This window comes from uncultured Dysosmobacter sp. (assembly GCF_947631635.1).
In the GTDB taxonomy this organism is placed as follows: domain Bacteria; phylum Bacillota; class Clostridia; order Oscillospirales; family Oscillospiraceae; genus Oscillibacter.
Window position 1 is genome coordinate 57672 of record NZ_CANRMB010000005.1, and the last position, 57671, is coordinate 115342.

General features: G+C 50.2%; 61 protein-coding genes and 1 pseudogene (1 of these 62 only partly in view). 56 read left to right on the forward strand and 6 right to left on the reverse strand.

The features are described from left to right. From Q0Z71_RS04185 to Q0Z71_RS04285, 21 genes are all read left to right on the forward strand, one after another. Positions 1-288, forward strand: partial view of a hypothetical protein gene (locus Q0Z71_RS04185; protein WP_298018697.1) — the end only. 333 nt of this gene lie to the left of the window's left edge; only the last 288 of its 621 coding nucleotides appear in the window; its start codon lies beyond the left edge, outside the window; its stop codon occupies positions 286-288. 232 nt (positions 289-520) lie between these two features. Further along, on the forward strand, positions 521-910 hold the full coding sequence (locus Q0Z71_RS04190) for a fimbrial protein (protein ID WP_298018699.1): 390 nt from the start codon (positions 521-523) through the stop codon (positions 908-910). A gap of 24 nt (positions 911-934) precedes the next feature. Then, a complete protein-coding gene (locus Q0Z71_RS04195) occupies positions 935-1069 on the forward strand; it encodes a hypothetical protein (RefSeq protein WP_298018700.1) in 135 nt (44 codons plus the stop codon). A gap of 14 nt (positions 1070-1083) precedes the next feature. Next, positions 1084-1794, forward strand: a complete 711-nt coding sequence (locus tag Q0Z71_RS04200) for a hypothetical protein (protein WP_298018702.1) — start codon at positions 1084-1086, stop codon at positions 1792-1794. 29 nt (positions 1795-1823) lie between these two features. Beyond that, a complete protein-coding gene (locus tag Q0Z71_RS04205; RefSeq protein ID WP_298018704.1) occupies positions 1824-2966 on the forward strand; it encodes a hypothetical protein in 1143 nt (380 codons plus the stop codon). Next, on the forward strand, positions 2966-4312 hold the full coding sequence (locus Q0Z71_RS04210) for a C39 family peptidase (protein WP_298018707.1): 1347 nt from the start codon (positions 2966-2968) through the stop codon (positions 4310-4312). Before Q0Z71_RS04205 ends, Q0Z71_RS04210 begins: the two co-directional genes overlap by 1 nt. Positions 4313-4325: 13 nt before the next feature. Further along, a complete protein-coding gene (locus Q0Z71_RS04215) occupies positions 4326-4691 on the forward strand; it encodes a hypothetical protein (RefSeq protein ID WP_298018709.1) in 366 nt (121 codons plus the stop codon). Continuing rightward, entirely contained in the window at positions 4678-7608 is a 2931-nt protein-coding gene (locus tag Q0Z71_RS04220; RefSeq protein WP_298018711.1) for a VirB4 family type IV secretion system protein, read from the forward strand. Before Q0Z71_RS04215 ends, Q0Z71_RS04220 begins: the two co-directional genes overlap by 14 nt. Positions 7609-7800: 192 nt before the next feature. Then, entirely contained in the window at positions 7801-8331 is a 531-nt protein-coding gene (locus tag Q0Z71_RS04225) for a DUF5697 family protein (RefSeq protein ID WP_298018713.1), read from the forward strand. A gap of 12 nt (positions 8332-8343) precedes the next feature. Next, positions 8344-9000, forward strand: coding sequence for a DUF6100 family protein (locus tag Q0Z71_RS04230; protein WP_298018716.1), 657 nt, complete (start codon positions 8344-8346; stop codon positions 8998-9000). 229 nt (positions 9001-9229) lie between these two features. Further along, a complete protein-coding gene (locus Q0Z71_RS04235) occupies positions 9230-10372 on the forward strand; it encodes a hypothetical protein (protein ID WP_298018718.1) in 1143 nt (380 codons plus the stop codon). After that, positions 10338-12272 (forward strand): VirD4-like conjugal transfer protein, CD1115 family, encoded by a 1935-nt coding sequence (locus Q0Z71_RS04240; protein ID WP_298018720.1) that lies wholly within the window; start codon positions 10338-10340, stop codon positions 12270-12272. The genes Q0Z71_RS04235 and Q0Z71_RS04240 overlap by 35 nt, the downstream gene beginning before the upstream one ends. Before the next feature lie 18 nt (positions 12273-12290). Further along, complete coding sequence (locus Q0Z71_RS04245) at positions 12291-13304, forward strand: hypothetical protein (RefSeq protein ID WP_298018723.1); 1014 nt, start codon at positions 12291-12293, stop codon at positions 13302-13304. A 5-nt stretch (positions 13305-13309) separates the two neighbouring features. After that, positions 13310-13753, forward strand: coding sequence for a hypothetical protein (locus tag Q0Z71_RS04250; RefSeq protein WP_298018728.1), 444 nt, complete (start codon positions 13310-13312; stop codon positions 13751-13753). A gap of 81 nt (positions 13754-13834) precedes the next feature. Then, the gene (locus Q0Z71_RS04255; RefSeq protein WP_298018731.1) at positions 13835-14911 is read left to right on the forward strand and encodes a hypothetical protein; all 1077 of its coding nucleotides are present in this window, start codon (positions 13835-13837) and stop codon (positions 14909-14911) included. Then, complete coding sequence (locus tag Q0Z71_RS04260) at positions 14908-15687, forward strand: class D sortase (protein WP_298018734.1); 780 nt, start codon at positions 14908-14910, stop codon at positions 15685-15687. Before Q0Z71_RS04255 ends, Q0Z71_RS04260 begins: the two co-directional genes overlap by 4 nt. A gap of 260 nt (positions 15688-15947) precedes the next feature. Next, a complete protein-coding gene (locus Q0Z71_RS04265) occupies positions 15948-16898 on the forward strand; it encodes a CAP domain-containing protein (RefSeq protein ID WP_298018737.1) in 951 nt (316 codons plus the stop codon). A gap of 84 nt (positions 16899-16982) precedes the next feature. Then, a complete protein-coding gene (locus Q0Z71_RS04270) occupies positions 16983-22574 on the forward strand; it encodes a SpaA isopeptide-forming pilin-related protein (RefSeq protein WP_298018741.1) in 5592 nt (1863 codons plus the stop codon). 129 nt (positions 22575-22703) lie between these two features. Continuing rightward, positions 22704-23123 carry a hypothetical protein gene (locus Q0Z71_RS04275; RefSeq protein WP_298018744.1) on the forward strand — a complete coding sequence of 140 codons (420 nt, stop codon included), beginning with the start codon at positions 22704-22706 and terminating at the stop codon, positions 23121-23123. A gap of 161 nt (positions 23124-23284) precedes the next feature. Then, on the forward strand, positions 23285-23929 hold the full coding sequence (locus Q0Z71_RS04280; protein WP_298018747.1) for a hypothetical protein: 645 nt from the start codon (positions 23285-23287) through the stop codon (positions 23927-23929). A gap of 73 nt (positions 23930-24002) precedes the next feature. Beyond that, a complete protein-coding gene (locus Q0Z71_RS04285) occupies positions 24003-25079 on the forward strand; it encodes an anthrax toxin lethal factor-related metalloendopeptidase (protein ID WP_298018750.1) in 1077 nt (358 codons plus the stop codon). A 60-nt stretch (positions 25080-25139) separates the two neighbouring features. Here the strand turns inward: Q0Z71_RS04285 and Q0Z71_RS04290 are convergent, their stop codons facing one another. Next, complete coding sequence (locus Q0Z71_RS04290; protein WP_298018753.1) at positions 25140-25514, reverse strand: hypothetical protein; 375 nt, start codon at positions 25512-25514, stop codon at positions 25140-25142. Positions 25515-25549: 35 nt separating this feature from the next. Further along, positions 25550-26554, reverse strand: coding sequence for a YafY family protein (locus Q0Z71_RS04295; protein WP_298018755.1), 1005 nt, complete (start codon positions 26552-26554; stop codon positions 25550-25552). Between the two features lie 254 nt (positions 26555-26808). Here Q0Z71_RS04295 and Q0Z71_RS04300 point away from each other — a divergent pair, with 254 nt between their 5' ends. The 34 genes and pseudogenes from Q0Z71_RS04300 (at position 26809) to Q0Z71_RS04465 (ending at position 53582) form a co-directional block, all read left to right on the forward strand. Then, positions 26809-27234 (forward strand): zinc-finger-containing protein, encoded by a 426-nt coding sequence (locus tag Q0Z71_RS04300; protein WP_298018757.1) that lies wholly within the window; start codon positions 26809-26811, stop codon positions 27232-27234. Positions 27235-27248: 14 nt separating this feature from the next. Beyond that, positions 27249-27812 carry a sigma-70 family RNA polymerase sigma factor gene (locus Q0Z71_RS04305; protein WP_298018759.1) on the forward strand — a complete coding sequence of 188 codons (564 nt, stop codon included), beginning with the start codon at positions 27249-27251 and terminating at the stop codon, positions 27810-27812. Positions 27813-27885: 73 nt separating this feature from the next. Further along, a complete protein-coding gene (locus Q0Z71_RS04310; protein WP_298018761.1) occupies positions 27886-28563 on the forward strand; it encodes a hypothetical protein in 678 nt (225 codons plus the stop codon). 60 nt (positions 28564-28623) lie between these two features. After that, the gene (locus Q0Z71_RS04315; RefSeq protein ID WP_298018763.1) at positions 28624-29082 is read left to right on the forward strand and encodes a hypothetical protein; all 459 of its coding nucleotides are present in this window, start codon (positions 28624-28626) and stop codon (positions 29080-29082) included. Positions 29083-29372: 290 nt separating this feature from the next. Further along, positions 29373-29786, forward strand: a complete 414-nt coding sequence (locus tag Q0Z71_RS04320; protein ID WP_298018764.1) for a single-stranded DNA-binding protein — start codon at positions 29373-29375, stop codon at positions 29784-29786. A gap of 93 nt (positions 29787-29879) precedes the next feature. Next, the gene (locus Q0Z71_RS04325) at positions 29880-30686 is read left to right on the forward strand and encodes a hypothetical protein (protein WP_298018766.1); all 807 of its coding nucleotides are present in this window, start codon (positions 29880-29882) and stop codon (positions 30684-30686) included. 23 nt (positions 30687-30709) lie between these two features. After that, positions 30710-32515, forward strand: a complete 1806-nt coding sequence (locus tag Q0Z71_RS04330) for an AAA family ATPase (protein ID WP_298018768.1) — start codon at positions 30710-30712, stop codon at positions 32513-32515. Positions 32516-32520: 5 nt separating this feature from the next. Continuing rightward, positions 32521-33102 (forward strand): hypothetical protein, encoded by a 582-nt coding sequence (locus Q0Z71_RS04335; protein WP_298018769.1) that lies wholly within the window; start codon positions 32521-32523, stop codon positions 33100-33102. A gap of 17 nt (positions 33103-33119) precedes the next feature. Further along, positions 33120-33455, forward strand: a complete 336-nt coding sequence (locus Q0Z71_RS04340) for a hypothetical protein (protein ID WP_298018771.1) — start codon at positions 33120-33122, stop codon at positions 33453-33455. 15 nt (positions 33456-33470) lie between these two features. Continuing rightward, positions 33471-35636, forward strand: coding sequence for a cobaltochelatase CobT-related protein (locus Q0Z71_RS04345; RefSeq protein WP_298018772.1), 2166 nt, complete (start codon positions 33471-33473; stop codon positions 35634-35636). 233 nt (positions 35637-35869) lie between these two features. Further along, complete coding sequence (locus Q0Z71_RS04350) at positions 35870-36307, forward strand: hypothetical protein (RefSeq protein WP_298018774.1); 438 nt, start codon at positions 35870-35872, stop codon at positions 36305-36307. 33 nt (positions 36308-36340) lie between these two features. Beyond that, positions 36341-36490 (forward strand): annotated as a pseudogene (locus tag Q0Z71_RS04355) (AbrB/MazE/SpoVT family DNA-binding domain-containing protein); the annotation flags it as partial. Between the two features lie 137 nt (positions 36491-36627). After that, a complete protein-coding gene (locus Q0Z71_RS04360; RefSeq protein ID WP_298018776.1) occupies positions 36628-37353 on the forward strand; it encodes a hypothetical protein in 726 nt (241 codons plus the stop codon). Continuing rightward, complete coding sequence (locus tag Q0Z71_RS04365; RefSeq protein WP_298018778.1) at positions 37346-37543, forward strand: hypothetical protein; 198 nt, start codon at positions 37346-37348, stop codon at positions 37541-37543. Before Q0Z71_RS04360 ends, Q0Z71_RS04365 begins: the two co-directional genes overlap by 8 nt. A 3-nt stretch (positions 37544-37546) precedes the next feature. Next, the gene (locus Q0Z71_RS04370; protein ID WP_298018781.1) at positions 37547-37954 is read left to right on the forward strand and encodes a hypothetical protein; all 408 of its coding nucleotides are present in this window, start codon (positions 37547-37549) and stop codon (positions 37952-37954) included. A gap of 9 nt (positions 37955-37963) precedes the next feature. Then, positions 37964-38143 carry a hypothetical protein gene (locus tag Q0Z71_RS04375; RefSeq protein ID WP_298018784.1) on the forward strand — a complete coding sequence of 60 codons (180 nt, stop codon included), beginning with the start codon at positions 37964-37966 and terminating at the stop codon, positions 38141-38143. Position 38144: 1 nt separating this feature from the next. Continuing rightward, complete coding sequence (locus tag Q0Z71_RS04380) at positions 38145-38630, forward strand: hypothetical protein (RefSeq protein ID WP_298018787.1); 486 nt, start codon at positions 38145-38147, stop codon at positions 38628-38630. A gap of 30 nt (positions 38631-38660) precedes the next feature. Continuing rightward, positions 38661-39323, forward strand: a complete 663-nt coding sequence (locus Q0Z71_RS04385) for a hypothetical protein (protein WP_298018790.1) — start codon at positions 38661-38663, stop codon at positions 39321-39323. 93 nt (positions 39324-39416) lie between these two features. Continuing rightward, the gene (locus tag Q0Z71_RS04390) at positions 39417-39890 is read left to right on the forward strand and encodes a hypothetical protein (RefSeq protein WP_298018793.1); all 474 of its coding nucleotides are present in this window, start codon (positions 39417-39419) and stop codon (positions 39888-39890) included. After that, a complete protein-coding gene (locus Q0Z71_RS04395) occupies positions 39887-40423 on the forward strand; it encodes a hypothetical protein (protein ID WP_298018795.1) in 537 nt (178 codons plus the stop codon). The genes Q0Z71_RS04390 and Q0Z71_RS04395 overlap by 4 nt, the downstream gene beginning before the upstream one ends. After that, positions 40420-40917, forward strand: a complete 498-nt coding sequence (locus Q0Z71_RS04400) for a hypothetical protein (protein WP_298018798.1) — start codon at positions 40420-40422, stop codon at positions 40915-40917. The genes Q0Z71_RS04395 and Q0Z71_RS04400 overlap by 4 nt, the downstream gene beginning before the upstream one ends. 160 nt (positions 40918-41077) lie before the next feature. Then, positions 41078-41413, forward strand: a complete 336-nt coding sequence (locus Q0Z71_RS04405; RefSeq protein WP_298018801.1) for a helix-turn-helix domain-containing protein — start codon at positions 41078-41080, stop codon at positions 41411-41413. A gap of 148 nt (positions 41414-41561) precedes the next feature. Beyond that, complete coding sequence (locus tag Q0Z71_RS04410) at positions 41562-41771, forward strand: hypothetical protein (protein ID WP_298018803.1); 210 nt, start codon at positions 41562-41564, stop codon at positions 41769-41771. 53 nt (positions 41772-41824) lie between these two features. After that, the gene (locus tag Q0Z71_RS04415) at positions 41825-43045 is read left to right on the forward strand and encodes an MBL fold metallo-hydrolase (protein ID WP_298018806.1); all 1221 of its coding nucleotides are present in this window, start codon (positions 41825-41827) and stop codon (positions 43043-43045) included. Positions 43046-43466: 421 nt separating this feature from the next. Beyond that, complete coding sequence (locus Q0Z71_RS04420; RefSeq protein ID WP_298018809.1) at positions 43467-43715, forward strand: helix-turn-helix transcriptional regulator; 249 nt, start codon at positions 43467-43469, stop codon at positions 43713-43715. Further along, positions 43712-46807, forward strand: coding sequence for a type I restriction endonuclease (locus Q0Z71_RS04425; protein WP_298018812.1), 3096 nt, complete (start codon positions 43712-43714; stop codon positions 46805-46807). The genes Q0Z71_RS04420 and Q0Z71_RS04425 overlap by 4 nt, the downstream gene beginning before the upstream one ends. Before the next feature lie 15 nt (positions 46808-46822). Further along, positions 46823-47932, forward strand: coding sequence for an N-6 DNA methylase (locus Q0Z71_RS04430; protein ID WP_298018815.1), 1110 nt, complete (start codon positions 46823-46825; stop codon positions 47930-47932). Then, the gene (locus Q0Z71_RS04435; protein ID WP_298018817.1) at positions 47854-48480 is read left to right on the forward strand and encodes an N-6 DNA methylase; all 627 of its coding nucleotides are present in this window, start codon (positions 47854-47856) and stop codon (positions 48478-48480) included. Before Q0Z71_RS04430 ends, Q0Z71_RS04435 begins: the two co-directional genes overlap by 79 nt. Continuing rightward, on the forward strand, positions 48470-49777 hold the full coding sequence (locus tag Q0Z71_RS04440) for a restriction endonuclease subunit S (protein ID WP_298018820.1): 1308 nt from the start codon (positions 48470-48472) through the stop codon (positions 49775-49777). The genes Q0Z71_RS04435 and Q0Z71_RS04440 overlap by 11 nt, the downstream gene beginning before the upstream one ends. A gap of 2 nt (positions 49778-49779) precedes the next feature. Beyond that, a complete protein-coding gene (locus tag Q0Z71_RS04445) occupies positions 49780-50709 on the forward strand; it encodes a DUF6508 domain-containing protein (protein ID WP_298018823.1) in 930 nt (309 codons plus the stop codon). Between the two features lie 15 nt (positions 50710-50724). Continuing rightward, the gene (locus Q0Z71_RS04450; RefSeq protein ID WP_298018826.1) at positions 50725-51729 is read left to right on the forward strand and encodes a restriction endonuclease; all 1005 of its coding nucleotides are present in this window, start codon (positions 50725-50727) and stop codon (positions 51727-51729) included. 1 nt (position 51730) lies between these two features. After that, positions 51731-52108 (forward strand): MmcQ/YjbR family DNA-binding protein, encoded by a 378-nt coding sequence (locus tag Q0Z71_RS04455; protein ID WP_298018828.1) that lies wholly within the window; start codon positions 51731-51733, stop codon positions 52106-52108. A 48-nt stretch (positions 52109-52156) separates the two neighbouring features. Further along, complete coding sequence (locus tag Q0Z71_RS04460; protein WP_298018830.1) at positions 52157-52657, forward strand: hypothetical protein; 501 nt, start codon at positions 52157-52159, stop codon at positions 52655-52657. Between the two features lie 238 nt (positions 52658-52895). Continuing rightward, complete coding sequence (locus tag Q0Z71_RS04465; RefSeq protein ID WP_298018832.1) at positions 52896-53582, forward strand: recombinase family protein; 687 nt, start codon at positions 52896-52898, stop codon at positions 53580-53582. 65 nt (positions 53583-53647) lie between these two features. On the opposite strand, the gene Q0Z71_RS04470 is transcribed toward Q0Z71_RS04465, so the two are convergent. The 4 genes from Q0Z71_RS04470 to Q0Z71_RS04485 are packed head-to-tail and all read right to left on the reverse strand — an operon-like array spanning position 53648 to position 55823. Next, positions 53648-54124 carry a hypothetical protein gene (locus Q0Z71_RS04470; protein ID WP_298018835.1) on the reverse strand — a complete coding sequence of 159 codons (477 nt, stop codon included), beginning with the start codon at positions 54122-54124 and terminating at the stop codon, positions 53648-53650. Positions 54125-54135: 11 nt separating this feature from the next. Then, positions 54136-54438: a hypothetical protein gene (locus tag Q0Z71_RS04475; protein ID WP_298018839.1), complete on the reverse strand. Its 303-nt coding sequence runs from the start codon at positions 54436-54438 to the stop codon at positions 54136-54138. Between the two features lie 17 nt (positions 54439-54455). Next, on the reverse strand, positions 54456-55328 hold the full coding sequence (locus Q0Z71_RS04480) for a hypothetical protein (protein ID WP_298018842.1): 873 nt from the start codon (positions 55326-55328) through the stop codon (positions 54456-54458). A gap of 24 nt (positions 55329-55352) precedes the next feature. Beyond that, on the reverse strand, positions 55353-55823 hold the full coding sequence (locus Q0Z71_RS04485) for a hypothetical protein (protein WP_298018845.1): 471 nt from the start codon (positions 55821-55823) through the stop codon (positions 55353-55355). Positions 55824-57045: 1222 nt separating this feature from the next. On the opposite strand from Q0Z71_RS04485, the gene Q0Z71_RS04490 reads away from it, so the two are divergent. Beyond that, positions 57046-57651, forward strand: a complete 606-nt coding sequence (locus tag Q0Z71_RS04490; protein ID WP_298018848.1) for a helix-turn-helix domain-containing protein — start codon at positions 57046-57048, stop codon at positions 57649-57651. Positions 57652-57671 lie beyond the last annotated feature (20 nt).

A 57671-nucleotide genomic window follows, 5' to 3' on the forward strand; every position in this document is an offset into this window, starting at 1 on the left:
CGCAGCAAAAATATGCTGGAAATTATCAACGCGGCGCTTGAAGCTGTGCGGGAAGATCCAGACCGTGGAGATCTTCTCTACCAGGTTCTCTACATCACTTACTTCAGCAAAACCAAGCCTCGCAACCGGACGCAAATCCTGATCGAGCTTGATAAGCTGGGGTATTCCATGTCCGCCGCTTCCTATCACAACTATCTCAACGCTGCAATCAGAGCAATTGACCGCATCCTCTGGGGCTATACCGCAAGGGACTGTCTGGACCTGATCAAGCAATTCCTTCCGGAGTAAAGTCAGTTAGACAAAAGTTATACAAAACTTGTACAGCTTCTGAATTGCAATTCAATTTTACCTATGGTATGATAATCACGCTGAAAAATGCAAACTGCAAATGCCGCCCGCTTGAGGCGGTTTTTTTGTTGTCTGAAAAGGCTCGGATTGGAAGCTGATCGCACTGTCACGCTTCTGGTCCGGGCCTTTTTTGCATCTCTTCGGCAATTCAAAAAAGGAGGTTTCCACCAACATGAATTCTAAAGTCAAGGCGCTTGGGTGTTGGTTTAAGAGAAGAATTGAGGCAGTTGACAAGGGGCAAGCTCTTTACACTGCCTTTTTCATTCCTTCGGCACTCTCCCTGCTCGCAACTCGCGCATTCGCAGCGGATAACATCTGGACGAAGGCCAGTGAGATCATGAATGATGTCTACACTCAGGTCCTCGGGATTTCAACAGTTGCTGCCATCGTTACCGCGAGTATTGCCCTTTTGCTGATGAACTTCTCTAAATCGGGGAAGACAGTGGATGAGTCCAGATCCTGGCTCAAGCGCATCGTCATCACTTGGGCAATTCTGAACTCTCTGGGCTTCATTATGGCCTATGTGACGCCGCTTTTTGCGGGTGGTCAGTGGACATCTTGAGCCGGTGGGAAGGAGACAGAACAGATGAACAAGAACTTTGTATTTCTCCTCGGCGGTATCGTAACTGGTTTTGCCTTGTGCCTTACCACAGCAATGCTCATTCCTCTGGATGACGATAGCAGCTCCCATAAGAGCAACTTCGCTCCCTGGGAACGGTGAGTTGAGGTGAGCGCATGGGCATCCTGGACAGTATCGTTGAGTGGGTTGCCACGCAGATCATGAACCTTCTGGACATGATCACGGGTTCCGTGCTGGGCGCACTCGGCTGCGACATGAGTACCTTCCTGCGGTACTTCCCCGCAGCCGAGACCCTGTACGAGGTATTCGTGGCCATAGCTGTAGGGTTTATCCTTCTCAATCTTGTTTGGCAGCTATTCAAAAACTTCGGAGCTGGCATCGGCCTCAGTGCGGAGGACCCGGCAAAGCTGCTGCTCCGATCCATCCTATTTATTTTCCTTGCCCTGTTTGCGGATGAGATTATGGCCTTGGTACTTGACATTGTAGGAACTCCATATTCCTGGATTGTTGACACCTCACTTCCTCCCATCGAATTTGCAAGCTTCGGCAGTGTCCTGACGGTGATTGTCGGGTGCCTCGCAAGTGGCTCTGTGAGCCTGATTGTCATTATCCTGGTTATCATCGTCGCGTGGAACTATCTCAAGCTGCTGTTCGAGGCAGCGGAGCGATACATCATGGTGGGAGTTCTGATCTTTACGGCACCAGTAGCTTTTGCTACCGGTGCCTCGGAGAGTACATCTAACATTTTCAACTCTTGGTGCAGAATGTTGGGAGGCCAACTGTTCCTCCTAATCATGAATGCCTGGTGCCTGCGTTTGTTCGTCTCCATGGTTGGAACTTTTCTCGCAAATCCTCTCTCCGTGTGACGGCGGCAGTGTAGGCAAAGGAGTATGACATGAAGCGCAACAAATTATGGATCATTTGCATCCTTGCCCTCGTGGTAGTCATGCTCTCCACAACTGCTTTTGCTCTTGATGAAAGCGAGGTGGAGAGTGCGATTTCTGCTTCCAGCAGGGATGAAGTCGCAGGGAACCTGTTCATCTGGTTCCTCTGTGCAGTCTCATTTCTCAAAATCAGTCAGAAGATCGACAGCTTTATGTCCAGTCTGGGCGTCAATGTCGGTCGTACTGGCGGAAGTATGCTCGCTGAATTGATGATTGCCGGCAGAGCGCTCGGTGCGGCAGCAAGAGCTACCGGAGGTGCGGTAGGCAACATATTCAATCGCAGCCATGCTTCCGGAACTACAACAAATCAAGCAGCCGGCCAAGCCTTTACCGGTGGTGGCAACGGGTTGATTGGTGTGGCACAGAGAGCTGCCGGCAATGCGGCGGCGTCAAGTGCAACTGGGCGCGGCTCCGGGCTTGGTAGCTTTGTTGGTGGTGCTATGTTTGGCTCCAGCTTAAAAGCAGGTGGCAAATTTGCGTCGGATGTTGTTGGTGCGGTTGCAACGGGCAATATTTCTTCCGTGGGAACAATCACCGGCGACAAGGCTGCACAGGCACTGACCAGTTATCTGGGCTATGGCGTAGCAGACGATTCTGCGGCTGGCAATGAACATGGGGCAGGAACGGTGTCCCCCGGTACTCAAATCCCCGTAACACCAGATCACGATATGAGTCAGTCCCAAGAAGGCGTGACCATCACGCAAGATGGCGGTTCTGCCGGTGCTGATGCTTCCGTTGCCGGCTCCTACATTCCCGGAAGTTCAAGCTCCGGAATTGGTGGTAGTTCTCCCATCCCCAGTCAGCCACCTTCCTTCCGGAATGTGGAGATTGGCGGTGGACGGATTACCGGATATGAAACGCCGGCAGGCGGCGGCGAGGAGCGGCAGTTTGCCATGTATAATGCCGCTCAGTATATGGAGCCGACAGGTTCCTTTGAGACAGTCGAAACTACAGACGGCCAGAGCTGGTACAAGCAGTATGCTGAGCCGACCGTACAGAAGACTCCTTATAAGGACGATTCCGGCAAAATCAAGTACGAGGAGCGAATCGTGGAGCAAATGCCCCAGATTCCCAAGAGAAAGGATCGCGTATAATGACTGACGAAATCAGGAAAGCGCAGAATAATTCCGCAGAAAGTACCGTAAAATCCGCTGCGAAGGCAGGAAAAGCGGTGTCCAATATTACAAGAGGGGCTGCTACCGGAGGAATTCACGGGGTAGCCCTTGAAACTGCCAAGGCATCAAAGAAATGGATCATCGCACTCGTCGGGATCATTTTGATTCCGGTTCTGATTGTGGCCATGCTTCCTTCCGTTATCTTCGGGTCATTGCTTGGAGACGGGACGGAGACTGCAAACGGCATTTCAGACAATGCGGTGTTGACGCAGAACATGGTGGATCTGAATACAGGGATCAGCACCATCCTCTCGGAGGGCCTGACTGATGTTCTGGATAGAATCGACGCTGACTTTGCTGCGTCAGGCTGTGATGCAATGGAAGTTAACAATCCTTACGGATCTGATGTTGTTTTCAATGCAAATTACTTTGTGGCACTGTACTGTGCCAGCAAGGACACCGATGCGGCATCCATCTCGAAGAGTGATATGGAAAGCGTACTGCGCAGCCATAAGGACAAACTCTACTCCTTCAGTTTCACGGACGAAGTGAGGCAGGAAGAAGGAGAGGTTGATGAAGCAACTGGGGTTCCGGAAGTCATAGAAACAACTGTCCGGGTGTACGAAATCATCTACAACGGCGAAGCCTATTTCGCTGATGAAGTCTTCGCACTCAGCGATGACCAGAAAAACCTCGCCTCAAACTACGCACAAAATCTCTCCGTGTTCCTGAGCGATGGTGTCTATCAGGCGCTGTCTGAGACAGACTTCGCGCAGATGGGCATTTCCTATGATGGTGTAGTCTTCACGGACGGTTCCACGCAGGTTACTTACTACAACCAGTTAGATGACCGGTGGCGGTATCTGCCTTATGGAACAGATGACATCGGGGGCTATGCCTGCGGTCCTACGGCCATGTCGATAGTGGTTTCCAGTCTGACCTCCGAAACGGTTGATCCTCCGCACATGGCGCAATGGGCTTACGAGCATGGGTACTGGTGCAGCAAAAGCGGCTCCTATCATTCCCTCATCCCTGGCGCTGCTGAAGAGTGGGGGCTGGCGGTGGAAGGCTGTACTGCGTCTGAGCCCCAGAGAATTGTTGATGCTCTGGCAGACGGGAAGTTGGTCGTTGCGCTTATGAGTAAGGGCCACTTCACTTCTTCCGGGCATTTCATCGTCCTCCGGGGAGTCACCTCAGACGAGAAAATCCTGGTAGCCGATCCGGCCAGCTATAAACGCTCTGAGAAGCAGTGGGATTTTTCCATCATCCTCAATGAAGCAAGTAAAAACGCAGGTGCCGGTGGTCCTTTCTGGATTATCGGCTAAGGAGGCGCAGCGTATGGATAATTCTATGAATAATAGTGGGGGCTGCAAGTACTCCACAAAGCTGAACTGTCATAGCACAAACGAATGTGCAAGGTGCGGCTGGAACCCGGTTGTGAGGGAAAGGCGCATCAAGCAGTTTATAAGGGAACGAGCACTGGAGCAGCAGAAGAGACCGGAACGCTGCCCCCTGCGCGACTTTCCTGTAATGGATCAGAAGAACAAACTCGGCATGGTTCTGAGTTGCTTCAGTACCCGCTGTGAGATGACACCCGAAGGAACCTGTCGCATTCTTGCCGGCGTCCTTGATCATTGGAAGGCAGCGGCAGGCATTCAGACTGTGCCTCCGGAGAAAGTCGAGAACAGTAATGAGTTATCATAAAGAAGAACAGGATATTTACTATATCCCACCTAATTTCCTAACCAGTGGCCGTTTGTTTGGCGGCATGATACGAGTACGCAATGCAATTGAAGCTTGCGTACTCGTTTTGCTTACTGGGCTGCCTATCATCAGGCTGCCCCTCTCCTTGACAGCAAGGATCATTCTTCTGTGCCTGATTCCACTGCCTCTGGGTATCTTTGCCGTCATTGGCTTCGATGGCGATTCACTGACGGAGTTTGCATTGAACTGGATCAAGTGGCTTTTCAATCGCCGCATTCTCTATCGTTCAGACGCGGAGCCACAGCAGAGTGATAAGCCAAGTGTGCGACAAAGAAGTGAAAATCAGGCACCCCACCAGCCCCCGGAGCAGCTTGGCATCAAGCTCAAGCAGCATCCGCCGAAAGCTCGAAAAAGAGGCAGGCGGAGTCAGAGGAAAAGCTCCGACAAGAAGAAAACAGCCCAGGACAGAAAGGCACCTCCCAAGAAGGGCCGCAAGGCCGCCACAACGGAGGGTATCATTCCTGTTGTGGACATCAATCACGGCATCGCTCATTTGAGTGATGATCGGTACATCAAAATCCTTGAGGTGGAACCGATCAATTTCCTGCTGAGAAGTGTCCGGGAGCAAAAGAACATCATATCCGCCTTCGCAAGCTGGATGAAGATCAGCCCGGTGAAGCTCCAAATCAAGGTGCTCACCAAGAAAGCTGACATCAGCAAGCACCTCAATGCCATTGAGCGGGATATGGATCGTGAGAATGACCCCAAATGCCGGGAGCTCCAGCAGGACTACTACAACCTCATCAAAACGATTGGGTCCCGCGAGGCAATCACACGCCGGTTCCTCATCATCTTTGAATATGAGCCAACCTACAATAACCGGAAAAGTGACTACGCAGAGATTGTTTCCACTTTGGAAACTGCTGCCCGGACTGCTAGGCAGTACTTCCAGCACTGCGATAATGTGGTTATTACGCATGAAGATGAAAACGCATTTCTGCTGGATGTCCTCTACACCATCTTCAATCGCGAGACTTGTGAGCGCATCTCGTTGGACAAGCGCATCCGGGAGCTTCAGGTTAAGCAGGTAACTTCCGGGGAGAGCGACTTGAAGATCACACTCCCGCAAGTCCTTGCACCAGAAAGTATTGACTTGCGGCATGGTTCCTACATCGTCATGGACGGCGTTTATCACGCATACCTCATGGTTCCCTCAAGCGGCTATAACCCCCGCGTTGTGGCAGGCTGGACATCCATATTGGTGAATGCCGGTGAGGGTATTGATGTGGACTTTTACTTCCAACGCGAGCCGAAAGAGCGCATCCAGACAAAGCTCGGCCAGCAAATCCGCATCAACCGAAGCCGAATCAAAGATGCGTCTGATACCAACACCGACTTCGATGACATCGAAGGAGCTATTAAGTCCGGCTATTACCTCAAGCAGGGCCTATCCAACTATGAGGACTTCTACTACGCCAGCATTCTCGTGACGGTCACGGCAGATACCCTTGAAAACCTGGAATGGCGGGTAGCCGAGGTGAGGCGATTGATGGTCTCCCAGGATATGGACATCCGCCCTTGCCTATTCCGCCAGGAGCAGGCGATGCAGATGGTGATGCCTATCTGCAAGCTGAATAAGACACTCTTTGAGCGCAGCAAGCGGAATATGCTGACCAGCGCAGCCGCCAGCTGTTATCCGTTCACTTCCTACGAGATGTCCGATGAAAACGGTATTCTTCTTGGCGTCAATAAGCACAACAACAGCCTCGTCATCGTGGACATTTTCAACAGCAGGGTCTATAAAAATGCCAATATGGCTATCCTCGGCACCAGCGGAGCCGGCAAGACCTTTACCATGCAGCTCATGGCTTTACGAATGAGGAGAAAAGGCACTCAGGTGTTCATTATTGCACCTTTGAAAGGACATGAGTTTTTGCGTGCCTGCAAGAATGTTGGCGGCGAGTTCATCAGTATCAGTCCCGCATCCAAGCAGTGCATCAACATCATGGCCATACGCCGGGTGGATCAGACAGCCAACGCCATCATAGATGGTGTGGTCAATGAGAACTCCATCCTGGCAAGAAAGATTCAGCAGCTCCACATTTTCTTCAGCTTGCTGATTCCTGATATGAACCATGAAGAGAAGCAGCTCCTGGATGAGGCTCTAATCCGCACCTATGCAGAAAAGGGAATCACCCATGATAACGATTCACTGATTGATCCGGATGACCCCAGCAAGTACAAAACCATGCCGTTGCTTGAGGATGTCTATAACATCCTGATGTCCTCGTCAGATACAAAGCGGCTCGGCAACATTCTGAACCGTCTGGTGCATGGCTCTGCAAAGACATTCAATCAGCATACCAATGTGGACCTGTCAAACCCCTACACGGTTCTGGACATTTCGGAGCTGACTGGTGACCTGCTTACTGTGGGTATGTTCGTGGCACTTGACTTCGTTTGGGACAAGGCCAAGGAAGACCGCACAAAAGAAAAGGCCATCTTCATTGACGAGATCTGGCAATTGGTAGGTGCCGGCAGCAACTCCATGGCTGCTGAATTCTGCCTGGAGATCTTCAAGATCATTCGAGGCTACGGTGGAGCAGCTATCGCAGCTACACAGGACTTGAACGATTTCTTTGCATTGGACGGTGGCAAGTATGGCAAAGGCATCATCAATAATGCCAAAACCAAAATTGTGCTGAATCTGGAGGATGACGAGGCAATCCGGGTGCAGGATGCTCTGAAGCTGACGGATACGGAGATCGCGAATATCACCCGCTTTGAGCGTGGCAATGGCCTGATCTCCACCAACAGCAATCACATTACGGTTGAATTCAAAGCATCGGCTCTGGAAAAGCAGCTCATCACCACGGATCGTTATGAATTGAGCCAGATTGTTCAAAACCAATCCTGAAGTATTGGAAGGCCGCAAAGACAGCCACCGGGAGCTGCCGAAGCGGCCTTCTTCTTCGGAAAAAATGTGCGTTGTCTGCAACCTTGAACGCACACGGTCTGCTCAAGAGTTGCAATACGCTTGCGTTATACGAGCAGAGCCAAAAAAGTTGCGATATACGCTACTCTACATCAACATTTGGAGGCACAAGTTATGTCCTTTAAGAGTATGGTTAAGGGCCACGAATTGGCCTATGTCACGAAAATTCTCGCCATTTTCGGTGCTGTGGAAGAACGGCAGATGCAGCGGCTGTTTTCCTTCCTGAGCGACAGCGAGTATGGAAAAATTATGACTCTTCTGGCACGGGAGGGGCAATTCTACCGCACACCGGATGCTCGGTATCTGACATTTAGCCGATTGCGCTTTGAAAAGCTCAATGTCAGCAGCAGCGTAGATTGCTTCTGGGCGTTCCTCGAACTGAAGGATCGTGTTCAGGACTTCTGCGCCGGTGAACCGCCAGCCATCATTACCATGTCTGCACAGACAACTGACTATGATCTGATCCCGGTTTCCGGAGAAAACACCGAGCAAATCAATGAAAATGCAGAAGAACTGCCTGAAAGAACGGTCAGATTTCTGGTCACTCGGGATTTGAACCTCTTGACCGACATTGATCGCCGTTTCAAGAATGACTACGCCATCCTTGTGGATGAAAACGGCGTGGTTGAAACCTACGAATTATGAGGAGAAAAGAACATGAATACTGAGTTTGGAAAAGACTATGTGGATATGCTGAAACTGGTAGCCTCAGATTATGAGGCAATTAGCTCTGAGTTGTTTGCCATCGCCCATACCATTGAGGATACACCCCGGCATAATCCGCACAACAAGATCTACAGTCTGATCCGCACGGCGGAAACCAACACGGTCACGCTCCGAAACCTGGGCGCACGAACCCAGTGGAGCAATATTGCCCCGTTCTATGAAGACCTGGCTACGGTGCTGGGCATCAGCGTGAAGGAATATGAAAAGTGGATTACGATAACGGTTCCCGCAATACTGCCTAATCGGAACCGGCGCGATAATCTGGCCTTCATCACCCGCCCGCTGAGATCCAGCCTGGTTAAGTTCCAGAGGGAGCATCCGCTTGAACGCTTTCGCGATTGCGTGGTGTGCATTGTCCATCAGTATGACGAAGCAATGAGCCTGCGCCGGGTGCGAGACTACGACAACATCGAAACGAAGCGGTATCTGGATGTGATCGAGTCCGTAATGCTCACCAACGACAACGGCCTGCTTCTGACTGTCCTTCAAACGACAGAACTGGGTGACCGGGACTGCACGGAGTTCTATCTTATGAGCCCCGATAAGCTCTCCAGTTGGGCTGCGGAACACATCAAAGCACATACCTGATTCCTGAAAAAAAGGGTCCTCAAAAAAGGTATCTATTTCAGTCTGTTCGAAAACCGGCTCCTGCCCCCTCGGATTCTGGCATCTTCGCGGGAAGAAAAAATGTCGGGGTCTTTTTGATTTGGAGCAGGGAGCGATGCTTCCTTATCCGATTGATAGTGAAGCCGGCAGTCTCTATCGCAGGCTCTTCGCAGCCTTACCTTTGAGGACTGGTTGGAGGTGAAATTCAATTATGATTACTGGCAAGGATGACCGTATGCTTGAACTATTGTGGCTTGTTGGCTACTGTGTGGAGTTTCCGACGCAGTTGGCTGTTCGGATTGGTGGGCATCCGGAGTGGAATCGTCATGTGATGTATCGTGCGATTGATATGGGCTATGTGGATATTGCGAGGGGCAGGTCAAGGCAGAGAATTATTCGTTCTATGCGGTTGACGCCCAAGGGCCTGGATTACATCAGTGAGAGAGACCCAAAAGCACTGGCCTATGTTTTAGCGAAGCAGGATGAGCATCCAACAGGACATTCTTCAACGGAGAAGATCCTGCGCCAACACTCCCTGACTATCGCATTGATGATGTCCTATAATGCCGGCGCTGAGTTTCTCCCCGATCGGAAGCCATCTCTTATGTCCCCAACAAGTCCTCTCCGCAACAATGTCCCGTATAACCCAGACCGCACCTACTTCTACTCGACATCGGAGATCCGCAGATCCATCCAGGAATATGATCCTGAATCTGTTGTAAAAGGTTCCCGCATTGCGGGAATTATTGTCCGGGGCCGGAGCTGTTACTGTCTGTATCATACTGGCTATTCCCGGATGTATTGGATGCGCAGCACGGAAGAGAATACCGTAGCTTCCATTGAAACCATGCTCAACGCACGCGGATTCCACTGTGAGTCCTTCAGTCAGGTGGTCATCGGCTCCAGAATGAAGGTGGCGGAGAAGATTGCTCATCATCGGGTCAATACCCAAAGCAGATACTTCACCGTCTCCGATGCGTACCAAAATTGCTTCTTCATCGTCAACAGTGTGCAGGGAGATGAGCTCCTGGCAACTATCGTCGATCCTGAGAAGCGGCATGAAGCCAACCGAAATGCTTTGGCGGGATATAAACCGCCCGCAGTTGCAACCCGCGATTACGACGCTGTGACCCAAGACGGTCAACGGCCCGTCATACTGAATTATCAATGCGATTTGCTCGCTCTCCTCAACATCAATCAGGCTCCATACGGATTCACGCAAAGTCCCATTCTCCTGTGCTATGACTACCAGGTGGATTCCGTGCAAACCATTGTCGGCCCCCTGATTGAGGTGCGGGCGATCAATGAAGGAGAACCTTATGAAAAAGAAAAAGATCGTGGCAGGTGTAATTAGCCTTGCCATTCTGATCCCCATCCTTCTCTACGGGGCGGGAATCATCGCACAATTCATCATCAATATCAATGCGTGGAAAGCTGCTGGCAGCAACTATCGGGAATCTCCGGGACTTCCTTCTTTGGAGATCGGAGATGTGCTGTCCGCAGTTTTCACTTTCCCTGAAGGCCTAATTGCGGTTGGAGCAGTTATCGCCGGTGTGGCGCTACTGTGCATTTTCGGCCTCCGCCTCGGCTGGGGCAATACTGGTACAGCCGACCATGACCGGAACCTCACCATCTCCAAATCGGGCAGTTATGGGACGGCAGCCTTCATGGATGGTAAGGAGGCGGAGCAGTGCTTCGATATTACCACCGCAAAAAACACCGACCAGGACATCCTCGGGAGGACAGAAAGCGGGAAAGTATTTACGCTTCCGAAGAATTCGCGGCTGAACAGTAACCTTGCGGTATGCGGTGCTTCCGGAACGGGTAAGTCCCGATCAGTTTCCCGCAATCTGATCCTCCAGGCTGCGAAACGGGAAGAAAGCATGATCATCACCGACTGTAAATCGGAACTGTATGAGTCCATGAGTCAGTACCTCATCGACCAAGGCTATACAGTGAAGGTTTTCAACCTGATTTCTATGGAACATAGCGACTCCTGGAACTGCCTTGGTGAGGTCGGCACCAGTGAGCTGATGGCCCAGACCTTCGCAGATATTGTCCTGAAAAGCACCAGCGGAGAAATGAAGGATGCCTTCTGGTTCAATGCGGAACTGAACCTGCTCAAGGCGCTGGTTCTCTATGTCGCGTTGGAAATGCCGCCCGACAAGAGAAACCTCGGTCAGGTATATGACCTGCTCTGCAACCAGAGTGAACGGGATCTGTCCAAACTCATGAATGGCATCCGCAAGGAGCATACCAATCCTTTCACCAACGAGGTTATGCCGCCATCACCCGCCTTTGCTCCATACGCAATCTTCATGCAGTCCAGTGAAACCGTCCGATCCAGTGTGATCATCGGCCTTGGCAGTAAGCTTCAGGTCATGCAGGCGCAGCAGGTGCGAGACATCACCTCATACAACGAAATTGATCTGGAGCTTCCGGGCAAACAGAAATGCGCCTACTTCTGTATCGTGTCTGATCAGGATAGCACCTTTGAATTTCTCAGCTCTCTGTTCTTCAGTTTCCTATTCATCAAGCTGATCCGCTATGCAGACAGCTATTGTGAGGGCGGATGCCTGCCAACGAAAGTGAAATTCATCCTCGATGAGTTTCCCAATTGCTCAGGCAATATCCCTGACTTTGAGAAAAAGTGTTCGACAATCCGATCCAGAGGTTGTTCTGTTGCTGTGTTCTTCCAGAACATCGGCCAGATGCGAAACCGATATCCTGATGACAGGTGGCAGGAAATCATCGGTGCCTGTGACACCACTATCTTCCTGGGCTGTACGGACACGCTAACAGCGGAATGGATCAGTGACCGCATTGGTGTTGCCTCTGTGGAAGTGGAAGGCACCATGCGTGAACTGAATACCATGCACATCACCAACTACACGCCAAGTTTCCGCAGAACCAACTCCATCGGGAGGCGTCAATTGCTGACGCCGGACGAGGTGATGCGTTTAGCACCGGATGAAGAGCTTGTATTTATTCGTGGGCAGAAGGTATTCCGAGCCAAACGCTTCGATTACTCGCTCCATCCGGCATATAAAAAGCTCAGAAGCAGGAAGGCAATCCTTCATGAACCCGGCTGGAAAACCAGCCGGGTTTCTGTTTCCGAGCAGTCCCAATCCGCCATTTCAGTCGGCAGCCAACCCAATGCGGATACTAAACCGGCCAAAGAGCAGAAGAAACCCACTGCTCCTGCGGTAAAGCCACCCATTGGGAAGAAAGTCGATTTGAAAGAAACTATGTAACGAAAGGAAGATACGCTTATGCCTCGCAAGAAGAGCGAACCTGCCGTGGAGGCCCAGCAGATCACCAATGATCCGCTGGATTCCATCGAGCAGAAAGCAACGGCTCCTCCCATTGTGGAAGAGCGCAGAGCCACGCGAGCTTATTCCGAAGACATCCTGGACATCACCGACCAGGAACGCGGTTTCACGCCGGAGGATACCGAGGATGTCAAATGGAACTATCTGCGTGGTGCAATGCACCGCCACCTTGTGCTCACCGGTGTTGTCAGTGGTATTGAGAACACTGAGGGAGCCAACCCGATTGTGGTCGTCAACTACGAGGGGATCAGAATTCTGATTCCCGGCCATGAGATGTTCATGGACGATTGGCCCGTCAACTCGGAACCTCCTCTGAACTTCCGCCTCCGTTTTGGCCGCATCCTAGGCGCAACGATTGACTTCATTCCTTCTGGAGTGGATATCAAGAATCGTGCTGCGGTCGGCAGCCGGCGTGAAGCACTCAAGCAGCGGCAGGCCAGGTATTATGCCTCTGGTCGAGTCAAAGAGGGTATCCGCATTGCCTGCCGAGTCATCAATGTCAGCGGACGCCGGATTATCGTGGAAGCGCTTGGCGTGGATACGGTGATCCCCGCATCTGAGCTGACTTGGGAATGGTTTGCTGATGTCAGCGACCTGTTCGCCACCGGTGACATTGTGGTAGCCAGAGTCCAGAGTGTGCTGAAGGACGAAGAGACCGGCCAGTACAGCGTGCGGCTGTCCGTAAAGAAAGCCGTGGAGAATCCCGATCTTGCGAACCTCCGCAAGCTGGTTCCCGGCTCCAACTATTTCGGCGTCGTCACCAATGTCCAGGACCGCATGATCTACATCCGCCTTCAGGCCGGCGTCAATGCCAAAACCAAATCCTACCGCACGAAAGAGCTGCCCAGTAAGCTGGACACGGTAAGCTTCCTGGTCCGCAGTGTGGATGAAGATGTCGGTATGGCGTTTGGCGTCATTACCCGCATTATCAAGCGTCACTCCAGATTGAGGTGAATAAGATGACCAATCCCCATGCGCATACGATGCAGCATTGCAGGGAAGTCATCAAAGCGTGCCTCAATATCGTGGAAGAGCGAGGCGACACCTATGTTGCCATCCATAAGGATGAAGACACCGAGTGTGTCGTCCTCGTCTCCATGATTCGATCCTATCGGATCATGTCCGTCATCGTTGCCGATAAGATCCTCTTTGCAAAAGAGCATGAGGCGGATATGTACCGCTCAGCAAATGAACTGAACAGTGAGTCCGTAGCAGGTTGGCATACCCTGGTCCTGACCGATAGCAACAGCATCTACATGTACCGCCAGTGCATCTGGATGTCTGATACACTCAGTCCGGATTACCTGATGGACATTCTCTGTCAGTGCATCGCTGAGTACCGATATGGTCGAGCGCGTTTGTCTCCCGGCAGCTCTGCAAGCTCCACCCAGGAGCACACTTAAATTACAGAAAGGAACCAGATTCCGATGAAAAGAACAGCAATGGCGTTGATCCTTGCTCTCACCCTGAGCCTCGGCCTGTGTGTGAGCGCAAGTGCCGCAGAATACATCCCCGATGATGTGACCTATCAGAACCTCAATGGCCAGCAGCTTGCCATCAAGGTCTTCACGCTCCTGCCCGAACAGGACCCGTCCAGTCTGGCGGAAGAGGACTTCGAGTATGATGGCTTCCTCTATTCCCACAGCAGCACGGTCAAGGAAGAGCAGACTTACAACGAACAGAACCTGCATACTGAGACCGTGACCATTACCACCAGCACCAAAAACCTGGAAGATATCCTCGCTGAACTGAAGCCCACCATTGAATATGACAACGGCGTGGCTTCGGGCACTTTGGCACTGGACCACAGCACCATCAAGACCGAGGCGGCTGGCTATAAGAACAGCAGCTATACGGTGACAGCAACAAAAAACTACACCGGCCTCGACAGAAACGACTCCTCCTACATCGACAAGACCGTGGTAAAGAACGGCAGAACGCTGAGCCTTTCCAATGTGACTTGGAGCGTGGAGAGTACTGCTCTGGTCGGCGATGAGCTTGTCCCCGCAACCTACACCGCTGTTGCCACTTACAGCGGTACGGCATATTCCAGTGTGGCAACCGGCTATATCACCACTGCTGACTATACCGGCACCGTCACCGCATCCGGCATTTCCAGCATCAAGTACACGGTAACTTACCTGGGTACACCCATTGTGGTGGAGGAAGAACCCAGCATGGCATTGCCCATCGCTGGCATGATTGTCCTGACCGCAGCGGGCGCTTTGTTGTTGATTGCCTTGCTCACCCGTAAGAATACAACAGTGTATGAATCTACCGGCAAGGGCAACGAATATGACAAATGTGGCAGGCTCCTCCTGCGTACCCGCAATCCGGAACTGCGAATTGACCGCTTGAAGAATGTACCCGAAGGCGTGATTGCCATAGAGGTAGATGAAAAAGCGGCAAGGAAGCTATTCGGCAAGAAAATCAATCTCCGCTACTTTGACCAGACCTTCGACCACACGGTGGGAACCGTGAATGGTCCCTACTGGTTCAAGGTGGATGTCGGCACTGCACCGACAGAGGAGAATGCGGACCATGAGGAGGCAGCAATATGAAAAGAAAGACCATCCCTACACTCGTGCTGACCCTGGCGCTGATGGCAAGCATGGCCGTCAGTGCCAGCGCAGCGGACTATTCCTTTACCACCGATCCCAAGCCGGACTACTACGGAAGCACCAACTATGAAGATTTGTATGACGCCGGGTACAACTACGGCGCTCGTAATCAGATCGACTACGACATTCCGGAACTGAAGTACGGCCTCAGCCAGGAGTTCCTGGAGACTTCGCTGAATAATCCGTACCTCAGCAGTGGTATCCAGTACGGTATCGGCGGCTCTAGCACCACCATGTACCCGGAATCCGATTTCAGCAATTCCAGCATCATCTCTGGCGGCACCATTGAACTGCCGTATCGCCCCTACCTGACTGTTGCTGACCTGACGCAGAAGGATGGCAGCATCGGCACCGTATCCATCAAACGCATTGGCCTCAGCGCCAAAGTATATGAAGGAGCGACCGATGCTTCCATGGCGAAAGGTGCTGGCCACTATACCGGCTCCGGACTCTATGATGGCAACATCGGACTGTTCGGGCATAATCGTGGCAGCCACGCATACTTCGCGAAGCTGAAGAATGCCAAAGTCGGCGACACTGTTACCTATACGACCAACCAGGGGATCAGGACTTACGAAGTCACCTTCGTCGGCACGATTGCCAGCACGGATTACTCCTACCTCAATGAGATGGGAGATAACCGGATCACCATGATCACCTGTATTGCAAACCAGCCCTCTCTGCGTCTGTGTGTTCAGGCTGTGGAGATTCGATAAATCATTGGAGGAATGACTATGAAAAACACGAAACCCCGTAATCGCGAGCATCGTACCAGATCTGCACAGGCTGGTACACTCGTGACCATCCATGTCCGTATCCCTCGTGAGGCTTACGATCAGATGCGGGACATGGAACGGCGCAGACTGTATACAAAAGACGAAGTCTTCCTCCTTGGCCTTCGGGCAACCGAAACCATGTGATCCGAACCACCTCACAGAGAGCGGCTGGGAATACGACAAAGTGAGGTACAAATGCAATGAGAAAACAGATCCTATCCATGATGGCTGGCGTGCTGATTGGCACCACGCTCTTTGCACCGCAGCCTACGCAAGCGGCAGGTGTGGTTGCCGAGCCAACCTGGCAGCCTATTTATGTTGATGGGCAGCAGGTGGCGATGGAAGCCTACAACATTGCTGGCCATAACTACGTCAAGCTCCGAGACATCGGCTCACAGGTGGGATTCAATGTGTATTGGAGTTCCGGCGTTCAGATTGATACCGGGAACCCATACACTGGAGTCGCACCTGAAAAATCCAGTATCCGAGTCGGGAGTTATAAAGGCACCGAGCTCCATACTGGGGAACGCAGCGGATTGAATATCAATCCCAGCTCCGAGGTGAAGAGTGTTGTATCTACTCGCCCGGATGTTGTCAGAGTGGAAAAGATATCCGGTTTCTGGACCGCTATCGCAGTCAGCACCGGCAGCGCCGATGTGGTTGTGACAGACATGGACGGCAGAACTGCCAGCTTGACACTGACTGTCCTTCAGGCAGAACAAGTCGAAATTCCTCAAGGCTCCAATGCTCAGAATACTGACGCGATGCGGCAGGAACTCATCGAGCGGATCAATGAGGTAAGACGAGAAAATGGCGTTCGGGAGCTGACTGTCAACACGGCATTGATGAATGCCGCGCAGTATTGCTCCTCACTGCATGTCACGTATCATCAGAACCAGGTGGAATGTGAGGCTGTTGCAAAGTACGGGTATCCTCATGGATTTGGATCGAATATCACTGCATTTACCAGCGTACCCACTTCGCAGATCGCAGAGTGTGCTGTAGAGAATTGGATTAACTCTCCAGACCACTTCCAGACGATGATCGATCCCAATTGCGACACCATCGGCGTCGGAATCACAGACGATGATCGCGGTACGGTCTGCTTCCTGTTTGTTGGAAATCCCTCAGCAATCAATCCCTACGCATAAGTCCATATGTGCTTAAATGGCCTTTTAGCTCGTCTGCTGAAGGGCCATTTTTATAAGCAAATCTATCAGAAAGGTCAAATGATTATGAAGAAGACATGGTATTCTTTGCGAACCCGCGTGACGGCAATGCTGCTGACGTTGATTTGCATCCTCGGCCTGCTTCCCACCGCTGCTTTTGCGGCAGGGGCAGACACCATCAAGCTGGAACGTTTCGGTATGAGTGGCGTTTCCTATCAGTCCGCCAGCCTTGGCAGATGTACACTGCATCAGATGTACTACGGCGTAGGCGGCAAGACATCTGTCGGCTTCTGCGGCGTGAAAGGCGGCGGTATGGGCACATCTCTGATCGGTCAGACCTGGGGCAACCCGCAGCCCATTTCCGACCCTACCGTCAAAACCATGATGGCTTATTACTACGCACACTCCACCGGCACCTTCACTGATCAGGCACACGCACTTGGTGTGGATGACATCTGGGGCCCAGAGTATACCTGGTACATGAATGCCTGGGTGCAGGCAATTGTGTGGCGGTATAAGGCGGGCACTCTGAGCAATTCCACTGAGGCTTGTGCTGAAGAGCTGATGTACGTTTGGAACTCTCTGAAGAGCACGAACTACAACGACATCGATCAGATCAATGACGGCACATCCTTCAGAGACCGTGCACAGTATATCCTGGATCTTGGCAATCAGGGCGTATGGGGCGACTGTTCCGTGAATGAGTACTCCTTCACAGGCTCTGGCTCCTCTGCACACCCTGCCAATACCGTTCAGAGCGTCATCATTGGCGAACTCAGCGTGACGCATGAGCAGTACACCATTGTCATCAAAAAGGTTGACGCTACCAATCCCACGAAGGGCCTTGCTGGTGCTCAGTTCCATGTGGAAGCCACCAACGGCTCCTTCTCCCGAGACGTGACGACCGGCTCTGACGGTACCTGCACGATCTCTCCGCTGGATGCCGGTACTTATGCAATTACGGAATCCAGAGCGCCGGAAGGCTATGAGATCGATAATGCGGGTCCTGAGTATGTTGTCCTGCCAAATAGCGGCAGCAATACTGTTACAGTCACCTTTACCGATACGCCCATTGTCACTGCATCGGGCAATATTCGGAAAGTCGATGCGGACAATCCCGGCAGAGGTCTTGCAGGCGCAGTCATCAAAATTACCGGTGTCGATAATAACTTTACCGGCACCTACACGACCGGAGCAGGTGGTGCCCTGAGCGACGTGCCCTGGTCTACCATGCCTGTCGGCAGCTATGTTGCAACGGAGGTAACGCCTCCTGAAGGATACACGCTCAGTAAGGACCCCAGTAAAGTCCGTCAGGAATTTTACTGGGATGGGAGAACGAATGTATCTCTCGTGTTTGAAAACGATGCAAAAGTCAAAATTCAGATCATCAAGAAGGATGACTCTGACAGGCCTCTCGCTGGGGCAGTATTCAACATCCTCAAGGACGGCCAGCTGATTGGCACGGAAGCCACAGATGTCTCTGGCAAGATCACTGTTTCCAATGTGACGGAAGGCATGTATGCATTCGTCGAGGTATTTGCACCTGCACCCTTTGCAAGGTTGACGAGTCCCGTCTGCGCACATGTGGATCAGGCTGTTATCAATGGCGGCGGCACAGTCACCGTGACGGCCAAAGACCAGAAACTCCCCAATCTGACTATCAAGAAGCTGGACAAGCAGAATAAACTGCCTGTTGCCGGGACTGTGTTTGAGATCAAGGGCATCCACTACGGCTATCATCAGGATGTCACGACAGATGCATCCGGCATGGCCGTTCTGACAGCTATTCCGGTGGACAGCTATGAGGTCACGGAGAAGTCCGTGCCCGACCCTTATGTCCTGGACGAAACCAACACCCAGACGATTTATCTGGGCCCCGGTGATGATCAGCAGCTCGTTTTCGAGAATCTAAAGCAACCTATGCTGAAGATTACAAAGATCGATGCGGACGATTCCAGCTCGGTTCCCGGAACTGTTTTTACTGTTGAGGGTATTGACAGCGATTATCGCGGTGACTGGACTACTGGCGAAGACGGTACAGTCGCAAAGCGAGTTGCTCCCGGCACCTATCGCATCACGGAGAAATCCGTTCCCGCACCCTACTATCTGCCGGATAAGGATGCGGATCGGGTCCAGACAATCAGCCTGAACGCCGGTGATGATAAGAACATCACGTTCAAAAACCGCAAAATGCCGCTGCTGACCATTTACAAGGAGGACAGCGTCGCAAGAGCGGATGTAGAGGGTGCCAAATTCCACATCACCTATACCAGCAACGGCGAATCTGCTGAGGCACCCGCGACGATTGATTTCGGGTATTTCCTCACTGACGCCCATGGCGAGATCAGACTCCATGAGTCCGGTAAGCGTCTGTACCCCGGCGAATACACGGTGACCGAGGTGGAACCCGCTCCCGGCTTCCAGATGAAAGAGCCCTCCACGCAGAAGGTCATCCTGCATGGCAGCGAGAGCAAGACCCTGACGTTCCAGAACACGCCTCTCAATGCCATCATCGTCGAGAAATACGATAGCGTGACCCACGAAGCACTGCCTGGTGCCACATTCCAACTGAGGTTCCTGGGCGGGACTTCCGGCACCGGCGGCACCGTCATTGGGCAGAAGATCACCGGCAAAAATGGTACCGCCATCTGGACGGGACTGACTGCCGGTACCTACATTCTGGAGGAAGTGGACCCGGCGGATGGATACAGCATCATCCAGTCCTCCGAGACTGTCTATCTGGCAGACAGCGGTGAGCAGAGCGTTGTCACCGTCCGCTTCGAAAACGCTCCTGACGGCATTCTGCTGATTCGTAAGGTCTGCTCCGTCAATCCCAGCGTGACGCTGGCCAATGCGGAATTCAAAGTGACTTATGCGGATGGCACTCTGATCGGCGATGCCAATGGCATTTTCAAGACGGATGTCAACGGTGAGATCCGCATTGACGGTCTGAAGCCTGGAAAGAGTGTGATCGTCACAGAAACGAAAGCACCTGATGGTTTCCTCATCGATACGCAGTCTCAGACGGTCCAGATCAAGGAAGGGCGCACAGTATCCCTGACTTTTGCCAACCAGCCCAAGGGAAAACTCATTATCCAGAAGCGGGACAGCGCCACGGGGCAGCCTTTGTCCGGTGCGGAGTTCCGTGTGACCACTGCTGCTGGATGTGAAGTTGGCCTGGATGGCGTCATCGGCACTGCAACTCTTACGCAGAATGGCATTTTCACAACTGATGCGCAGGGCGAGATCCGTATCTCCAACCTTGCCCCCGGTGCCTACATCATCAATGAGATCAAGGCCCCAGACGGCTATGTTATGGATACGGTTTCTACCAATGTAGTCATTGGGAAGAACGGCGATACCCAGACCGTGGTCGTGAAGAATTCCAAAGCCGGTTCCCTGGTGATCCTGAAAAAGGACTCCCTGACGGGCGAGCCGCTGGAGGGGGTCACTTTCAAAGTGACGACCTCGACTGGTGAGTTTGTACCGGATGAAAACGGTCGCATCAGCAGCAACGGCCTTTACTATACCGATAAGGACGGAAAAATCACCATCAATGGCGTCGTGGGCACGCTGGTAGTGACAGAGACCAGGACCATACCCGGCTATACAATCGATCCTGCGACGAAGACCCAAACGGTCGTCGTCAATCCCAACGACACCCAGACACTTACGTTTTTTAACACACCGAGCACAACTTTGGTGATTCAGAAGTTCATTGAGGGAACAGATCACGAGCCGCTGGAGGGCGTTCACTTCCTTGTGACAGACAGCTCCGGCGCTGCTGTTGGTCGGAGTAATGGCGAGTATGTGACGGATGAAAAAGGTCGCATTGTAATTACAGATCTGGAGCCAGGAACCACCGTAACTGCCCGCGAAGTGCAGACGGTCGAAGGCTATGTTCTGGATGGCACTCCCAAGAGCATCCTTATTAAGGAAGGCGAAGTGCAGACTTTGACCTTCTACAACAAAAAGCAGGGAACGATTGTCATCCAGAAGCGTGACAGTGTGAGCGAAAAGCCGCTGGCCGGCGTTGAGTTCCAGATTACGTATGCAGATGGCAGCTTTGTGGATGACGCCAATGGTCATCTCTCCAGTAAGGGCTTGTATACGACGGATGCCAACGGTGAGATCCGTATCAGCGGTGTCACTGGCACGCTGGTGGTCAAAGAGACCAAGCCATTGGATGGTTATGTAGTTGACCCGGCAACCCAGACGCAGACAGTGGAAGTCAATCCGGATGATACGCAGACCCTGACTTTCTACAACACCCTGGCCGGTGGATTGCAGATTGTGAAGAGTGATGAAGACACTGGGAAGCGGATCTCTGGCGTCAAATTCGAGATCCGGAAGATGAATGGTGAGATCCTTGGAACTTACACCACGGACCGAAATGGTGTGATCAGCATTCCCAACGCTGAGAGTGGCTGGTACAGCATCGTGGAGCTGAAGGCAGCGGATGGCTACGAGCTGGACACCACTCCCGTTCAGGCGTGTGTGAAGGATGGCGAGACCACTACAGTGGAGATCACCAATCAGCGGATGGCTTCCATTATGATCCATAAGGTGGATGCCAATACCGGAAAGGGTATCTACGGCGTCAAGTTTGTCATCTATGACTCCGGCAAGAATCCCATTATGGAAGTTGAAACCGATCAGGATGGTTATGCCTATGTCCATGACGAGCTTGTACCCGGCAAGTACTATATCCGCGAGCTGGAAGCCGCTGATGGCTATATCCGCGATGAGCAGTATAAAACCGTCTATGTTGAGGCGGGAAAATGTGCCCAGATCAAGTGGGAGAATGCTGCTGTCACCGGCCAGATCCAGGTCCGCAAGTATGCTACGGCAGACAACACCATCACGGGCGATAAGGCCGGCAGTCCCCTGAAGGGTGCCGTCTATGAGATCACGCAGGCACGCTCCGGCGCTGTGGTCGGCTACATTGTGACCGATGCACGCGGCGTTGCAGCGTCTGATCCGCTGCCTCTGGGCCGGTACTATGTCACCGAGGTGTCTGCACCCGGCTATTATCAGCTCAGCGGCGAGAAGATGGAGGCTGAAATCGAGTATCCCAACCAGATTATCAAGCTGTCTTCCTACAATAAGCCTGCCAATCTGGGCGTGACCATCAAGAAGACCGGCAACCGTGAGGTGCAGCCCGGTCAGGTGATGAGTTACGACTTCTCTGGTATCTCCAACACCTCCAATGTGGCACTCAACAACTTCTTCTGGCATGACCGCATCCCCACGGATGCTACCAGAGCGCTGAGTATTTCCACCGGCACATACAATCAGCGGTTGTACTACAAAGTCACCTTCAAGACTAATCTCAACGATTACCGGACGCTGGCCAGCAACCTGCTGACCTCCAATAACTACTCTCTGAGTCTCAATGCGGCGACGCTGGGCCTGGTTCAAGGTGAGTATGTCACTGATGTCCGGTTTGAGTTCGGTACGGTAGCCAGTGGCTTTGCATCTGTGATCAAGCCCACCATGCGCGTGCAGGTCCTGGGTACAGTCAGCAATGGCTACCAGATCATCAACCGCGCTGATGTTGGCGGCAAATACCTCAATGAATGGCAGACGGCAAAGGCTACCTGGGTCACTACCGTCCGTCGTTTTCAGAATACCACTCTGCCTAAGACTGGGTACTAATCCGGAATTGGCAGTTCGGTAGATATATGTGATGCCTACGCATCAGATGCCTGCTCGGAGCAATGGCCAAGGCTCCGGGCCGGCATCACCTCTATCCTTGGCCTGCGTGCAGAAAAGGAGATATTTGATATGAGTCGTTTTATTATACTTGAAGATCGGATGATCAATGTGGATCACATCGTTGAGGTCGTTGACCACGATGACGGGGTTGTTACAATCTGTCTGACCAACGGTGAAATGATCCCTGCCGGTAGTGAGGTTTGCGATAAGATCCTTGGCTGCGATCATGCCGTATCCGTCATCCCCTGCGGCCCCAATCTCTGGGCGCGAATGACTTATCCGAACGGTAAGACATTCCGTATTGCCGTCGATAACCTGATCCTGAAGGCAGATGGTACTTACTATCCGCTGGAGGCCGAATTGCTCGAAGACTCGTCTGAGGGTGCACTCCGATTTGTGGAACTCTTCTCCAATGATGAGGAGGATGAGAGCATTAGCCGCACCGAAGAGAATGGGCCTCGATTTAAGGTGAGACATTCTTCCCGCTGACAGCGGCAACAAGCCCCCAAAGCAGTAACGCTTTGGGGGCTTTCCTAATATGTGCCCGCATGATTTCGAGTTCAATGTCAAATCAAATCGTCACGCCGGTTGAAAAGCAGGAGTACCGGAAGTAAGGGCGTGACTTAGAAAGGAAATGCAGGTGAATTAACATGCCATGGATCATTACCAACGATATTTTCTTCATCCGCAGCGATAAGCGAGGCTGTGCTTCCCCCGTGTCCGACAGGAGAAAGGCAAAGGTCTTTTCTGAGCGATTCAATGCCGAGGAGTTCCTTCGCTCACTGCCGAAAAAGATGAAAAACCTCGGCTATCGCATTGAGCCGGTGGAGATAACAGCTCCAAAGCCCCTTGTTGTCACGGAGGAAACGGAGCAAGAGGAGGACAACATGATGGAAAACGGGAAAGAAAGTGATGCGGAAGAGCTTCTTGATGCCAATTACTATCTGACCGAAATCGCCGCATTCTGTGTTTTCATCAAGCGGATACGAAATGAGAGAAACCGGCTGGAGGAGGAGCAGGTGCAGGCGGAGATGGAGATTGAAGATCTCCTGCACGCCGCTGAATTCAATGACCTGCCCTGCGAACAGGGCTATGAACTGTACCAGAAGCTGCATGAAGCTCGAGTGCGGCGGCGGAGCTATAAGAATGCAGTTGCGTGGATTGATTACATCATGGAAGCAAAACCAGAGGAATTCCTACGGAACGATCCTTCCTCCAGAATCATGGGAACAAAGTACCGCCAGTACCGGGCAAGAGCGCTGCCCGAACTGTTTCATCAATCTACAGAGAGTTGACGAACGTCAGACAGACCAACCCGATATGGGGCTGGTCTGTTTCATTTTTCAAGACGGAAGAAGGAGAATGAAAATGAAAAAGAGACTACTTACGATGACTATCTCCTTGATGCTGCTGGTTTTGATGGCAGTACCTGCTATGGCGGCATCTGTGTTTCGGGATGTGGATGATACCAGCCCCTGGTATGACGGTATCGCTTATGCGGTGGAGCATGGGATCACAGTTGGTACAGGAGAGAATTGCTTCTCTCCGGAGAAAGAAATCACTGTCCGCCAATGGGCAGTCATGATTTGCCGAGCATTGGGCATAGAGTTGCCGCAGAAGGAACCGACTTTCGGTGTTGAAAGCGTCCGGGTGGGTCATGATGCGGAATGGCTTGATCTAAACGCCTTCCTTGCCCCTGATACACGGATGACACGGGGAAACCTGTTCGCAAGCGCATTCCACGCTTTTGGCATCCCCATCTATGACTATGCTCTCTATGACAATGGCATTGCTATGAACCAAAGCCAAAACTGCATCCGAATTGGCAGTGAGCTTGGCTTATGTTCAGAAGATGCGGATGACAGTGAGCTGGTGACGAGGGCAGAAGCAGTTCATGTAATCTACTGGCTTTTGACGCATGAGTATGATGTGGCAAAGCCGGAGATCCTCAACCGGTTGAACATTCAGAATATTGAGACAGTTCAGCTCGACGCCTATGTGAGGGAAATCAAAAAAGTACCCCAGAGCATTCTTGACCGCTTTGCGGCACGGAACTGGAGTTATAGGTTGGATTGCACCTATCTGGAAGACCTCAGCAAACGGCTGGATATGATCTGCATTGGCGCTGCATCGTACCGCGAGAAAACAATCTATGTTTCAAAACCAAGTGCCTCAATCCATGAATTCGGGCACTTCCTCCATGGAGCTTTGGACTTCCCCCAGGAATTCAACCGACTCTATGCAAAGGAGGCGGCCAGCACTGTGAAAGTGATGCGCGACTATTCCGCAACAAACTGCAATGAGTATTTCGCCGACTATTTTCGGTATTGGATTGAGAATCAGGGAAATGCTGAGAAGATGGAACAGCTCCGGGCGGTGTCGCCGAAGACATTCGATTATTTCTCTGAGCTTGCAGGAAATGATTGGTACATTGGGGCGGCATGAGTTGCAACCCCAATGAAAAAGGCGGCCCGATACAGGGCCGCCTGGGATTAATAGGAGATGTTATTTGTTCTTAGGTTGAGCTTCAATCAGGTGCCGGTACTCGGGCAGCTGAAGGAAATACGGCAGCAGGCGTTTCCTGATTTCTGCCTGCTCCAATGCAGTGGCTTCGCTTGGATCAAGGCAATGCCCCACTTCTTCCATGGTGTCAATTGACTTCTCATAGGCAAGCTGTCTGGCCAATTGCTCTCCATCTTCGACGAGAAAGCAGATGCTCTCCGCTATTTTCCTGCGCTTGGTATCAATGTCCATATAGATGTAACCAATTTTCTCGGAATACAGAATATCAAAATGCCTGGATTCTACGATGTAGTCCTGGAATACACGCATAACGCGCTCAATTTGATTTCGGGTTTCAGCGCTGTATAAAGGTTCCATTCTGTTCTCCTCTCCCTGTAGATATTGACTGGTAGTTAGGCTTGGCCAGCAGGACTATACAATGCGGCCACTGAGTTGATATGCTGACGCATCTTCTCAACAACATCGTTCGGACCAATAATCTGTGCGGCGGCACCAAAGCCGGTGACCCAGGCGAAAAACTGGGGACTCACCACGACATCTGCTCGGACAGTAAAGTGATCGTCGCCATCGGCAATGATGAAGACTTCCTGGCCGAGTCGGTCCAGGACAGCGCCTACCAAATGATTCTCAAAGCGAAGTTGGACGGATTCCTCCTCACCGGAGAACATCCCAAATACCTTCCGGGCATATACCGCCATGTCGAGAGCCTGATAAGCGTCCAAGCCATCCCGATCCTCTTCGGAAGACGAGATCTCCGTCATCTTATCCACGCGGTAGTGCTTGATGATCCTAGCTTGAGAGTCGAAGGCAACCAGATAATAGTTCTCGTCATCCCAGGTCATTGCGAAGGGACTGACGACATAGAACGCACCATCCTTCCGGTAATGGCGCGTCTTCTGAACAGTGTACTCGAAGTACTTGAATTGGATCTTCTTGTTCTGTGAAATCCCACTTTGAATGGCATCAATGTTGTAGTAGATGGACTCGTTCATCGTCTTGATCCGATTCTTTACATAGACCTGACGGTTGAGGAGTTGCGCTTCGTGGATGCTGGCCAGCGTTTCAATCTTCTTGATTAGTGTTGCGGTCTTCTTGTGGGTGATGAATTTGGAGGATTGAACGCTATCGACCAACAGCTTCAGCTCCGGCAGCTCAAAACTGCGATTGGCAATATAGTAGCCGGCATTCTTGCCGGACCCACCCTGCACGATGTCCAAGCCAAAAACGCGCAGCGCCTCGATGTCATCGTAAACACTTTTCCGTTCACTGGGAATCCCATGTGCGGCGAGATGCTCAATCAACTGGCTCATAGAAACCAGATGGTCTTCATCTGAGTTCTGGAGCAGATAGTTCATGATATAGAGCGGCTTGAGCTTTTGATATGCTGAGCGTGCCATGGACAGGCCCTCCTTTGAGCTTCTTGAGTACCTTCATTATAAACTATTATCTGTCCAATAAAAAGGACAATCCATCTGAATACAAAAATCAGCAGTCGCAAACGATGCGGCTGCTTTTGCTTTATCCAGAAAGCAGACTGTTTGCACAAAACAAAAGCAAAAACTTTGTGCAAGATTTTTTGAAATATACCCGACCGTACTTCAGACGCCTCGGAAGTACTAGGGACGAAAACCAAAATTGGGAGGCGAATGCCATGAAAAAGAAAAAGATAAGTGATATGACCCCGAGACAGCTGCGTTGCCCGCACTGCGGAGCAGTAGCCATCATCCGCCCTGCATCGGAGATCTACGACGATCCCAGAAGGAAGGATGAGCTGTATGTGTGCAAGAACTACCCGGCGTGCAAGTCCTATGTGGGAATGCACGCGGGAACCAGAATTCCGCTGGGAACGCTAGCCAATGGTGATCTCAGAAACCTGCGGATCAAGGCGCACCGTCGTTTCGACCGCATCTGGCAGAGTGGGATCATGAGCCGGAATGCAGCTTATCGCTGGATGGCGGATTCCTTTGGCCTGACGGCTGATGACGCGCACATTGGCAAGTTTGGTGAATACCGATGCCAGCAGCTGATTGAACAGTGCGACCGCATCCTGGCCCGGAACCAGAAAGCGGCAAGTTAAGAGGAGGTGTGAGTATGAACAAAATGACGGAATATCAATGCAAACTGGTGGAAGAGAACCTGGATATCATAGATTGGGTGATTCGGTGCAGAGTCAAGGTTAATGGCCAGGTGCTCCAGACCTATGAAGATTTCTACCAGATCGGTTGCGAAGCGCTATGCAGAGCGGCCATGGCCTATCACCCGGAAAGAGGGACCTTTTCTCCACTGGGCAGCCGATATGTCTATAATGCGATCATTGATCACTGCCGGAAGCAAAACATGCTTCAGCAGTATAATGCTGATTTGACGGATGAAGACGGAGAAAATCAGTTCCTGTTTGATTCCGTTTCTATCGACGGCAATATCGAAGACCGGGTGTTTGGCAAAGAGGTGTGGGCAGCCTTTCGTCAGTGTAAGGAAAAGCAGTCCGGTACTATTCTGCGTGGGATGGAGGCTCTGGAGCTGAAGAGCATTGGATTTACAACGCGGGAAATCGCCCAACGGTACGATACGACTGTTAACAGCGTGAACGCATGGATTTCCAAAGCACGCGCTGTGCTTCGCAACGAGCCGGACATTTTGGCGCTGTGTGTGTAAGTAGTTTGTTGTTATTTACCTACCTCTCCCGTAAGAGAGATTAGACACAGCTGCGAGACAGGAGGAAAATACTATGATGACTTTTTACGCTGCCATTGGTACATACCGCATCCGGACCGAGAATGGGCATAAAGTCCCGTACATTCAGAAGCTTGGCAAGCTGTATCCCATCTCCATCCCCGAATTCGTGATTTGGAGTACACTGCTCTGGGAAGTGATGACCTACGACGAGCTGAAGAAGCATTATGATGAGCAGATCCGGGAGCTGAAGGGCAACCGCCCCAGCTTTGATGAACTGCTTTCCATGCTGGCCAAGCGGAAGCTCATTGTAAAAGGAATGGGCTACACTGGAGTTGATGCGCTTTACAATATGCTTTCCGATGCTTTTGTGATTCCATTCCACATCAGTGGCGGTCGTAAACTCTGGAGTGCCCTGAAGCTTTGGCACAATGGGAAGATATCCGCGCATCAGGCGTGCAAGATCCTGAAGACGCGGGTAAGCACCAAGATGGAAGACCGCGTGATGCGGCTGGTCGAGCAGACTCCGCTGAGTACTGCGGAGATCATCCGCTGTGTGGAGCGTGGAATTGAAGATGTCAGCACAGCAGATAAGGTGATCGCCGGCGTCTATCCGGACTCCGCACAAGCCACCATTGCAAATGAGGAGTTCATGTCAGAATACAGCAATGATGTGTTGGAGGCCATCTCCAACCTTTATTTGAACCACGAAGTCGTCTTGGAAGTGGTTTGATAAAGTCTATCAGGCGGGCGGAGGAATCTCCCCCCGCCTCTTTTTCTGAGGAGGATCAATATGTTCAAAGATATCCCACAGGTAATTCGTGAAACCTTCTGGAAGCATCTACTTCTAAGTGCGGCAATTGTAGGGTTCGGTATCATTTGGAGTGTGATTGCTGGTGATAGGATACTATCCCTTCTCACGGGAACAATTGCGCTGCTTTCTGCGATGAGGCTTGTGAGCCTGTATCGGTCTATAAAACGAGGGCATTTTACGAAGATTGAAGGCGTGGTTCATTCAGATAGAAAGGAAGTGCTGCGCCGCTGCCACATCCTCACCATGCAGCTTCAGGACGGAAGTGAGATCTGCGAACGCATCACTGGCGGAACACTACTGAAACCGACAAACAGGTATCGGATATACCTGCTGGGCACTGCGCAGGAAATGGACCGGTCATCATTGCCACGGAACATGACTCCGGCTCAGATCCTTTTGGGTGCTGAGTTATTGGAAAACTTGCAGAAATCGGAGTAGATTTTGGTATTATGGATAACCGTCGTGTTTAATGCTAAGATGCTCCTGTACTTATTTAGTTTACTTCTCCCGTGGTTGGGACCTTGTTAAGCAGTGAGCCTTTGAGCATTTGACTCAGGCATTTTGACAGTATCTTTGTGGCAGGCATTGAATGCCTGCTGCCATGATGCTGTTTTTTTGTTGCCATCAGACATGAATCTGCATGGCACGAATGGAGTGACCAAATCGCTGGAGACAGCGTTTGGAATATATTTTATTGTCTGTTCATTCAGACGGAAAGGATGGAAACCATGTATGCAATTGTCAATCTGGAGGGGCGCTTAGTCAATGATCCTGAGATCAAAATTGGGCACAACAATCGCGAGTTCTGCACCTTCCGCGTCGCAGTCAACCAGCAGCTTGGAGCGCAGGAGAACGCTTCGTACTACACCTGCACTGGCAATGAGCTGATTGCCAGCCGCATTCAGAAAGCTGGCCTTGCGAAAGGCCGGATGATCCATGTGACGGGCAAGCTGACGCTGCGGGAGTACAAGAACCGTGACCAGGAAACCCGGATGTCCGCTGATGTGGGTATCCTCGACTGGAACTATGTCGGGACGAAACCTAAATCCGATGAACACACGGGCGGTGCTTCGCCTGTCGGCAATCGCGGCAGCGTGAACAACGAAGCGTATGTCGAAGATCCTGACGATCTTCCGGTGTAACGAAAACAATTGAGGGGCTGTGAGAATCACTTCTTGCGGCCCCTCTATTTTGCTTTCGGAGCAGTAACGAATGATGAAAGGACGGCCTATGTAATGACACTTCTGCGGAAGCTGAAACCCAGCACCTTTTTTCGATGCCTGGTAGTCCCAACCATGTTTCTCTGTGCCATCTTCAAGCACCCTGCTTTCCAGTGGATTGCTGTTGCGGCACTTGTCACCTGGCTGGCGGCCTCTCTTGCGACACCCATCGGTAATGCAGTGCAGAGAAGTAAACACAGGAAGAAGACGGAGGAACTCGCCAAGCTGAGAGATGAGGCTCCAAAGGAACCCGCAAAACCGACGCCGGACAGTGAGCTTTTCCTGATCCGGCAGATCAACTTCAGAATTACGGAACAGCTGAAAGACACTTATCCAATGGTCTCATGGCTCTGGGTCAAGAGACCCTCATCCGATGAGCTTTGTAAAGGCGGTGTGTGGCGCATTCGTGTGTCCAACGCAGAGCCCTTCAACTTTGGAGAAGTGACCATCATGAAGTCCGGGAAACTGTCCATCACCATGATCCAGGCAACCCAGCTCAAGGATGCCACAAAGCTCTCGCTGGAAAGCAGCGATCTCGAAGAGGATGAAATCATCGAGCGCGTGGATGTGAAGACCTGGTATCAGGACGAGGGCGAGAAGATCATCTCCCGGATGATCGACGATCTCAACGCCCAGGGGCATCGCAAACTCACCATCCGAGAGAATGGCGAGGCGTATATCACAGCCTCGGGAACGGAAGAAACGGTTGAGCAAATCCAACACTTCCCGCCCCGGCTTGCTTGGGATGAGTTCTGCCAAGTACTGAAGGAAGACGAAATTACCGCAGCGGTAAAACCGGAAGGTTTGCTGCTGTCCTGGTAATCACATGAAGGAGTTAATACGAAATGGCAAGAGGAAAACTTTTTGAAAGCTGGTCATTTAAGCTGTCTATTCCCGCACCCTTTGATGATCCCAAGTACAGTGGAGCTCAGAATCATGGCCAATCCCAGTATAACTATGCTGGATCGGTCCAGAAAGCAACCCTGCACGCACCGACCATGCGTGCGCTGCTGGCTTATGCCAAGCTGGCCAATGCGGCGGAAGCTGGTACTTACACCGAGGATTTGGGTGTCGTAGGACATCAGGGCAGTAGCTATCGCATTGCGGAGTATTGCTCTGCGAATAAAAGGGACTGTGTTGTGTTCTCTACGAGCACTGGCAAATTCATTGCTGGACAGTTCGAGAATGGCGATCCCACGCCGAAGGCATACACGGTCGGGGCTGGTCAAGCTTCCGGCTCTGCGTTGCTCTTCTGCCTGATGCCGGTCTTTGAGACTGACACTGAATTCCAACATGAGTTTGAGGAGTTCAGGGAAGCCATGAAGAATAACTGGCCGGATATGGACAGCGCCTTCGAGAACGCACTGCGCCTATGCGACAACATCTATCGCCGCGTGGAGAACGCCAATTCTCTGAATATGGCGGGCGTCAAGATTTCTGTTCCGACAACGGGCAATATCACAAGCTTGTCCCAGTTGGCTATCGACAGCGGAAGCTATGCGCCGACCGGAGCGGTCTATGGTGAGTTCACCATTCTGACGCCGGGTGCCGGCTTCTCTTCCGCAGCGACCGTTTATAACCATGCTGACTTCGTTGGGAAATACACGCTGAGCCAGCGCACGCTGACCAGCCGCGAAGAGAACATGGTTCCAAAGCTGCCTGACTGGTACATCATTCCACGCGAGGTAGTAAGGGTCTGCGAGCACGCCAAGCTGACAACGCCGACCAGCCAACCCATGCGGAACTTCCTGTTTCGCGGTGAGGCGGGCACCGGAAAGACCATGGGTGCCCAGGCGATAGCGGCAGGTCTGCATCTGCCCTACACTTTGATGACTTGCAGCGCCAACACGGAAATCTCGGATCTGATCGGCCAATTCATTCCCGACAGCGGCTCTGATACCGGCGTCAACAGCAATCTCGGCGAGCTGCCGAAAATCTCCGACATCATTATGCACCCACCGTCTGTCTATCAGGCGCTGACCGGCGTGTATGACGATGATAAAACGGAAGACGATGTGCTGGAGAAGCTGATTGAGATCGCAGTCGGCAGGTTGGCTGTCAAGGAGGAGAAACACGGTCAGCGCATTCGCTATGTGGATACGCCGCTGATTGAGGCAATTCGCTACGGATATGTTTGTGAGCTTCAGGAGCCTTCCTGCATCGCAAACCCTGGCGTTCTGGTAGGCCTCAACTCCCTGTTGGATAACTGCCAGACAATCACGCTGCCCACCGGTGAGCGTGTGAAACGGCATCCGGATACGGTCATTGTCGTGACCACCAACTCGGATTATGCAGGCTGCAAAGATGTTAACCAAAGCGTGATTTCGCGTATGGATCTGATCTACGACATCGGCGCTCCTGACCTTGCCACCATGGTGAAGCGGGTGATGAATGTTACCGGCTGCACCGATGAGCAGGAGGTTACGAAGATGGCAGGTGTCGTGAGGGATATGGCAGAACGCTGCCGGCAGACCATGATAACGGATGGCAGCTGCGGAATGCGGGAACTGAAGGCGTGGGTTTTGTCCACGATGATCACCAAAGACCCCTACGAGTCCGCCTTAACCACCGTCATCGCTTCGGCCTCTGCTGACCCTGATAACCGCGCTGATCTGATCTCCACCTGCTTGGAAAAGCAATTTGTGAGGTAATCGGCATGAGGGAGCGTAAAGTTGGCGCAACCGACAGGGCTGCGCTGATTGCGGCATTGAAATCCTGTTATCCGGATGCACGAATCCGAGTCGGAATTGGCTCCAATGAGACTATCAACTTTTTTGCCGGGTTAGCCAGTTACAGATCTGCGGATTATTCCGTGGAGGATACCCTGGCCGCCATCTGCGGCAGCGATTTGGATGTGTTCCCGGACATGCCAGATTACCAGGACCGTATTGTGATCACACCCCAGCTGTATGTGTTGAAGGCGTCAATCAATGAAAACCAGGTCATGCCGGCCACGCCGGATAAAGACGGTTTCGAGCATTGCGCCTGCCGGACCAATCCACATTACGACATCTACTACCGTTTCGACCACAAGGGGAAACAATTGACCTTTGCATTGGGAACGAAGCGTAGGACAGTGATGGTGGAGGAAAACACTGGCTGGTCGTGGAAACTCACGAGGAGATCCGTTCTCTGCATGAACTCGGAAAAACTGGAGCGAGACTTTCAAGATGTGTTCTGGAACCCCATTGCCGTCCGGATCGGGCGGAAGGTTCTGTGCATCCAAACTGTAATTTGAGAAATGAGGTGTAGAACATGAAGAACGACGGAACTAACTTTTTCAAGTATGCGGTGGCAGTGGCGGTAGCCTGTACGAAGGATGAACGGCCTAAAGGAGATGTTACCCCCGAAGAAGCTGCGGCATATATCCGCAGCATTCTGGAGCTGATCTTCTGCTATTCGGGCATTGAATTCATGGTAAATCCCATGACCTATCCCAAGTGCAGCAAGATCCCTATCATCATCCGGTTGTTTGGCGTGGATGAAGCTCTGCTCTGGTACTACCCGCAGATGCCTGCCAGCGAACTGGCGGTTGAGCTGGAGAGCTTGCTTCAGGGAATGATGTCTGAAATTCTGTGTATGACCGCATAAGGGGGATGTGAAGGAATGAGAACATCCCACCTGACAATCCGTAAGCGTGTGCTGGAGGAGAAGAGCAAGATCACAGACGAGGAGTTTTTCACCTCGAAAGAGTATTGCGCCTATCTGACAGACCTTACGGAGGCATCCACAAAAAAGTATGGCAGGCCCCTCAAGGTTATCGTTTATGCCGATCCGAATGATCCAACAGTAGCCTATATTGATCCAAGAGGCATTTTCATCAATGCCTGTAACCACATTACCTGGAGTATGCCGAGCAGATACCTGCGCTCCTTAAGCATCGAGGGTCTGAACGCCCATGAGAATGGCCATGACCTGTTCACGGACAATCGGATTGCGCGGGCATACTTCAACAAACTGCTTCTCGGCAAGTATTATCCCAAAAAGCCGACCGGACTTCGTGCAGATCATAAGGTCTATGCGAAAGAGATCCTGGAGGCAATGCTGGATGAGACGGATGAGGTGCCTAAGACAGTCATCGTCAGTACGGCAAAAGCACTCAGCAATATCCTTGAAGACGGTTATGTGGATGCCCGGAGCTCCTATGAGTTTCCGGGCACTCCCGCCCGTGGCATCGCACTGAATAATCTGCGGTTCGCAGAAACAGTCCCGGATATTGAGACGATGATCAACAAGAAGTTTTACGACCACAATATCGTGCTGAATCTCCTGATCCAGTATGTCCGAGCCAGAGAGGTGAATAACCTGTCCGGCTATTCCGGAGAAATCCTTGATAAGTTCATGTCGTATATCCCGCTGGTGGATTCCTGCATCTTTGATGAGGATGCTCGCGCCCGCTTTGAGGCAGTTAATCAGATCATGATTGATCTTTGGCCGATGATGCAGCGCTGTTTCGACGACCTGCGGGACAAGAAACAGCAGGCGCAGCAGAACCAACAACAGCAGTCGGCAGCCGCTGCCGGCTCCGGAAACGGTTCTGGGAGTAGCGGCGGCTCGTCAGATGAAGAGTCGAAAGACGCAGGTACAGAAGCGGTCAAGGAAGCTCTTGAAAGTCAGTTACCCAAAGCCCCTGTGAACTTCACTGGAAAAACAGGCGCAGTCCCATCCAACGGTTCGTTTGTGCCGGATAAGGATCGGGAGGCGGCGCTGTTGGCGCAGATGGAACGGGTGCTGTCGGAGGAAACGGCGCGTATTGCCGCTCATAAGACCAACAGTATTGAGAGTGTCGGAGACGGCGGTGTGACGCAGGACGGCGAGTATGAGGGCTATGGATATGGCCATGCAGCGGAAGATATTGAGCGACTACTGGAGCACATGGCGCAGGGGCGCGTCAATGAGGCGATGGAAGAGGAACTGTCTGAAGAACTCCAGCGTGAGGCAGACAGTATCCGATATGGGAATGCGCATCGGAACATTCATGTTACGGTACATCGCATGGCTCAGGTTGACCAGACCCTCGTTGACAGCTACTCAAGCGTGGCTCCGCAGCTGCTTCTGCTCTCCAAGCGGCTTCAGCGCAGTGTCAGCCCCATCCTGCGTGATAAACGCCAGGGCGGGAAGCAGACAGGCCTGTATGTCGGGAAACGGCTCAATCAGCACGCATTCCACCGGGATGACGGTCGTATCTTCTGCAATACCCGGCTTCCGACCGAACCGATCAATCTTGCCGTGGCTCTGCTCATTGATGAGTCGGGCAGCATGTGCGGCTCGGACAGAATCACGAGGGCCAGAGCGACAGCGATTGTCGTTCAGGACTTTTGTGAGAAGCTGGGCATCCCTATCATGATTACCGGCCATACAGCGAGCAACTCCCATGTGGAACTGTTTTCGTATGCGGAGTTCGACTCCGTGGATAAGAAGGACAGATACCGGCTGATGGATATGAGTGCCCGATGCTGTAATCGTGACGGTGCTGCGCTGCGGTTTGTAGCTGAGAAGCTGAGCAAGCAGCCGGCTGAAGTCAAGATGCTGTTCATCATTTGCGACGGCCAACCCAACGATACCGGGTATTCCGGTACTGAGGCGGAGGCGGATCTGAGAGGGATCAAGCTGGAGTACAGCAGGAAAGGCGTGCAGATTTTTGCAGCTGCTATTGGCGATGACCGTGACCGGATCGAGCGCATCTACGGCGCTGGCTTCCTGGATATTACGGATTTGAACCAGCTTCCTGTGATGCTGACCAACCTGATTTCCCGGCATCTGCCGTTATGAGGTAACAAAATGAAGAAGAGAGCAAAGGTAAAGATCCGCAGAGCCCAAAGGCGACCTGCAAAGTACTGTGATCCCGGCCTTTGTGATCATTGCATGTATATCGGCGAGGGTGACTTTGTTTGTGACAGTCACCCTCGCTCTGCATTCGTGCTGGTCATAAGTGATTGGGAGCCTACAGAGGATTTTCTGCATTGCATGAGGAGAAAGCAGTGCGGTGCCGGAGGAATGAAGAAATGACATTGTATCTTTTGATTTTTCATCAGGACACGGATTCCGGATGTGGTTCGGAGGTATGTTCCTTCCTGGACCTGGAGACCGCGCAGAACACTATGCGCAGCGTGTATGAGAAGACCCTTGAACTGTGGGGCTTTGATAAGAGCTGCCAGACGGAAGAGCATGAGTGCTACTGCCGGGATGATCAGGCAGTAATCCGTGATGATCCGAATTTCGTAACCTGGACAATCGAAACGCATCAACTTGATGTCGAAATCGCTGTCGAAGTCGAAGGCGGCCTTGTTCGGAACATCTATGCCAATGCTGATGTGAGTCCGGATGTGTATGACCTGGATGTATCTGCCTACCCCGATGAGGGCGAGCAGGAAGCAGCGGATATAAAAGCAAATGAGCTGAAGACACGAGTGAATCAACACGGCTGGCGCTCGGTCTGGTAAAGCGAAACTACATGAATACTGGAGGAATGATTTGTGAAAGCAACTGGTATAGTCCGTAGAATTGATGACCTCGGAAGAATCGTGATCACGAAGGAGATCCGGCGCAAGCTCAATATCCGGGAAGGAGACCCGCTTGAGTTGTTCGTAGGTGAAGATTTCGTCGCCCTCAAGAGGTACAATCCCGCCAAATCTGTCAGGTCGTCTTTGAGCGCTCTGAACGATGCGGTGATGGATGAGCCGCTTTTGAAGAACAAGGATGCCCTGATCGAGAAGATTCGGGAGATGTCCGAGCTGCTGGAGTCGTCTGGCGGAGGTGCTGAATGAGAATTTGGCATGATCGCAGCTATATCACCAGAGATGACCAGGAGATGATCTCGCTGGGTTACGCTGCGGAGGACTTCTACTCTCTCCGCCTCAGCTTCGTTTACTCGGAGGATGAGTGTGCAAGAAACCGCAAGCTGGCTATGGCCAGTGAGGACAACACCCGCATCCGTGCCGCGCAGATGCGCAGCGACGAGATTGAAAGCGTCGTTGAGGCAATTGCCGGCCAATGCGCGTGCTGCCAGTACCGGTCAGACAAGAAGTATCCCTTTGACAGCGATTCCTGGGATTTGTTCTTCTGGTGCAACAGCTTCCTCAACACCCTGCCGGGTGTGGGCGGTTGCAGACGGGATTACTCCTATGTGACCCTGACATTCAATAGTCGTCATACTCCGGAGCGGCGGAAAGAGATCTGCGAGATGGTGCTGAACCTGATCCGCACGCAGTTTTCTGCGCATCCGCATCTGGATGTTGCGGTCCAATACTGCACCCGTGTGGATCAAGCACGGATAGATCGTGAGGTATCTGAAGCTGAGTCGCGTGTGCTTTACAAACCCTGCTCCTATCATCTGATGGAAGGCAGGATCATTAAGCATGACGGAGATTTCTTCTTCCTCAAGAAGCGCTGCCGGAAGTACGGGTATCGTTTGAGTGGTTACGAACTGCTCCGCATCGCCTGGAGCATGGGAATTGAAACAGCCAGGAAGGCGGTGCCCTATGCTTGATGAGAGACAAATGCCGCCAATGAACTGGATGATGCAGAAGTTGTATCCCCATGTGGGGCATCACATCGTATGCGTGACTTATGGCGATCCTGACGATCCCCATGATGTCTGTATTGAATGTGAGAGCTGCGGCTGTGTCCTGGTTTCTGGCGAAGATTTTGACGGCGACGATGAGAATGAGGGGGAATGAATTATGCGAGATGTAAATGAAAAGCGGTATCTCAGTGTCTCGGATGTCATGGAACCGGCAGTCAAGTTGGCAAGAACCGATCCTCGCTTTGCTGAGGCGGAAAAGAATTGTCCGCTGGACTATGACCTGCTTTGCAGCTCGGTGAAGTACGACAAGCTGTACTGCTGCGATTTCGATGTCATTGGCGATGTGGTCTACGGGTCCAGTGAGGGCATTTATGGGGATATCTACCTCTACGGGAGCTGGAATAAGGACATGAAGGACGATCCGTTCCGCTCCCGGATGCGAGTGTACTCGCTGAAGACCCTGGAAGCATCGAAGGAAGCGTATATCGGCATGGGTATGCTGGTGACGCTGATCTGCTACTATGCCAATGAATTCATTAGGACCCACCTGGATCGGTTTGATTGAGGTGTGGCCATGACGAATGAAATGCTGACACCGGAAGACATTTCTCAGTTCCGGGCACTGTTTTCCAAGTACTGCCGTGGCGAGATCAACGCAAATCGCTGTGAGGCAGATAGCTGTGATTACTGTCCGGTCAACCGGGCGTATGAAGAGATCTTCGATTCGCTCGAAGATAGTGACGAGGAGGATTGAAATGCACGGTTACATTTATGAGCTTTCCAGCGAGCCAATCCCGGAAGAGGAGCGGTACTCCAACACGGATCTTCCTGATTGGTTTCATGGTTCCATTTCAGATGGAACCTCTGATATCAACGCGGAAGAGCGAGTAAGCGCCATCGAATCCCTGCTGGGAACGCTCGCAGGAAACTGCACCTATGAAGATGGAAAACTCCAATTCACCGACAATGTGAAGGAGCGCTACTTCAGAGGGAGCTTCGCGAAATTCAAGGAGGCGGCAGCTTTGCTGTCGGCGGCCTCCTATGAAGTGTTCTCCGGTCAGGAGAAGTCCACGGAATTTGCCAAGGCCATGGTGACCATCAGGTTTGCCTATGAGGATAAGTTCGATCATTATATCTACCTCAAAGATAATGATGAACTCGTCCCTTTGGACGCCTGGGTTCGGGACCTCGATCCGAAGGACAGCTTCTTTATCGGCGGCATTATTGATTATCACTGGTAAAATTCTTTTTTGAAAGGTGGACGACACACAATGGAAGAAATGCGTATTCAGAAGCAGATTTCAATCTACATGACCAATAAGAAGCTCTGCGAATTCAACGACAAGCTGAAGCTTGCGCCTGTTGACTACTACGCGCATCTGCACGCTCAGGGCGAGAAGCAGGGCGATGGTAGCCGGCAGAGGTCCTGTATCGGCGTGGTGCTTCAGGACTACTCCAAAGGCACCGGCAACAACACGATTCGTGTGACGGCCAATCTGTCTCCCGAGTTCTTTGCGTATGCACTCAGCCGTGTATCCATCGGCGTCGAGCAATTCGATTTCAGTGAGGAGAAGATTTTCGGGGAGCCGGATGCCAAGGGCCTGTCCATGGTCACGAAAGTGACGGTTAAACGGGCAGCCTTTGACTCAAATGGGAATCCGAGAAACTATCCCTGGTTCATTCAGGTTGAAAATGGGAAGGCAGTGAAGGAGAAGACAGCACTTGGTGGCGTCCATATGAAGAAGGGCAGCTACCAGAAGGGTCAGACAGTCTTCCTGAACATCAACGATTATGACTTCTTCCGGCTCATGCAGCAGACCAGTCGATACATTGAGACTTGGGAGCTGACCTATGGCCCGAAGCTGATCCGTGAAGCGCAGCAGATTATTGCAGCGCAGCAGAGAGCTGCCGCTGATGAAGACCTGCCCGCCTGAGCGGTTCGGACACTAAGAGTTAACTGAATAATTGATTTTGAGGGAGCGATGTCATTCATAGCGGCATCGCTCCCTCTCTTTTTGGAGGTATGAATGATGATCACTGGCAATAAGGAACTGGATAACATCATGGAAATTGCTGAGGCTGTCTTCGCCTGCCCTGAAGCTGGCAAGTACAACAAAGCGGTGGAAGAAGCCAAGTATGAGGCAATCCAGAAGACGCTGAAGACGATGCAGTACTACCGGGAGCATGGCTTCATGAGCAATTTGGTCCACACCATCTTCAGCAAGAAGATGGACATGATCAAGAACGCGAACACGGTCAAGGATCTGAAAGAGATTGAAAAAGGCTCCCTTCCCCATTTCAATGGCAATAGCTTCATGACCGGGCCATACCACATTCCGGAAGAAGAGATGATCCTGTGGTCGCTGACATCGCTCAAGGGGCCTTTGATCCCCCAAGGGCTAAAGCGGTACATGGACTTGTTCAAACAGGTCTTTGGTGTTGACCCGAATACCTGCACAGATGAAGAGCTCCGGCGTATCCACTTGGGGGAGGCGTCATGATGCTGGCGTATTTTTCGACCGAGCTGCTGAAGGAACTCCTGGACTACTATCTTCCGCGTTATCGGCTTGCTGAGGAGCGTGGCTTTGCCGTTCAGGGCAGTAAGTATGCTTGGCTCTATGATGAGCTGCGCCTTCGTGTTTCGACCATTCAGCAGGCGCTTCTGTTCCTGGACTCCCTCCCCAAGTTTATGGAGTGTGAGGATAACAGTAAGTCCATGCAGTATGTGGTGAGCTATACCAGCGCTCTGTTTGCTCCGGATGGGGCAAGTTCAGTGGATAGAGGGCAGGATGATGTCCACCCCTATTTCAATGATGGGAACCCGTATTGGCTGGACTTTCAGGAGGCGGTGGACAACTTCCCCACAGATTATGATTTATCAAATCTGCCGCTTTTCTATGTGGATCTGTGCGAGTATGTGGTGCGGGCGATTCGACTTTACCTCCAGATCCGGGAAGGTTCCTTCCATGCGATTGACAAGGGCAAGTTCGAGACTATCATGCACGCAAACGCCCCAGTGAGGAATGCGGGGTGACCCTGGTGGATGACCGCGTTCTCACTCCTGAGCAACAGGAATTCGCTGAACAGCATCACGGCCTGCTCCTGAAATTCATGGGTACTTACGGTCTTACAGATGACGATTATGGCATTCTGGCTGAACGGTATGTGAAGACGGTAAAAAAATACCTTGAAACAGAGGCACTGCATCAGTACCGCTTCTCAACGATCCTGTGGTATCGTCTGCGTGCGGATCTCCATAAGCAGCGCAGACGCGCTTGGAAGGAAGAAGCGCACAGCTCACTTGATGACTTCCTGGAAGTTGTCGGAGAGCCTGACGATTCTGGCACCTCTATCCTCTGGAGCGATATTGAACAGCAGATCACGCAACAGCAGATTGAACTGCTCCGGCTCCGGGCAATGGGGTTCACGCCCCGGGAAATAGCCCGTATGCAGCAATGTTCCCACAATGCCATTCACTGTAGGTTCAAACGCATCAAGAAAAAACTCAAAAGAGCTGGTCTCATCTGACCAAGCAGCCCACCGGCCCCTTTATGGGATGTCGGTGGGCTGTTTTTTTGTTTGCAAGTCTTTCTATTTGATGGATGTCTTTTGACTAGTGGATTTATAGGAAAAGTGCTGTTGTATATACTACCAATAGGTAGAAATCTATCTATTAGGAGGTGTGTGCTTGGACGCAAAGAAGATTGGGAACCGAATCAAGCTGATCAGGAAAGCCAGAGGGCTGACACAAGCCGATCTGGCACAAATGGTTGATTTGACGCCGAAGTACTTGAGCAATCTGGAGTGTGGCTTCAAATTGCCGAAGTTTGAAACATTCATTTCCATCGCAAACGCCTTGAAGGTAGATGCAAATACGCTGCTGCGTGATGTCCTGGATGTATCCACCTCAACAGCCAGCTCTGAAATATCGGAGAAACTGGCGGCATTACCTACGGAAGAACAAAGGAAGATCATGCGCATTCTCGATGTGATAATCAACGAGGAAAATGCAAAGCAGTCATAACTCTATTTTGTCAGGTGCTCCACGCCGTTGTGCGTGGAGTTTTTTTGCTGTTCCTCGACTGCGTTCGACACGGTTTGACAAAACTCTTGTGCTAAAGTATTTCTTGTAGAAATACTTTGAAAATGATAGTATTACAGGAGGATGGCCTATGAAGCGGCTGTATGGTTTCTGGCTTGCTTTCCGCATTGAATATCATTGGTGGTACATACTGCGGTACAGAAAGCGTGGCATTGGGATGATTGAGAGCGGCGCTGCATTGAATTCTCCAGAGCTGATAAAGCTCAGCAAGAAGATTACCAGGCACGGAATGGTGGCTCTACGCCTCCAGGATGAATATGAAGACAAGGTGCTGTCCTGATTATTGGACGGCACCTTATTTACAATAGACACAGAAAGTGAGGGAATGTGCCTATGAAAAAGAAAATGACAATTTGGTTGTTAGCCCTCCTGCTCCTTCTGTCAGGATGCGGAGCAGCTGAGGGCACGGAACCTGCACTGCCGGATAGCCCAGATGGAATCGTTTCTGAAGAGGTAGTGCAGCAGCCGCAAACGGACATAACGGATAGTGAAGAAAACGGGCAGGATGTGGACGAGGAAACGGAGCAGAGTTCTCCTGAACCATCCAACTCGCTGTCAGAGCAGACTCCTGCACCAGAGGCAATGACTCCACCCGAAAACTCAACTTTTGAAGTTCACTACATTGATGTCGGTCAGGGAGACTGTTCTCTCGTCCTATGCGATGGAAAAGCAATGCTTATCGACGGCGGCGAGGCATCTGAGTCCAGTAAGGTCTATGCCTACCTGAAGAAGCTGGGGGTAAATCATCTTGACTACATCGTGGCCACTCATGCCCACTCGGATCACATTGGCGGCCTTTCCGGTGCCCTGAATTATGCGTCGGTAGACACTGCGTTGTGCCCTGTGACTTCCTACGATTCTAAGACCTTTAACAGCTTCACGAAGTATCTTAGCCAGCAGGAAGTCTCTATTACGGTTCCTGAGCCGGGGGATGCATTCTCCTTGGGCAGCGCCTCTGTGACCATCCTGGGGCCTCAGAAGAGCTATGAGGACACCAATGACACCTCCATCGTGATGAAGGTGGTATATGGGAAAACCTCCTTCCTCTTTACCGGCGATGCTGAGAGAACCGCCGAAGCGGATATCCTGGACGCCGGATACGATCTTTCCGCAACGGTCCTGAAGGTCGGGCACCATGGCAGCGATACCAGCACCAGCTATGCCTTCCTTCGTGAGATCATGCCTGAATATGCTGTGATCCAGGTTGGCAAGGGAAACTCCTATGGCCATCCGACTGAAGATACGCTCAGCAAACTTCGTGATGCTGATGTGAAAGTCTACCGGAACGATCTGCAAGGGACAATCATCTGCACCAGCGACGGTGAAACGGTTTCCTTCAGCACGGAGAAAAATGAGAGCGTTCAGACCAATCCCACTGTGACAGCGACGCCAGAGCCGAATAATGTGGGAGAGTATATTGGCAACAAGAACTCAAAGAAGTTCCACCTGCCCACCTGCAAGAATCTGCCGGCAGAAAAGAACAGAGTTTTCTTCGACTCCAGGCAGGAAGCTGTCGATGCCGGTTTTGACCCGTGCGGTAATTGTCATCCATAAATAGAATCACGAAGTAAAATCACGGGATGAAAAGCACCAAATTGGGTGGGTGTTGATATTGTTCCAATTCTGATGTAAAACGTCCCCCATAATGGAATAGTGTTAGCTGCACCATGGTGGCAGCCATGGGAAGAGGGTCTGCCAAACAGCAGATCCTTTTTGCGTATTTATGGGGTGATTTCGTGGAATACATTTCTAAGTTTGTTCGACCGGGAGTGAGGGAATGGTTGGAGGATGGAGGCATAGCCATCTTTGTGGCGGCGGAGGCAGGTCACTTAGTAATTCGTTTGTTTCCCATGTGAAAATGGTGTTATCGCAATAGATTTCGTTGAAAATAGACCTGCATGTGATATACTGGTGATATACTGTAAAATAGGATTAAAATAAGATGAATTTCCGGGGAAAAGGAGCGGTGAAGATTATGGTTGTCTCTTATAAGAGGCTTTGGAAGCTCTTGATCGATAAGGATATGAAGAAGAAGGACCTGGTTGAGAAGGCTCACATCAGTTCATACACGCTCAATAAACTGAATCGTGGGGACAATGTGACCACAGAGACCCTTGTGAAGATATGCCGGGCTCTGGACTGCTCCTTTGATGACATCATGGAAGTGGTCCCTGAGCCAGCAGAGAAGAAATCAGAAAATGAAGGGAGCGTTGGCGACACATGAGAGTCCCCTGGAATGAAGATATGCGGGTGAAATTCCCTGCCACGATCCAGTTCATGCGGCTTGGATATGAGTATCAGTCGCTAAAAGATGCTGAGATACATACGGAAACCAGAATTTTTCTGAATCGCTTTGTTCCCTCTATTCAGCGTATCAACAGCGGGAAGGGCCTGACTGAGGAACAGATTTTGGCAGAGGTCGAAGAAATCCATAACATCATCAAGAACAATGATATGGGCAAAGAGTTCCTGGCTCGTTTGCTGGACCAGACCGCAGACATCAAGCTCATTGATTTTGCCTATCCTGAATCCAATGATTTCGCCATCGTTGACGAGCTGACCTTCGGCCCGGAAGCGAAGGGTTCTTTCCGCCCGGATGTCACTGTTCTTGTCAACGGCATCCCTCTCGGATTCCTTGAAGTGAAGAAACCCAATAACGAGGGCGGTATCCAGAAGGAGTTCCACCGGATGCTGGACGAGCGGCTTCAGGTACCGGAATTCAAGAAATACTTCAACATGCTCCAGTTTGTTACCTTTAGCAACAACATGGAGTATGAGACCGATAACGATGCCGCCCCGGCTGAAGAGGTGCGGGCTGGGTCCTTCTACTCTACGCCGAATGGGAACAGGACCTTCTTCTCCTTCTTCCGGGAGGAGAATCCAAAAACATCTGGCTTCAAGGATGTTTCCATGGATGAGGTGCGGCATATCCTCAAAGATAATGGGTACAGTCCCAGCTATGCGGATACGGAGGAGTTCCAGACCAACTTGCAGCCCACAACGCCGTGCAATCGGTTCGTGACCTCCTTCTTCGATATTCCTCGTATGATGTACCTACTGCAATACGGTTTCTTCTATGTCGACACGATTGATGAAAAGACGGGGCAGCCTGTTACACAGAAGCATATCATGCGCTACCCGCAGTTCTTTGCCAGCCAGGCCATTCTGAAGCGCATTGACGGCGGCGGGAAATCCGGCATCATCTTCCATACGCAGGGCAGCGGCAAGACAGAATTGTCTGCTTTCTCTGCCAGAATTATCAGAGACTACTTCTCCGAGCGGGGTATCACCGCTAAGTTCTATTATGTGGTGGACCGTCTGGACCTGCTCATTCAGGTCCGTGATGAAATGCGGAACCGTGGACTGAATGCGATTGAGGTCAACAGCCGCTCTGACTTTGAAAAGGAACTCAAGCGTCCGCTTCCCAAGCGTGGAGACCTTCGTTCGAACGGCGAGATCGTTGTGGTGAATATCCAGAAATTCAACGATGCGCTCCCCCAGGTGAGCAATGTGTACGATGCTAAAATCCAGCGGATCTTCTTTGTGGATGAAGCGCATCGCTCCTATAGGCAGACGGGCCAGTTCTTCAAGAACCTGATGCTGGTGGATGACAACGCCATCTACATCGCTATGACCGGAACGCCGCTCCTTTCCAAAAAGGAACGCTCTAATCTGAAGTTTGGAGACTACATCCACAAGTATTTCTACGACAAATCCATCTCTGACGGGTACACTCTCCGCATCAAGAAGGAGGATATTGATACCACCGTTCGAGCGGACATCCATAGGAATCTTCAGTTTGAAAAATCCCAGATCAACGCCAAGAAGGACACCATGCGGACGGACGAGGCCTATATCAGTTGCCTCGGTAAATTCATTGAGACTGACTTCCTGAACTTCCGCCTTGTGAATGCCGATTCTACCATTGGCGGAATGATCGTATGCTCCTCCAACCCGCAGGCTCGCAAGGTCAAGGAGTGGTTCGATAATAATGTTACCACGCTCGAAACAGGCTTGGTCATCTCTGACGAAGACGCTCCCCGCAGCGACATCAATAAGGAGACCCAGAAGGCTTTCCGCAAGACGCTCAAGCCGGACATCCTGATTGTTCACCAGATGCTTACCACTGGCTACGATGTGCCTCGGCTCAAAAAGATGTATCTGCTCCGGAATGCCAAGGAACACACTTTGCTCCAGACCATCAGCCGAGTGAACCGTCCTTACAAGAACCCAAAGACAGGCAAGGTATATCAGTACGGCTACATCGTGGACTTTGTCGATATTGAAGAGGAATATGACCGGACCATCGAAATGTACCTCAAGGAGATGGAGGACGATTTCAACGATGACTCTGATGAGCATTTCTCTCTGACTGGGCTGGTCATCGGCCCCGAGGATATCGATAAGAAGTATCACGCCTATCAGGCGCACATGGATACTCTGGTCGATACCTCTGTGAATCTGGAATTGTTCTCCCAGCAACTCGTTAAGATGGATAGGGATACGCTGCTGGCCATCCGCCGTGACTTGAATGGCATCAAGGACTGCCGCACGGAATTCCTGCTTTCCAGAGCTATGACGCTGGCAAAACAGATCGATGAAGACCGCATCAAGAAGCTGTTGCGGGAAGTGCAGAACCGTATCGACTTCCTGAACCTCACCACAAAGCCTATCGACCTGATGACGGTCGTCTCCAACGAGGAAGTCGTCAAAATCGTATACGAGTTCTTTAAGGTCAGAATCAGCATCATGGATATGAGTAAGCTGACCCGAGCCTTTAAGGACGTCACAGATATCAACGGCTACAATCAATTTACGGATACGGTTTCGGATATCCAAAAGGAAATCCGCCGCAACAAGAACACTGGCGCTGAAAAAATCGTCAGTCTGGAGGACTTGCTCAAAAAAATCTTCGTCGAGCTGGAGTACATCGACCTCAATAACCTTTCTGAGGTCAATGGGAAGCTGCTGAAGATCCTAGAGGACCTGCGCCGTATCAATGAGGAGAACGAGCGTTTGGCAGCCCGCTATGGCGGTAACTACGCCTTTGTCAAAACATATTCCGATATGGTGGAGATGCACCCGGAATATGACAAAGAAGATCTCGCCAAATTGACGGATGTGGCCTATGCTGCCGTAAAGGACATTGAGGGCTCCAATATTCTCATCTTGCACGGGCGGGAATCCTTTGTGAATACCGTTAAGAAAAATACGACAACTCAGCTTTTAAAATCCGGACTATACAAAAAACTCAACCTTAAGGATTGGTACGCTGATTTCCTCGGCGAGACCTACTCCAACATGAGGATTTTCTAACTGGGGAGATTGACCATGTATAACATTTTAAGCACAGAATCCAAAATCAAACAGATCATTGATGAGCTGAAGGCGCTTAGCGCACAGGCTGGTCTTGCCAACCAGGGAGAAGAGGAACGTATCATTACCTCTGTTTTCCTCTATAAGTTCCTCAACGACAAGTTCATGTATAGCCTGTCGAAATTCGGGGAGGAGATTGGCGAGAGCATCGACGAGATCCTCAAGAATGAGAATGACGAACTGGATGCTTTCTATGACACCACATCCGGCGATGTTGCGTTTGGCTATGAAGACACCATCCAGTACCTCATCAACCATGTAGAGCAGGCGAACTTCTACCAGCAGTTCGATGAGGCTCTGGTCCGCATCGCTCAGAACACTCGTAACGAAGCGTTTGCCGTGGAAACAGCAGAGGGTAGCCACAGACCCCTGTTCGAGCCTATCTCTACTCCCGTAGAGCCGTCTAATCGGAACAACTTCGCTAAGAACATCTTTGGCATCATCGCTCAGGATAAGTTTGACTTCTCCGACACATTCGCTGGCTCATTTGACTTCTATTCTACGATTTTTGAGTACCTTATCAAGGATTATAACGTTGCGAGTGGTGTGTATGCAGAATACTTTACACCTCAGGCGGTAAGCTCTATTATTGCAAAATGCCTGGTCGGAATGAGCGACAAAATCGAAGCGTCCGAGATTTCTGACCCCGCCGCCGGCTCTGGCTCCCTAATTCTGCATCTGGCCCATGAATTGGGTCAGGAGAATGGCATGAATCGTGCCATCGTCTATACGCAGGACATCTCCTCGAAATCGACCCGCTTCCTGCGTCTGAACATGATGCTCAACGGGATGACGGAGTCCTTGGGGCATATCATCCAGGGTGATACACTGCTGAATCCCGCCCATTTTGAGGTGGAGCATGAGCCGACTTCCGGACTCAAGAAGTATGCCTATCAGACCGCAAATCCGCCTTCAAGCTGGACTTTTCCTCCACCCGTGATGCCATCGAACAGAAGTGGTCTGAGACTGACCGCTTCTTTGCGGGGGTGCCGAAGATCCCCGCTAATAAGAAGGAATCCATGGCGGTTTACCTGCTGTTTATCCAGCACATCATGTACTGCATGAAAGATAACGGCAAGGCGGCTATCGTCGTTCCTACGGGCTTCCTGACTGCAAAGAGTAAGATTGAGTATGCCATACGGCAGAAGATGGTGGATGAGGGGATGCTCAAGGGCGTTATCTCCATGCCCAGCAACATCTTCGCCAATACGGGCACCAATGTCTCTATCCTGTTTTTGGACAAGGCCAATACCGACGGCACGGTGCTGCTGTTGGATGCTTCCAAGCTGGGGACCAAAGTCAAGGACGGCAAGAACCAGAAGACTGTTCTGAGCGATGATGAGGTTGCTCGCATCATCAATACCTTCGTCGGACATCAGATAGAGGATGACTTTAGCGTTTCTGTGTCCACCGAGGACATCAAGAATAAGGGATACTCCTTCTCCGCCGGACAGTATTTCGAGGTAAAAATCGAGCATATCGACATCACCGCCGAGGAGTTCCAGTCCAAGATGGGCGACTACAAAGCTCGGCTGAGTGAGCGGTTTGTAAAGGGGCGCTCTTTGGAAGAAAGAATTATGAATGATATTGGGGGGCTGAGATATGACAGCTAATGTTGTAAAACTCGGTCAAATTGCCACCATAGATATCAGTAATGTTGACAAAAAGAGCAAAGTTGGAGAGGCAGAAGTTCGCCTGTGTAACTTCGTTGATGTCTACCATAACTGGGCGATTACAGATAACATTTCCCAAGGATTTATGGTAGCAACAGCCAATGAGAATCAGGTTGTTCGGTTCTCTGTAAAAAAGGGTATGATTGCTATAACCAAGGATAGCGAAACAAGGAACGATATTGGAATCCCTACATATATTGCAGATGATTTTACTGATGTAGTTCTGGGATACCATTGTGCCCTCATCAAACCTGACGAAACGATACTCGAAGGAAAGTATCTAAATGTGGTTCTCCACACAGAATACGCAAAAAGATACTTCGAAGCCAACGCCAGCGGAAGCGGACAGAGATATACTTTGACAAACGAGATTATTGCGGGTTTCCCTGTTCCTTTGCCGACAATAGAAGAGCAGAGAAAAATTGGGAACTTGTTTTCAACTATTGACAAAAAAATTGAGAACAACAACGCCATCTGCGTTGACCTTGAAGGCATGGCAAAGCTGCTCTATGATTACTGGTTCGTCCAGTTCGACTTCCCGGACGAGAACGGGAAACCCTACAAGAGCAGCGGCGGCAAGATGGTCTGGAATGAGAAACTGAAGCGGGAGATTCCTGAGGGGTGGGAGGTTATCCGTTTAGGAGATTACATCACTGCCAACAGAGGTATTTCATACAACTCAACAACATTGGAGGGAAACGGAGTTCCCATGATTAACCTTGCGTCCTTCAATGTGGATTCTACTTACAAAGCATCTGGGCTGAAAACATACAGCGGTGCTTATGGGGAAGATCAGGTACTGCGTCCTTACGACTTGGTTATGTGCAATACCCAACAGACAGCGATTGACCCGGCAAAAGACATTATAGGCAAAGCTTTGTTGGTCCCGGATATATTTGATGGGGATATTGTGTCGTCACACCATGTTACTACCATTCATGTTGCTGATGATGCATTCAAGTATTATCTGCATGCCGAGAGTAAAACAACATGGTTCCATAAATACGTCGCCGGCTTTGCTTCTGGAACAAACATCCTTGGTTTGGATTTTAATGGGGTTCTCAATTATAAGATGCCCATTCCACCGAAAGAGATTATGTCTAAATTTGCGAACATAAGTCATTCGTCCGAGGCGAGAAAAAATGAAGTTATTCGGGAGAACGCAGACCTTGTTGGTCTTCGTGATTTCCTTCTCCCCATGCTGATGAACGGTCAGGTCAAGGTGAAAGGAGCATAATAATGGCTCGCTCGTTTGATTTGATAACCAGATACATCCCGTTGTTTTCTGAAGAAGAGGACATCGGTGAGTGGATATTCGATAAAGAAAACGACGGCTCAAAGGAACATCCGATTTTTATGCCGTATTTTCGGTATAAGGATTTCTTCCTCCAGTTCATCACGGATGTTGCTTCGTTTGATGAAGAATACTTTCTCGATAATGGGAGAACTATTCTCGAAGATAATCAAATCGAGTGGTCGCAAAAGGGGTTTTGCAGTGCGGATGTTACTACTGTGGATGCGGAATGCATTTTTGCATTGCTCGTTTTTGCAATTCAGTTGGAGCGGGTACATGAGGGCCTGTTATCGTCCTTTGCAAGGGACGGGAGCATCGTCCGTTGGCTTAGCCGTTTAAAGGAGATTGACGATCAGCTTGAAAATGACGAAGACCCAGAAGACTTCGACGAATTCGATGATGATGAGGAAGATAGTGGGTCTCCATCTGAAAATCCAACATTCATTTCCTTCCAGAATGCACTCCTGAGGACATTTGAGACCTACCGGCAGGAGAATCAAAATGAGAATGCAAACAAGTTCTTCCGTGTCGTTGAGCAGGAGCTTGACCGGTTTTCCAGGGGAGAAGAGATATCCTGCGGGTATGATTTTGATTTCTGCCTGCGAACGGAGTCGTATATACATTATGTGTCATTCCACTTTGAAACTGATGTAATCGAGGTTTCTGACGGCGGCTCTGTGTACGACCCGGCTATAGGCAGTGATTCCTATACAAGCTGGATGTACAGTATTTGGCGAAATGGGACTTCCGATGTCTCTGAATTCAATGCGCCAGACTTCACGTCCATCGTCGAGCTTGTTTCTGAAGGGGCAAGACTAAGCGTATCAAATCCTGATGAGTTTTCCATGGATGACTCTGAAGAACCGGAAAATTGAAAGTGAGGTGCTGGAATGTCTACGACTGTTTGGGGTATCCACACGCAGGATGACCATCTGTTTCTTGACGGTAATGTAATTGCTATTGGATGGGGCGAATTCGGCGACCTGAATCAGATCGAGCCGACCCGTGAGGCGTTCAAGAAACATTATGAAGAGACATATCCAAATGTTAAGAAAGGCAGTATCGCAACCAGCGCCGGTATGCTGTTTCGATTTGCCCATGAGGTGCAGATAGGGGACTATGTCGTATTTCCGTCAAAGAGCAACCGAGAAATCAATGTCGGCATCATTGAAGGGGACTACATGTACCAGCCTGACAGCGGGGAGTATGTGCAGCAGAGGTCTGTTAAATGGCTGAAGCATCTGCCCAGGACCTTCTTCTCACAGGGTGCCCTGTATGAGGTGGGCTCTGCGCTGTCTTTCTTTGTCGTTAAGACCTATGCTGACGAATACATCGCTGCGCTGGACAAGAACTTCAAGCAGAAGACAGCGATTGCTTCCGATGAAGACGATGAGACTGTGGCGGCCACCGCAGATGATATTATCGAGACGACAAAGGATTTTATCCTGAAGGAGCTGAGCAAGCATCTGAAGGGGTACGATTTGGAGGAGTTTGTAGCTGACCTTTTAAGTGCAATGGGCTACCGCACGACGGTATCCAAGCACGGCGGGGACAACGGTATCGACATCACTGCCTACAAGGATGAACTTCCGCCGAGAATCCTTGTCCAGGTTAAGAGCCAGGATGGAGATATTAAGGAGTCTACCATCCAGTCCTTGAAGGGTGCCATGCGGGAAGGGGACTATGGCCTCTTTGTCACGCTCTCCAACTATACGAAAAATGCACAGAAGTATTTGGAGAGCACCCCCATCATCCGTGGCATTAACGGTACCGAGCTGGTGGATCTGATTTTGAAGTATTATGAACAGCTTAGTGAAAAATACCGGAAGATGATACCCTTGAAAATGGTGTACATCCCTGTGCCGAAAGACGATTCCGGAGAGTTGGATAGATAAAATGACCAGACAAGAACTATTCGGCTGGTGCCGGCAGCAGTATGGAACAGAGCCGGATTATCCATGGAATGATAATAATGCCGTTCTTCGTCATCTGAACAGCAAAAAGTGGTATGGAGTTGTGCTGGAGGTCAATGGAAGAAAGCTTGGCCTGGATGAAGATGGCATCGTTGATGTCCTGAATGTAAAGTGTGACCCTATCATGATTGGCTCTCTGCGACTGCAGGATGGATTCTTCTCGGCATATCACATGAATAAGGATGCCTGGATCAGTATCTTACTGGACCGTCCAGACTTGGATGAATCTATCAAAAATCTGCTTAACCTCAGCTATGAGCTGACCGGAAATAAAAGAAAGAGCCACTCCATCAAAAAATGATGGAGCCACAAAATACGCTATGTTTTTCATTGGAGAGGAGCTTAGAACGTGAAAAAGTCTTTTGCTTTGTTGTTTGTCTTGACCCTTGTGATTTCCCTCATGAGTGGCTGCGGCGGTGACAGTTCTTCACAAGTCAGTGGTTCAAAAAATACAGATGCACCGGCAGAGCAGCTAGAGGAGACTGCGGTTATCCTCGCAGATGATGACTGTGTGACCGCAACATTTGAAAAGATGTATGATGCCACATCAATGGGAGTGGAGGGCGTTTTCTATATTGATGTGAATGTAGAGAACAAGACCGACAAGGAGATTTGGGTATACCTCGATAAGGCATCCGTTAATGATGAAATGGTTCCTTTGGTCGGCAGTGGTGTCCCTCTTTACATTCAACCAGCAAAGTCGGGCCGTAACGGGTTTATCTTCTCCTTTTCTTCATTGAGTATTGACTCAATAGATGAAGTGAAGACCGTCAATTTTGACTTGGTGGTAGCGGACAAGGAATCTATGAAAGAAATAGAACGGGTGGAGTCTGTAAGTCTGGAGTTCTGAAAATGAAGAAAAGCCTTGGTTCCTTTAGGAGTCAAGGCTTTTCTTTTCCATATGAAAGTGGCACCCCCTTTCAAAAATACCTTTTTTTCATGATTGATCCCAATACTGCTTGAGATCGGAGTATCAATATAAACCTTTTCCGCTGGTGTACCAATTTCTGTTGAATAAATGTAGAATCAGTGGTATAATTTTAGTATCACTTTGAACGAGGGTCTATACCCATACAGAGGGAGCAACTATGAGATATGGATACTGCCGGATCTCCCGGCCAAAGCAGAGCATTGAACGCCAGATCAGGAATATTAAAGCTGCCTATCCGGATGCGGTCATCATCCAGGAAGTCTTCACAAGAACGCGTATGGATCGAAAAGAATGGATGAAGCTTGTCCGCCAGATCAAGGAAGGAGATACTATCATCTTCGACAGTGTATCCAGAATGAGCGGCAATGCAGAGGAAGGCTTCGCTGCCTACGAAGACCTGTATAATAAAGGCGTCAACCTCGTTTTCCTGAAGGAGCCGCACATCAATACTGACACCTACAAAAAGGCTCTTGAAAACAACATCGCGCTGACCGGGAGCAGCGTAGATTTGATTTTGGAGGGCGTCAACCGATACCTGATGGAACTGGCGAAGGAACAGATCCGACTTGCGTTCGCGCAGTCAGAAAAAGAGGTATCTGATCTGCACCAACGGACAAAAGAAGGCATTGCCACTGCCAGACTCAACGGAAAACAAATCGGTCGCCAACAGAATGCACATGTGGTAACAAAGAAGAGTATCAAGGCAAAGGAGATTATTAAAAGGGTCTCCCGCGATTTTGATGGAAATCTGACCGATGCAGAGGTGATCGAATTGGTTGGTATAGCCAGGAATACTTATTACAAGTACAAGAAGGAATTACTCGTAAAAGAGGAAGATAGCTAAAAAGATAAGCTATGGGGAGTCGGTAAAGGTTCCCCATAGCTTATCTTTTCAGTGAAATGCTGGAATTAGTTTGGGCGGAGGAGCGTGAGCTTTTCTGAATCCATATTAGGGAGTTGCCCATAGATTGAAAGAATGAGGTTGTATGTTTCACGAAGCGTAACATGATCCCCAACTTGGGCTGCCTTCTTGGCTACCTCGGTAAATTCGTTGAGGCCGTTTTCATAGAGCGTGAAGTTTGAGACAAGCATATCATGATATAGTTCCTTCGCCGCATGAATCTGGGCAAGTGCTTTTTGCAAATCCGCAGAAATGACTTTGCGCTTTGTTTCTTCCTGAAGCTGACACATTTTGTACGCAGTAGCACACTTCATGGTCGTCTGCACCAAATCAGCAATTTTTTCTACAGCAACAACCTCGACACCGCCAACAGCAATATTTGTAGAATTTCCGGTTCCATCTGGCAGAGGTGCCGGTTCGGGGGATGGAAGGGGTTCGGCACCAGGTGCGTCAGGAAGTGAGATAGAGGTGAAGTAATCTTTCATGGATATTCCTCCTAAACTATTTCTTTTGCCTTTGCCTCTTGAATGACTATTAGCGCGATTTGAGCAGTGGTCAAATCGCCCCTGTCAATTGCAATATCAAGAATGTGATTGGCTGATTGATATAACTGCTTTTGTGCATTCAGATTGTGGGTAAAGTATTCTGCCGCCAGTTCCCGCTGTGCCTTGAGTACTTCAGCAGCCTGTACGAATTGAGCAGATCGCTCGTGAGATAGTGAGGTCGAAGACTCAAAATCTGATAGAACCTTATACTGAATGCCTATAAGCTTGGTGACCATCGCTTCCGTAGAATCCATAAAAATTCCTCTCGTTACTACTTTTCAATTGGTAGTTTTCCAGCGGCAACCAGGATGTTAAGAAAGGTCTGGTCGTCAATTCTGGGAGCAGCGGGAATAGATTGGTTTAACTGAGTTAGTGCGGCAAACTGTTTTTCAAACTTAGCCGATATGGTGCCGTCATTCTGCAAAAAGTTACTGGACAGATGAACACAAATGCCATCGGCTATTTGGCAAATGCTCTTCAAGTGTTCAGCTTCGTCCCTTGAATAGTGATCCTTTTTCATTGCTGATTGCAGTTGATCAGAAATTGACGAAATTTTACTTGTCAGCTCCGTGATTTGCTTTTTATCCTGCTCCAAAACTGAACATAGGTGTCGCATTTTATCTCGATAGGCACGAAATTCCTGCCGAGCCATTCTCATTTCATCCCTATAAGCACGGGCACGCGCACATTGCTCTTTCGCCTTTTCGTATTGATACTCCTCAAGAATGCTATCAAAAAAATCGGATAGCGGATTTGGAAAATCAACGATACCAGAGATGTTTGGGAGCTTGACGGCATGAAGAGATGCATCCGAGACACTAGAGAGAAACCCATCAATAAAATCAATTGAAGATCCGGGATTAGATACTGTAACCCTCGAATCAACATCAATTGATTTGAATTCAGCAATTACTGGCCGGAGTTTGCTGTCTAGCTTTTGAAGGGTATCCCTACAAAAAGTGGTATAGGAACCTAATACTCTATCAGCATCATTTCTTGCGGAATAAGCCTCGTCTTGGGCGTTTTTATAGATTTCTTTACCTTCTCTTACATAAGTCTTTGCACTTTGAATAAGCTCTTTCGCTGCCTCCCGCTTAAAACCTGGCTCACCGGGTAAAGGATCTCTTCGACGAAATGGAAACATTTTCTACCTCCTCATGCCACTATTTTAAAACTTTTTCTTTTGGCGAAGCATTTTGAGTTGCTGACTGTACATCTCAATGTACTTCTGGTGAATAGCAATTTTTTCTTCAAGTTCAGCTATTTGAAGTTGAAGCATTTCCGATTCCGCATTTTCTGAATTCTTAGGGTGAAGACTGTCATAGCGAGACATAAATTCCGGCGAAAGCTTCGCAAACGACCTGCCGAACATTGGTTGATGGTCGGTTCTTAGAACGGGGACCTGAGAATAAAATCTTTCGGAATCAGTCTGACCTGTATCCAAAAGTACTTGGACATTTTCTGTACGGTATTTGGGATTGCTATCTAAGAAGTGACACAAATTCTCGGCGGTAACTTTATGGCCTTGCTTCTTCGAATTAGAAGTAGCTAATAGTTGACCATCTCTAATCCATCGGCGAACAGTTTCTTCGCTTGTTGATAATGCTTGGGCAATCTGTCTCACAGAAAACTCAATCAAATAATCACCACCTTCTTGCTACAATAATACTACAATAAAGCTACACCGTCAACATCAAATTATGGAATCGACCTATAAAATTACCAGGCTCGATACCAATGTCATTAAGTTAATCTAAAAACACAGCCGTTGAGGGACGGAGAACTGACTTCCGTTCCTTAACAGCTGTACTGTTTTTGCGCTGTCCATTTAGATAAGGCCGAAATGATAAACAATCCGTAAACAAATCCAGATTATATGGTTATTTGCTTTACAATTTGACTTTTCTACGTATAATAAACTAAACGCCGTGATGAGCGGTGTTCGCAAGCAGAATTTGAGAAAGCCAAATGAATGCGTGAGGTGGCAAAGCTGCCCATGTGCGAATTGGATTGCAATATCGGCTTCACCATAAGGAGTTTATCCGAACGCCGACATCTGACAGCGACAAGTTGCTGGAAGATATTGCGCAGTACACCGTTCCTATCCGACCGGGACGGCAAGACCAGCGCGATCTGCGGGTAAAGGGATTTCCCGGCTTTGTGTACCGGGTAGCCGCTTGAAAAAATGAGGGGGTGGGGGTATCAACTTCCGCCCCCTCGACATATTTATTTCTTAAAATGCCTGTTTTCAGCGGACAAAACAAGGCTTTTCAGAAAAAGAAATGTCGCGCTAATTTAACAGGGCATGAAAAGTGCCGTGATAGGTAATGATGAACGGCAAATCTCAACAAGCCGTGCAAATACAACAGAAATCAGCCCGTTTTTCACCAACAGGCGATAGTAAATGCATCTCGCAAAATATCAACAAGTCTTATATCATGCCGTAAAAATGACGGAGAAAGATTTTTGAGGGCTGGATACTTTATGGAGAGTTTTTTTATAAACGGGTCGTTAAGTTAAGGAACGATATGGACTCTCAACTTGGCAGCAGAACGCATAAAAAGTTGGCTGGTTTTTGCCAAAAACGTAATATCACAGACATAGTTTTCAATACCTGCGAGAATATCAACCAGTCCTTGTCATGCCTAAAAAATTTGCTGAAATGCGCTGGAATGGTGAAACTCTCAGGAAGCACAACAAGTCAATGAAATGCAGTAAAAGTACAGCCATTTGTAGGAAAAATCCATTTTCCCTTTGTGCCTTTCAATTTGGGTAAAATGATGGTATAATGTAATTCAAAAGGATAACAGACAGATACATTTATAAAGCTATTGATGCTTTTATCGAAGGATAGTCGGATTATGGAATTTAATGAAAAATTGCAGGAACTGAGGAAGAAAAAAGGGCTTACACAGGAAGAACTTTCAGAAATACTATATGTTTCCCGTACTGCGATTTCAAAATGGGAATCAGGTAGAGGGTACCCAAATATCGATTCTTTGAAAGCAATATCAAAGTATTTTTCGGTATCCTTGGATGAATTGCTTTCCTGCGATGCAATACTTACGATTGCGGAAGAAGAAAACACGCAAAAAGAAATGCACTTTCGTAACTTGGTTTTTGGACTACTTGATTGCAGTGTGGCTATATTTCTCTTTCTTCCGTTCTTCGGTCAAAGAGTAGACGGCGTAATTCAAGAGGTCTCACTGCTCTCATTGACAGAAATGGAAACATATATAAAAATATCGTATTTCATGGTTGTTTTCGCCATGATTCTATGGGGCATATTGATTCTTGCACTGCAAAACTGCAAATCAACACTTTGGCTCCGCAGTAAGGATAAGGTTTCTTTAGGTTTGAGTGCAATAGGGGCGCTACTCTTTATGATTAGCTTACAGCCTTATGCGGCGATGTTTACATTTATTTTTTTGCTTATAAAGGCTCTAATGCTGATAAAATGGGCGTGATACGAATCGTATCACGCCTG

Excerpts from the sequence above, each read along its gene's own strand:
- Q0Z71_RS04335 (WP_298018769.1), top strand. The coding sequence starts at position 32,521 with ATGAGGGAGCGTAAAGTTGGCGCAACCGACAGGGCTGCGCTGATTGCG.
- Q0Z71_RS04465 (WP_298018832.1), top strand. The coding sequence starts at position 52,896 with ATGAGATATGGATACTGCCGGATCTCCCGGCCAAAGCAGAGCATTGAA.
- Q0Z71_RS04310 (WP_298018761.1), top strand. The coding sequence starts at position 27,886 with ATGATGACTTTTTACGCTGCCATTGGTACATACCGCATCCGGACCGAG.
- Q0Z71_RS04390 (WP_298018793.1), top strand. The coding sequence starts at position 39,417 with ATGATGATCACTGGCAATAAGGAACTGGATAACATCATGGAAATTGCT.
- Q0Z71_RS04475 (WP_298018839.1), bottom strand. The coding sequence starts at position 54,438 with ATGGATTCTACGGAAGCGATGGTCACCAAGCTTATAGGCATTCAGTAT.
- Q0Z71_RS04470 (WP_298018835.1), bottom strand. The coding sequence starts at position 54,124 with ATGAAAGATTACTTCACCTCTATCTCACTTCCTGACGCACCTGGTGCC.
- Q0Z71_RS04225 (WP_298018713.1), top strand. The coding sequence starts at position 7,801 with ATGTCCTTTAAGAGTATGGTTAAGGGCCACGAATTGGCCTATGTCACG.
- Q0Z71_RS04480 (WP_298018842.1), bottom strand. The coding sequence starts at position 55,328 with ATGTTTCCATTTCGTCGAAGAGATCCTTTACCCGGTGAGCCAGGTTTT.
- Q0Z71_RS04230 (WP_298018716.1), top strand. The coding sequence starts at position 8,344 with ATGAATACTGAGTTTGGAAAAGACTATGTGGATATGCTGAAACTGGTA.
- Q0Z71_RS04295 (WP_298018755.1), bottom strand. The coding sequence starts at position 26,554 with ATGGCACGCTCAGCATATCAAAAGCTCAAGCCGCTCTATATCATGAAC.
- Q0Z71_RS04250 (WP_298018728.1), top strand. The coding sequence starts at position 13,310 with ATGACCAATCCCCATGCGCATACGATGCAGCATTGCAGGGAAGTCATC.
- Q0Z71_RS04285 (WP_298018750.1), top strand. The coding sequence starts at position 24,003 with ATGAAAAAGAGACTACTTACGATGACTATCTCCTTGATGCTGCTGGTT.
- Q0Z71_RS04265 (WP_298018737.1), top strand. The coding sequence starts at position 15,948 with ATGAGAAAACAGATCCTATCCATGATGGCTGGCGTGCTGATTGGCACC.
- Q0Z71_RS04365 (WP_298018778.1), top strand. The coding sequence starts at position 37,346 with ATGCTTGATGAGAGACAAATGCCGCCAATGAACTGGATGATGCAGAAG.
- Q0Z71_RS04300 (WP_298018757.1), top strand. The coding sequence starts at position 26,809 with ATGAAAAAGAAAAAGATAAGTGATATGACCCCGAGACAGCTGCGTTGC.
- Q0Z71_RS04325 (WP_298018766.1), top strand. The coding sequence starts at position 29,880 with ATGACACTTCTGCGGAAGCTGAAACCCAGCACCTTTTTTCGATGCCTG.
- Q0Z71_RS04385 (WP_298018790.1), top strand. The coding sequence starts at position 38,661 with ATGGAAGAAATGCGTATTCAGAAGCAGATTTCAATCTACATGACCAAT.
- Q0Z71_RS04375 (WP_298018784.1), top strand. The coding sequence starts at position 37,964 with ATGACGAATGAAATGCTGACACCGGAAGACATTTCTCAGTTCCGGGCA.
- Q0Z71_RS04215 (WP_298018709.1), top strand. The coding sequence starts at position 4,326 with ATGGATAATTCTATGAATAATAGTGGGGGCTGCAAGTACTCCACAAAG.
- Q0Z71_RS04210 (WP_298018707.1), top strand. The coding sequence starts at position 2,966 with ATGACTGACGAAATCAGGAAAGCGCAGAATAATTCCGCAGAAAGTACC.
- Q0Z71_RS04455 (WP_298018828.1), top strand. The coding sequence starts at position 51,731 with ATGACCAGACAAGAACTATTCGGCTGGTGCCGGCAGCAGTATGGAACA.
- Q0Z71_RS04270 (WP_298018741.1), top strand. The coding sequence starts at position 16,983 with ATGAAGAAGACATGGTATTCTTTGCGAACCCGCGTGACGGCAATGCTG.
- Q0Z71_RS04220 (WP_298018711.1), top strand. The coding sequence starts at position 4,678 with ATGAGTTATCATAAAGAAGAACAGGATATTTACTATATCCCACCTAAT.
- Q0Z71_RS04275 (WP_298018744.1), top strand. The coding sequence starts at position 22,704 with ATGAGTCGTTTTATTATACTTGAAGATCGGATGATCAATGTGGATCAC.
- Q0Z71_RS04370 (WP_298018781.1), top strand. The coding sequence starts at position 37,547 with ATGCGAGATGTAAATGAAAAGCGGTATCTCAGTGTCTCGGATGTCATG.
- Q0Z71_RS04425 (WP_298018812.1), top strand. The coding sequence starts at position 43,712 with ATGAGAGTCCCCTGGAATGAAGATATGCGGGTGAAATTCCCTGCCACG.
- Q0Z71_RS04330 (WP_298018768.1), top strand. The coding sequence starts at position 30,710 with ATGGCAAGAGGAAAACTTTTTGAAAGCTGGTCATTTAAGCTGTCTATT.
- Q0Z71_RS04315 (WP_298018763.1), top strand. The coding sequence starts at position 28,624 with ATGTTCAAAGATATCCCACAGGTAATTCGTGAAACCTTCTGGAAGCAT.
- Q0Z71_RS04445 (WP_298018823.1), top strand. The coding sequence starts at position 49,780 with ATGGCTCGCTCGTTTGATTTGATAACCAGATACATCCCGTTGTTTTCT.
- Q0Z71_RS04290 (WP_298018753.1), bottom strand. The coding sequence starts at position 25,514 with ATGGAACCTTTATACAGCGCTGAAACCCGAAATCAAATTGAGCGCGTT.
- Q0Z71_RS04420 (WP_298018809.1), top strand. The coding sequence starts at position 43,467 with ATGGTTGTCTCTTATAAGAGGCTTTGGAAGCTCTTGATCGATAAGGAT.
- Q0Z71_RS04245 (WP_298018723.1), top strand. The coding sequence starts at position 12,291 with ATGCCTCGCAAGAAGAGCGAACCTGCCGTGGAGGCCCAGCAGATCACC.
- Q0Z71_RS04235 (WP_298018718.1), top strand. The coding sequence starts at position 9,230 with ATGATTACTGGCAAGGATGACCGTATGCTTGAACTATTGTGGCTTGTT.
- Q0Z71_RS04320 (WP_298018764.1), top strand. The coding sequence starts at position 29,373 with ATGTATGCAATTGTCAATCTGGAGGGGCGCTTAGTCAATGATCCTGAG.
- Q0Z71_RS04190 (WP_298018699.1), top strand. The coding sequence starts at position 521 with ATGAATTCTAAAGTCAAGGCGCTTGGGTGTTGGTTTAAGAGAAGAATT.
- Q0Z71_RS04205 (WP_298018704.1), top strand. The coding sequence starts at position 1,824 with ATGAAGCGCAACAAATTATGGATCATTTGCATCCTTGCCCTCGTGGTA.
- Q0Z71_RS04395 (WP_298018795.1), top strand. The coding sequence starts at position 39,887 with ATGATGCTGGCGTATTTTTCGACCGAGCTGCTGAAGGAACTCCTGGAC.
- Q0Z71_RS04410 (WP_298018803.1), top strand. The coding sequence starts at position 41,562 with ATGAAGCGGCTGTATGGTTTCTGGCTTGCTTTCCGCATTGAATATCAT.
- Q0Z71_RS04340 (WP_298018771.1), top strand. The coding sequence starts at position 33,120 with ATGAAGAACGACGGAACTAACTTTTTCAAGTATGCGGTGGCAGTGGCG.
- Q0Z71_RS04450 (WP_298018826.1), top strand. The coding sequence starts at position 50,725 with ATGTCTACGACTGTTTGGGGTATCCACACGCAGGATGACCATCTGTTT.
- Q0Z71_RS04350 (WP_298018774.1), top strand. The coding sequence starts at position 35,870 with ATGACATTGTATCTTTTGATTTTTCATCAGGACACGGATTCCGGATGT.
- Q0Z71_RS04200 (WP_298018702.1), top strand. The coding sequence starts at position 1,084 with ATGGGCATCCTGGACAGTATCGTTGAGTGGGTTGCCACGCAGATCATG.
- Q0Z71_RS04490 (WP_298018848.1), top strand. The coding sequence starts at position 57,046 with ATGGAATTTAATGAAAAATTGCAGGAACTGAGGAAGAAAAAAGGGCTT.
- Q0Z71_RS04280 (WP_298018747.1), top strand. The coding sequence starts at position 23,285 with ATGCCATGGATCATTACCAACGATATTTTCTTCATCCGCAGCGATAAG.
- Q0Z71_RS04240 (WP_298018720.1), top strand. The coding sequence starts at position 10,338 with ATGAAAAAGAAAAAGATCGTGGCAGGTGTAATTAGCCTTGCCATTCTG.
- Q0Z71_RS04305 (WP_298018759.1), top strand. The coding sequence starts at position 27,249 with ATGAACAAAATGACGGAATATCAATGCAAACTGGTGGAAGAGAACCTG.
- Q0Z71_RS04360 (WP_298018776.1), top strand. The coding sequence starts at position 36,628 with ATGAGAATTTGGCATGATCGCAGCTATATCACCAGAGATGACCAGGAG.
- Q0Z71_RS04195 (WP_298018700.1), top strand. The coding sequence starts at position 935 with ATGAACAAGAACTTTGTATTTCTCCTCGGCGGTATCGTAACTGGTTTT.
- Q0Z71_RS04415 (WP_298018806.1), top strand. The coding sequence starts at position 41,825 with ATGAAAAAGAAAATGACAATTTGGTTGTTAGCCCTCCTGCTCCTTCTG.
- Q0Z71_RS04380 (WP_298018787.1), top strand. The coding sequence starts at position 38,145 with ATGCACGGTTACATTTATGAGCTTTCCAGCGAGCCAATCCCGGAAGAG.
- Q0Z71_RS04430 (WP_298018815.1), top strand. The coding sequence starts at position 46,823 with ATGTATAACATTTTAAGCACAGAATCCAAAATCAAACAGATCATTGAT.
- Q0Z71_RS04345 (WP_298018772.1), top strand. The coding sequence starts at position 33,471 with ATGAGAACATCCCACCTGACAATCCGTAAGCGTGTGCTGGAGGAGAAG.
- Q0Z71_RS04440 (WP_298018820.1), top strand. The coding sequence starts at position 48,470 with ATGACAGCTAATGTTGTAAAACTCGGTCAAATTGCCACCATAGATATC.
- Q0Z71_RS04260 (WP_298018734.1), top strand. The coding sequence starts at position 14,908 with ATGAAAAGAAAGACCATCCCTACACTCGTGCTGACCCTGGCGCTGATG.